This is a genomic window from Paenibacillus paludis (genome assembly GCF_042610515.1).
GTDB lineage: Bacteria > Bacillota > Bacilli > Paenibacillales > Paenibacillaceae > Paenibacillus_AQ.
The window spans coordinates 57,672-114,168 of record NZ_JBGJZP010000020.1 but is presented as its reverse complement, the minus strand read 5'-3'; the positions used below and the strand labels follow the sequence as shown (position 1 = coordinate 114,168).

General features: G+C 49.5%; 59 protein-coding genes, 5 tRNA genes, 1 pseudogene and 1 CRISPR repeat array (1 of these 66 running past the window's edge). Of the genes and pseudogenes, 15 read left to right on the top strand and 50 right to left on the bottom strand.

All coding sequences use genetic code 11. The annotated features are described in order from the left end of the window. Positions 1-736: 736 nt before the first annotated feature. From ACAN56_RS28345 to ACAN56_RS28285, 13 genes are all read right to left on the bottom strand, one after another. A complete protein-coding gene (locus ACAN56_RS28345) occupies positions 737-3,028 on the bottom strand; it encodes a hypothetical protein (protein ID WP_379147039.1) in 2,292 nt (763 codons plus the stop codon). Continuing rightward, positions 3,025-3,651: a hypothetical protein gene (locus ACAN56_RS28340; RefSeq protein WP_379147037.1), complete on the bottom strand. Its 627-nt coding sequence runs from the start codon at positions 3,649-3,651 to the stop codon at positions 3,025-3,027. Before ACAN56_RS28340 ends, ACAN56_RS28345 begins: the two co-directional genes overlap by 4 nt. Before the next feature lie 530 nt (positions 3,652-4,181). Next, positions 4,182-4,679 (bottom strand): hypothetical protein, encoded by a 498-nt coding sequence (locus ACAN56_RS28335; RefSeq protein WP_340894335.1) that lies wholly within the window; start codon positions 4,677-4,679, stop codon positions 4,182-4,184. Positions 4,680-4,699: 20 nt separating this feature from the next. Next, complete coding sequence (locus ACAN56_RS28330; protein WP_038587089.1) at positions 4,700-5,080, bottom strand: hypothetical protein; 381 nt, start codon at positions 5,078-5,080, stop codon at positions 4,700-4,702. A gap of 15 nt (positions 5,081-5,095) precedes the next feature. Further along, positions 5,096-5,239 carry a hypothetical protein gene (locus tag ACAN56_RS28325; RefSeq protein WP_156130821.1) on the bottom strand — a complete coding sequence of 48 codons (144 nt, stop codon included), beginning with the start codon at positions 5,237-5,239 and terminating at the stop codon, positions 5,096-5,098. Between the two features lie 6 nt (positions 5,240-5,245). Then, positions 5,246-5,455 (bottom strand): hypothetical protein, encoded by a 210-nt coding sequence (locus ACAN56_RS28320; RefSeq protein WP_038587086.1) that lies wholly within the window; start codon positions 5,453-5,455, stop codon positions 5,246-5,248. A gap of 59 nt (positions 5,456-5,514) precedes the next feature. Then, entirely contained in the window at positions 5,515-6,384 is an 870-nt protein-coding gene (locus ACAN56_RS28315; protein WP_379147034.1) for a hypothetical protein, read from the bottom strand. A gap of 11 nt (positions 6,385-6,395) precedes the next feature. Then, complete coding sequence (locus tag ACAN56_RS28310; RefSeq protein WP_379147032.1) at positions 6,396-7,445, bottom strand: hypothetical protein; 1,050 nt, start codon at positions 7,443-7,445, stop codon at positions 6,396-6,398. Positions 7,446-7,458: 13 nt separating this feature from the next. Continuing rightward, positions 7,459-9,042: an ATPase, T2SS/T4P/T4SS family gene (locus ACAN56_RS28305; protein WP_379147030.1), complete on the bottom strand. Its 1,584-nt coding sequence runs from the start codon at positions 9,040-9,042 to the stop codon at positions 7,459-7,461. After that, on the bottom strand, positions 9,039-10,103 hold the full coding sequence (locus ACAN56_RS28300) for a CpaE/TadZ family protein (protein WP_379147028.1): 1,065 nt from the start codon (positions 10,101-10,103) through the stop codon (positions 9,039-9,041). Before ACAN56_RS28300 ends, ACAN56_RS28305 begins: the two co-directional genes overlap by 4 nt. Before the next feature lie 17 nt (positions 10,104-10,120). Next, positions 10,121-10,912 (bottom strand): hypothetical protein, encoded by a 792-nt coding sequence (locus tag ACAN56_RS28295; RefSeq protein WP_379147026.1) that lies wholly within the window; start codon positions 10,910-10,912, stop codon positions 10,121-10,123. Between the two features lie 299 nt (positions 10,913-11,211). Continuing rightward, positions 11,212-12,108, bottom strand: coding sequence for a formyltetrahydrofolate deformylase (gene purU / locus ACAN56_RS28290; RefSeq protein WP_038587070.1), 897 nt, complete (start codon positions 12,106-12,108; stop codon positions 11,212-11,214). Between the two features lie 47 nt (positions 12,109-12,155). Next, complete coding sequence (locus tag ACAN56_RS28285) at positions 12,156-13,283, bottom strand: deoxyribonuclease IV (RefSeq protein WP_038587067.1); 1,128 nt, start codon at positions 13,281-13,283, stop codon at positions 12,156-12,158. 170 nt (positions 13,284-13,453) lie between these two features. Here ACAN56_RS28285 and ACAN56_RS28280 point away from each other — a divergent pair, with 170 nt between their 5' ends. Beyond that, positions 13,454-13,918, top strand: a complete 465-nt coding sequence (locus ACAN56_RS28280; RefSeq protein ID WP_379147023.1) for a DUF2621 domain-containing protein — start codon at positions 13,454-13,456, stop codon at positions 13,916-13,918. 72 nt (positions 13,919-13,990) lie between these two features. Further along, positions 13,991-14,893 carry a TIGR01777 family oxidoreductase gene (locus tag ACAN56_RS28275; RefSeq protein WP_379147021.1) on the top strand — a complete coding sequence of 301 codons (903 nt, stop codon included), beginning with the start codon at positions 13,991-13,993 and terminating at the stop codon, positions 14,891-14,893. Positions 14,894-14,927: 34 nt separating this feature from the next. Here the strand turns inward: ACAN56_RS28275 and ACAN56_RS28270 are convergent, their stop codons facing one another. The 10 genes from ACAN56_RS28270 to ACAN56_RS28225 all read right to left on the bottom strand — a co-directional run bounded on the left by ACAN56_RS28270 (position 14,928) and on the right by ACAN56_RS28225 (position 25,542). Further along, positions 14,928-16,583, bottom strand: a complete 1,656-nt coding sequence (locus ACAN56_RS28270) for a DUF6382 and FHA domain-containing protein (RefSeq protein WP_379147019.1) — start codon at positions 16,581-16,583, stop codon at positions 14,928-14,930. A gap of 17 nt (positions 16,584-16,600) precedes the next feature. Continuing rightward, positions 16,601-17,113: an A24 family peptidase gene (locus ACAN56_RS28265; RefSeq protein WP_379147017.1), complete on the bottom strand. Its 513-nt coding sequence runs from the start codon at positions 17,111-17,113 to the stop codon at positions 16,601-16,603. A gap of 25 nt (positions 17,114-17,138) precedes the next feature. Continuing rightward, positions 17,139-18,197: a TadE/TadG family type IV pilus assembly protein gene (locus ACAN56_RS28260; RefSeq protein WP_379147015.1), complete on the bottom strand. Its 1,059-nt coding sequence runs from the start codon at positions 18,195-18,197 to the stop codon at positions 17,139-17,141. Between the two features lie 14 nt (positions 18,198-18,211). Further along, positions 18,212-20,467 (bottom strand): hypothetical protein, encoded by a 2,256-nt coding sequence (locus ACAN56_RS28255; protein WP_379147014.1) that lies wholly within the window; start codon positions 20,465-20,467, stop codon positions 18,212-18,214. A gap of 49 nt (positions 20,468-20,516) precedes the next feature. Beyond that, positions 20,517-21,179: a TadE/TadG family type IV pilus assembly protein gene (locus ACAN56_RS28250; RefSeq protein ID WP_379147013.1), complete on the bottom strand. Its 663-nt coding sequence runs from the start codon at positions 21,177-21,179 to the stop codon at positions 20,517-20,519. Further along, entirely contained in the window at positions 21,176-21,367 is a 192-nt protein-coding gene (locus tag ACAN56_RS28245; RefSeq protein WP_038587051.1) for a Flp1 family type IVb pilin, read from the bottom strand. Before ACAN56_RS28245 ends, ACAN56_RS28250 begins: the two co-directional genes overlap by 4 nt. Positions 21,368-21,380: 13 nt before the next feature. Continuing rightward, a complete protein-coding gene (locus tag ACAN56_RS28240) occupies positions 21,381-22,253 on the bottom strand; it encodes a type II secretion system F family protein (protein WP_340894351.1) in 873 nt (290 codons plus the stop codon). Positions 22,254-22,266: 13 nt separating this feature from the next. Further along, entirely contained in the window at positions 22,267-23,007 is a 741-nt protein-coding gene (locus ACAN56_RS28235; protein WP_340899594.1) for a type II secretion system F family protein, read from the bottom strand. Between the two features lie 104 nt (positions 23,008-23,111). Next, entirely contained in the window at positions 23,112-24,377 is a 1,266-nt protein-coding gene (locus tag ACAN56_RS28230; protein ID WP_379147010.1) for a TadA family conjugal transfer-associated ATPase, read from the bottom strand. Then, entirely contained in the window at positions 24,370-25,542 is a 1,173-nt protein-coding gene (locus tag ACAN56_RS28225) for a P-loop NTPase family protein (protein WP_379147008.1), read from the bottom strand. The genes ACAN56_RS28230 and ACAN56_RS28225 overlap by 8 nt, the downstream gene beginning before the upstream one ends. Positions 25,543-25,854: 312 nt before the next feature. Here ACAN56_RS28225 and ACAN56_RS28220 point away from each other — a divergent pair, with 312 nt between their 5' ends. Continuing rightward, on the top strand, positions 25,855-27,042 hold the full coding sequence (locus ACAN56_RS28220) for a stalk domain-containing protein (RefSeq protein ID WP_379147006.1): 1,188 nt from the start codon (positions 25,855-25,857) through the stop codon (positions 27,040-27,042). Between the two features lie 105 nt (positions 27,043-27,147). Here the strand turns inward: ACAN56_RS28220 and ACAN56_RS28215 are convergent, their stop codons facing one another. The 3 genes from ACAN56_RS28215 to ACAN56_RS28205 all read right to left on the bottom strand — a co-directional run bounded on the left by ACAN56_RS28215 (position 27,148) and on the right by ACAN56_RS28205 (position 28,545). Further along, positions 27,148-27,567, bottom strand: a complete 420-nt coding sequence (locus ACAN56_RS28215) for a thiol-disulfide oxidoreductase DCC family protein (protein WP_340894356.1) — start codon at positions 27,565-27,567, stop codon at positions 27,148-27,150. Between the two features lie 87 nt (positions 27,568-27,654). Further along, the gene (locus ACAN56_RS28210) at positions 27,655-27,933 is read right to left on the bottom strand and encodes a hypothetical protein (protein WP_038587032.1); all 279 of its coding nucleotides are present in this window, start codon (positions 27,931-27,933) and stop codon (positions 27,655-27,657) included. 192 nt (positions 27,934-28,125) lie between these two features. After that, positions 28,126-28,545, bottom strand: a complete 420-nt coding sequence (locus ACAN56_RS28205; RefSeq protein ID WP_038587029.1) for an organic hydroperoxide resistance protein — start codon at positions 28,543-28,545, stop codon at positions 28,126-28,128. A 172-nt stretch (positions 28,546-28,717) separates the two neighbouring features. On the opposite strand from ACAN56_RS28205, the gene ACAN56_RS28200 reads away from it, so the two are divergent. The 3 genes from ACAN56_RS28200 to ACAN56_RS28190 all read left to right on the top strand — a co-directional run bounded on the left by ACAN56_RS28200 (position 28,718) and on the right by ACAN56_RS28190 (position 31,384). After that, on the top strand, positions 28,718-29,197 hold the full coding sequence (locus tag ACAN56_RS28200) for a glutathione peroxidase (protein ID WP_038587026.1): 480 nt from the start codon (positions 28,718-28,720) through the stop codon (positions 29,195-29,197). 189 nt (positions 29,198-29,386) lie between these two features. Next, the gene (locus ACAN56_RS28195) at positions 29,387-30,724 is read left to right on the top strand and encodes a helix-turn-helix domain-containing protein (RefSeq protein WP_379147002.1); all 1,338 of its coding nucleotides are present in this window, start codon (positions 29,387-29,389) and stop codon (positions 30,722-30,724) included. Between the two features lie 12 nt (positions 30,725-30,736). After that, positions 30,737-31,384: a GyrI-like domain-containing protein gene (locus ACAN56_RS28190; RefSeq protein WP_379147000.1), complete on the top strand. Its 648-nt coding sequence runs from the start codon at positions 30,737-30,739 to the stop codon at positions 31,382-31,384. A 21-nt stretch (positions 31,385-31,405) separates the two neighbouring features. Here the strand turns inward: ACAN56_RS28190 and ACAN56_RS28185 are convergent, their stop codons facing one another. The 3 genes from ACAN56_RS28185 to ACAN56_RS28175 all read right to left on the bottom strand — a co-directional run bounded on the left by ACAN56_RS28185 (position 31,406) and on the right by ACAN56_RS28175 (position 32,969). Further along, positions 31,406-32,347 carry a polysaccharide deacetylase family protein gene (locus ACAN56_RS28185; protein ID WP_379146998.1) on the bottom strand — a complete coding sequence of 314 codons (942 nt, stop codon included), beginning with the start codon at positions 32,345-32,347 and terminating at the stop codon, positions 31,406-31,408. 90 nt (positions 32,348-32,437) lie between these two features. Beyond that, positions 32,438-32,520 (bottom strand) — tRNA-Leu (locus ACAN56_RS28180). An 83-nt stretch (positions 32,521-32,603) separates the two neighbouring features. Continuing rightward, on the bottom strand, positions 32,604-32,969 hold the full coding sequence (locus ACAN56_RS28175; RefSeq protein ID WP_038587018.1) for a helix-turn-helix domain-containing protein: 366 nt from the start codon (positions 32,967-32,969) through the stop codon (positions 32,604-32,606). Positions 32,970-33,112: 143 nt separating this feature from the next. Here ACAN56_RS28175 and ACAN56_RS28170 point away from each other — a divergent pair, with 143 nt between their 5' ends. Together ACAN56_RS28170 and ACAN56_RS28165 are read left to right on the top strand one after the other, a co-directional pair. Then, positions 33,113-33,310, top strand: coding sequence for a transcriptional regulator (locus ACAN56_RS28170; protein WP_038587016.1), 198 nt, complete (start codon positions 33,113-33,115; stop codon positions 33,308-33,310). Between the two features lie 36 nt (positions 33,311-33,346). Continuing rightward, a complete protein-coding gene (locus tag ACAN56_RS28165) occupies positions 33,347-33,982 on the top strand; it encodes a nitrogen regulation protein NR(II) (protein ID WP_379146996.1) in 636 nt (211 codons plus the stop codon). A 91-nt stretch (positions 33,983-34,073) separates the two neighbouring features. On the opposite strand, the gene ACAN56_RS28160 is transcribed toward ACAN56_RS28165, so the two are convergent. The 11 genes from ACAN56_RS28160 to ACAN56_RS28110 all read right to left on the bottom strand — a co-directional run bounded on the left by ACAN56_RS28160 (position 34,074) and on the right by ACAN56_RS28110 (position 41,831). Further along, positions 34,074-34,156, bottom strand: a tRNA-Leu gene (locus tag ACAN56_RS28160). A 5-nt stretch (positions 34,157-34,161) separates the two neighbouring features. After that, positions 34,162-34,233 (bottom strand) — tRNA-Glu (locus ACAN56_RS28155). A 171-nt stretch (positions 34,234-34,404) separates the two neighbouring features. Beyond that, positions 34,405-35,535 (bottom strand): alanine dehydrogenase, encoded by a 1,131-nt coding sequence (gene ald, locus ACAN56_RS28150; RefSeq protein WP_379146994.1) that lies wholly within the window; start codon positions 35,533-35,535, stop codon positions 34,405-34,407. A 159-nt stretch (positions 35,536-35,694) separates the two neighbouring features. Beyond that, a complete protein-coding gene (locus ACAN56_RS28145) occupies positions 35,695-36,894 on the bottom strand; it encodes an ABC transporter substrate-binding protein (RefSeq protein ID WP_379146992.1) in 1,200 nt (399 codons plus the stop codon). 74 nt (positions 36,895-36,968) lie between these two features. Beyond that, positions 36,969-37,670, bottom strand: coding sequence for an ABC transporter ATP-binding protein (locus tag ACAN56_RS28140; protein ID WP_038598786.1), 702 nt, complete (start codon positions 37,668-37,670; stop codon positions 36,969-36,971). A 5-nt stretch (positions 37,671-37,675) separates the two neighbouring features. Next, positions 37,676-38,458: an ABC transporter ATP-binding protein gene (locus tag ACAN56_RS28135; protein ID WP_379146990.1), complete on the bottom strand. Its 783-nt coding sequence runs from the start codon at positions 38,456-38,458 to the stop codon at positions 37,676-37,678. Next, positions 38,427-39,389 (bottom strand): branched-chain amino acid ABC transporter permease, encoded by a 963-nt coding sequence (locus ACAN56_RS28130; protein WP_379147061.1) that lies wholly within the window; start codon positions 39,387-39,389, stop codon positions 38,427-38,429. The genes ACAN56_RS28135 and ACAN56_RS28130 overlap by 32 nt, the downstream gene beginning before the upstream one ends. Before the next feature lie 18 nt (positions 39,390-39,407). Then, positions 39,408-40,313, bottom strand: coding sequence for a branched-chain amino acid ABC transporter permease (locus tag ACAN56_RS28125; RefSeq protein ID WP_379147059.1), 906 nt, complete (start codon positions 40,311-40,313; stop codon positions 39,408-39,410). Between the two features lie 453 nt (positions 40,314-40,766). Further along, positions 40,767-40,855: transfer RNA gene (locus ACAN56_RS28120), tRNA-Ser, on the bottom strand. A 7-nt stretch (positions 40,856-40,862) separates the two neighbouring features. Continuing rightward, positions 40,863-40,938: transfer RNA gene (locus tag ACAN56_RS28115), tRNA-Asn, on the bottom strand. Positions 40,939-41,066: 128 nt separating this feature from the next. Beyond that, positions 41,067-41,831: an MBL fold metallo-hydrolase gene (locus ACAN56_RS28110; protein ID WP_379146988.1), complete on the bottom strand. Its 765-nt coding sequence runs from the start codon at positions 41,829-41,831 to the stop codon at positions 41,067-41,069. A gap of 126 nt (positions 41,832-41,957) precedes the next feature. Between ACAN56_RS28110 and ACAN56_RS28105 the strand changes: the two are divergent. After that, positions 41,958-42,386, top strand: a pseudogene (locus tag ACAN56_RS28105) (Lrp/AsnC family transcriptional regulator). A 10-nt stretch (positions 42,387-42,396) separates the two neighbouring features. On the opposite strand, the gene ACAN56_RS28100 reads toward ACAN56_RS28105, so the two are convergent. Next, the gene (locus ACAN56_RS28100) at positions 42,397-42,756 is read right to left on the bottom strand and encodes a hypothetical protein (protein ID WP_379146986.1); all 360 of its coding nucleotides are present in this window, start codon (positions 42,754-42,756) and stop codon (positions 42,397-42,399) included. A 166-nt stretch (positions 42,757-42,922) separates the two neighbouring features. Here ACAN56_RS28100 and ACAN56_RS28095 point away from each other — a divergent pair, with 166 nt between their 5' ends. Beyond that, the gene (locus ACAN56_RS28095) at positions 42,923-43,561 is read left to right on the top strand and encodes a pentapeptide repeat-containing protein (RefSeq protein WP_379146984.1); all 639 of its coding nucleotides are present in this window, start codon (positions 42,923-42,925) and stop codon (positions 43,559-43,561) included. On the opposite strand, the gene ACAN56_RS28090 is transcribed toward ACAN56_RS28095, so the two are convergent. After that, positions 43,554-44,039 (bottom strand): SprT family protein, encoded by a 486-nt coding sequence (locus tag ACAN56_RS28090; protein ID WP_197073705.1) that lies wholly within the window; start codon positions 44,037-44,039, stop codon positions 43,554-43,556. The two genes, ACAN56_RS28095 and ACAN56_RS28090, sit on opposite strands and share 8 nt — an antisense overlap. Before the next feature lie 119 nt (positions 44,040-44,158). Between ACAN56_RS28090 and ACAN56_RS28085 the strand changes: the two genes are divergently transcribed. Together ACAN56_RS28085 and cmpA are read left to right on the top strand one after the other, a co-directional pair. Beyond that, a complete protein-coding gene (locus ACAN56_RS28085; RefSeq protein WP_038586996.1) occupies positions 44,159-44,518 on the top strand; it encodes a hypothetical protein in 360 nt (119 codons plus the stop codon). Positions 44,519-44,595: 77 nt separating this feature from the next. Continuing rightward, positions 44,596-44,733, top strand: coding sequence for a cortex morphogenetic protein CmpA (gene cmpA, locus ACAN56_RS28080; protein WP_144024341.1), 138 nt, complete (start codon positions 44,596-44,598; stop codon positions 44,731-44,733). Positions 44,734-44,866: 133 nt separating this feature from the next. Here the strand turns inward: cmpA and ACAN56_RS28075 are convergent, their stop codons facing one another. Continuing rightward, positions 44,867-45,037, bottom strand: a complete 171-nt coding sequence (locus ACAN56_RS28075; RefSeq protein ID WP_342438723.1) for a hypothetical protein — start codon at positions 45,035-45,037, stop codon at positions 44,867-44,869. 141 nt (positions 45,038-45,178) lie between these two features. Beyond that, positions 45,179-45,670 carry a DinB family protein gene (locus tag ACAN56_RS28070; protein WP_038586993.1) on the bottom strand — a complete coding sequence of 164 codons (492 nt, stop codon included), beginning with the start codon at positions 45,668-45,670 and terminating at the stop codon, positions 45,179-45,181. Positions 45,671-45,836: 166 nt separating this feature from the next. Between ACAN56_RS28070 and ACAN56_RS28065 the strand changes: the two genes are divergently transcribed. After that, a complete protein-coding gene (locus ACAN56_RS28065; RefSeq protein ID WP_379146981.1) occupies positions 45,837-46,418 on the top strand; it encodes a CGNR zinc finger domain-containing protein in 582 nt (193 codons plus the stop codon). A 585-nt stretch (positions 46,419-47,003) separates the two neighbouring features. On the opposite strand, the gene ACAN56_RS28060 is transcribed toward ACAN56_RS28065, so the two are convergent. Continuing rightward, positions 47,004-47,558 carry a histidine phosphatase family protein gene (locus ACAN56_RS28060; protein ID WP_379147056.1) on the bottom strand — a complete coding sequence of 185 codons (555 nt, stop codon included), beginning with the start codon at positions 47,556-47,558 and terminating at the stop codon, positions 47,004-47,006. A gap of 232 nt (positions 47,559-47,790) precedes the next feature. After that, positions 47,791-48,496: direct repeats of the CRISPR family, unit length 33 nt; unit sequence ATTTCAATCCACGCACTCCATACGAAGTGCGAC. 735 nt (positions 48,497-49,231) lie between these two features. Further along, positions 49,232-49,885, bottom strand: coding sequence for a hypothetical protein (locus ACAN56_RS28055; RefSeq protein ID WP_379146979.1), 654 nt, complete (start codon positions 49,883-49,885; stop codon positions 49,232-49,234). Between the two features lie 153 nt (positions 49,886-50,038). Between ACAN56_RS28055 and ACAN56_RS28050 the strand changes: the two genes are divergently transcribed. Then, a complete protein-coding gene (locus ACAN56_RS28050; RefSeq protein ID WP_379146977.1) occupies positions 50,039-50,272 on the top strand; it encodes a helix-turn-helix domain-containing protein in 234 nt (77 codons plus the stop codon). A gap of 191 nt (positions 50,273-50,463) precedes the next feature. On the opposite strand, the gene ACAN56_RS28045 is transcribed toward ACAN56_RS28050, so the two are convergent. The 4 genes from ACAN56_RS28045 to ACAN56_RS28030 form a co-directional block, all read right to left on the bottom strand. Further along, positions 50,464-51,036, bottom strand: coding sequence for a histidine phosphatase family protein (locus ACAN56_RS28045; protein WP_379146975.1), 573 nt, complete (start codon positions 51,034-51,036; stop codon positions 50,464-50,466). 104 nt (positions 51,037-51,140) lie between these two features. Continuing rightward, positions 51,141-51,401: a hypothetical protein gene (locus tag ACAN56_RS28040; protein ID WP_379146973.1), complete on the bottom strand. Its 261-nt coding sequence runs from the start codon at positions 51,399-51,401 to the stop codon at positions 51,141-51,143. A gap of 223 nt (positions 51,402-51,624) precedes the next feature. After that, positions 51,625-53,730, bottom strand: coding sequence for a molybdopterin-containing oxidoreductase family protein (locus ACAN56_RS28035; RefSeq protein ID WP_379146971.1), 2,106 nt, complete (start codon positions 53,728-53,730; stop codon positions 51,625-51,627). Positions 53,731-53,850: 120 nt separating this feature from the next. Next, positions 53,851-55,749 carry a serine hydrolase gene (locus ACAN56_RS28030; RefSeq protein ID WP_379146969.1) on the bottom strand — a complete coding sequence of 633 codons (1,899 nt, stop codon included), beginning with the start codon at positions 55,747-55,749 and terminating at the stop codon, positions 53,851-53,853. Positions 55,750-55,914: 165 nt separating this feature from the next. Between ACAN56_RS28030 and ACAN56_RS28025 the strand changes: the two genes are divergently transcribed. After that, positions 55,915-56,497, top strand: the 5' portion of a protein-coding gene (locus ACAN56_RS28025) for a response regulator transcription factor (protein ID WP_038586984.1). It continues 146 nt past the right edge of the window; only the first 583 of its 729 coding nucleotides appear in the window; it begins with the start codon at positions 55,915-55,917; its stop codon lies off the right edge, out of view.

Here is a 56,497-nt window from a genome sequence, read left to right as displayed (position 1 = left end):
GTGATGATTTTGAGTACTTGAAGAGTTTTGCCACTGATCACTTGTCCAATATAGATCAGAAAAAGATTGAAAAAATTGAATACGTGCTGGGATCTTATTATTATTTACCTCTCTGAGAAAAACCGAAAAAGATGTACTGACTTCTTTTGACATTTCTGAGTATTCATCGTCATACGGAGGCGGATATGGAATCCTGGCCCGATAATAAGGTAGCGCAGCGTATGGAGTAGAATCAAAATTCGTCTCATATTGCCCATTACTACCAGATCCGCCCCCAATATCCGCCACAGTTTCAGTAGTTCCATCCTTATAGGTAACTAAAATTGTCCCTCGATAGGCTGTACTATAACCGTGTGACCATCTAGTCTGTTCTGGTAAGTTTGGATAACCCCCTAATGGCTGACGTGTTACCCTCCACGAAGTAGGAGTATATAAGTTACTTAGATTTAAATGCAGCTCTCCGGTAACTCGGTTGTACGTCAAACCTGATAAATTCACTTCTGGCAAATCGATCTGCATTTTACTTGAGTACCAGTCAGGGTCCCCTACGTAGGAAGGGGATCGGGTTGCGTTTAGCTGAGTCGCAGGAATATGAATATCGTTGTACTCTAGTACTTCCCCGGCAGCTGAAACTTTATTGTCCTCTGGTAAAACTAACGATGAGAAAAGTATTGTGACGATTAACATCAACTTAAATATCCACTTCATTTTTTTTCGCAACCCGACTTCTCTCCTTTTAATAAGACCAATCCACTTCAGGAGCACGGTTGGCGACTTCAATCGTTCGCTCGATCAGCGGCTGCTTTAAAACATCCGTATACGAATCCGCAGATCTCCGGTCTGCTTCGGTCACAAATTCATCAATCGTGGGTTGGTCAAATTTCTCTATCACTGTAAGCTTCACTTCATATTTTCCGACCTGACTTAGCTGCAGGTTCAATTCGCTTTTGTTCTCGTTGCTGAAAATGACCCAGGCTTCATCTGCAAAATTACCATTATTGTTGGAATCATAGCGATACTCCCAGATTCGGCGGTCCAGAAAATCATAGTCCGGTGAAATGGACATGTCCCTTAAGCTCGCACTCGCCTTGTTACCCGCATCAGGGTCACGGTAAATTTTGCCCGGCACCGAAAGATAAACGGCTGGCGCCTCATCTGGAACAATCTCAAAGGTGATGCTGGTAGAATCCGAAAATCCCGCAGTATTGGTTACGGTTATCGTAGCTTTGTATTGCCCCGACTTTTTAAACAAAACATTTTTTTGCTTAAAGCCAGCTAATGTTCCGCTGTATTTGATCGCTTCATTCGTCCCTCCGGAAACCACGGAAAGTGTCAGTTGGGTCTTGGTCACATCAATCGGATAGTGCTCCGGGCTGGTGCTGGTGTCCGTGATGATCACCTTCCGGTTTTCCTTTCGTGTTCCTCCGATACGAAGAGAAGCCGTGGGTTTGGGCTGAACAACCTCAATTATGCCGGAAGTGGAGTTGAACAGGTCATCGTTATCCATGACTTGTAAAACGATTCTATGCTCCCCTAGCTCACTGATTGGATACCAGGTCTCCCCCTTGGAGCCAGTTATCACATCCTCTGCGCCTGCTAGATCCCAAAAGTAATCGACAACCCTTCCATCCGGATCATACGAACGTTCGCCCGAGGCTGTAAACTCAGATCCAGCCATAACTTTATCCGGAATACTCAGTATCGCTACAGGGGGCTTCAGGGCCGGCTTGACGGGTGGTGGAGGTGTAACGATAGGGCCGTCCTTTTTATAGACTTCCACGGTCGGTGTGAAGGTTTCCTGTAAGGAATTCACTGTTCCATTCTTCGTCACCACCGGCTTGGTGAATCGGACAACTACGGTCAAAGTGTACTTCTGTTCAACATTATCTTTGTTGATTCTGCTTTTAGGAATAATAAAATCGAACGGCCGTGAGCTCTTAAGTGTTTTGGAATATTCTTTTTTGGTCTGTAATGTACTATCGTTATCTTTTTCCTTGGCATAAAATACCCATTCGCTAATATTGGAAGTGTCCGTGTAAACAAGAAGCTCGCCACTCAGCAAAAGTTGCACCGCAACATCCTTGTTCTCAAATTTAGTTGGATTGGGATTCGGCTTTTGGATAATGGCTTCACCGACTAAGGTCGGTTCAGTCGGCTGAGCGTAGTCAAAGGTCACTTTGCCGTTGTAGCTGTAGGTTGTGAGTTTGGCGGTGGCGGTGTAGTAGTAATCGGCATATGCAAAATATTCTCGGCCCTGCACATGTCCAGTTACCGGAATTGTAGCTGTTCTAGTTATGTCTTCGAATTCGGAGTTCATACTTGGATCTGTGATTCTAGGATTTGGTGGTCGCGGTCCAATCAAGTAATTGGTTATAATTTTTTTATTTTTAAACTTAGCGTTACCACCCACAAGATAGGAGGGACCACCTGCCGGGTTAATGGATATGGAAGAGTTAATAACAAATTGGCCCTCTATTTCTTGTTTAGTTGAATCATACCATTTCATCCCTTCTACACTTTGATCGGATGCAGCGGAAATCATTAATTTGGGTGGATCTTGAGATGGTACAAATGAATCAGTAGCATTTTTATCATTATGTTCTAGAGCATCCTTGGCCTCGTTGTAATCACTAATCTGCCAACGTCGGCCATCCGAATAACGCCAAACAGCGTTCTTGACATTTGTTTTAAAATTATTTCCTATTCGATCTTGATAACCAGTAACTTCCATTGTTTTTGAATTAGCAACCCCTCTCATGGTTATCTTTATTTTTCCATTTTCAATGGCCGTCCCTATTACTTCATTCCCTCCACTATACTTTAGGCTGCTTGTTGAGATAGCAGATGCATTTACACCACTGGGCAAATCCAGCAAAAAGCTTTTTGCACTATTATTGTTCCCGACAAGTCCATTTAATTCCGGAATAGCAATATTACCTGATATCTTATCATTGTTTTGAGCAGCATTAACAATGTTTGGTATTACTAGAATAACTACAAGTACTATTAAGATTAATTTCTGCTTCATTGAGATACCAGCTCATTAACTACATATTTATCAACATACTGATTGTTATATCGAAGTCCAATTCTTAAAAAGTCGAACTTGCCTTTGTAATACAAAGCTTGGTAGGTAGTTAGAGATTCTCCAGGTTTGAGTGTGAAATTTCTAAGGGCCTCCTTACTGTTTGGAGTTGTTCTCATTACAGCAGACATCGCAGGATAGGCTTCTCCACCACTTTCGAAGAACAACCGCCATTTATAGAACATATCTTTAACACTGCGTTCGACCGTCTTTTTAGAATTATTGGCAATTGTGATTTTAGTCCATACAAAATATTCGGGATCACTAAGCACTTCAGCATGTGGAGCATACTGATACTTGTCACGTAGCGCGATCGCTGCCGTAGACTCATAGTCAAAAATCATCACCTTATGCAGCGTATAGCTAAGTCCCCCAGCCGTCACCGTTACTGGCAGCTCTAAATCTTTTTTCAGTCCATACTGGGACAGATTATCCATAACAGGTTTTGTTGTAGCCGTACTCGCTTCTGCATTAGCTACCCCCGTTCCCATAACCACAACCTGCCCCAACACCAAACTAAACAACATCGATCCTGCTAAAGCTGCTTTAATCATTGTCTTTTTCATTTTGAATTTCCCCTTATATTCATATTTAGTAATGCATCCATTAACAGGATCGATAATCATACCTGTGAGAGACCTGGATAAGACATCAATAGTCTTATTCAGGTTAAGCTGTAAAATGGCCTTCCCTATCCAACGAATCTATCATCTCAAAATGCATAGCAGCGGGTATTGTGGATCTGTTATCATACGCATCATTAATAACGTCACGAACGACGGGAAGAAGGATGGCGATTACGATCCTACACAGAGAAAACCGATCGCGATAACCAGTCCTGTTGAGATAACATCTTTTTCAAGGTTAACGTCTCCTCTAATGAACTTGGTTAGTTTCTCCTCAGCCTGTTCGTTAATCTTGTACTTACCGATTACGCTGTTGTCTCCGGATTTCTTGATTTATACCGCTTTTTGCGGTTGAAATCCGGAGACAAAGGCGGTCGCTATCGCTCTTACAGTTCCACCCTCCCACTGCTTTAGTCTCTAGCCAGTCCTTTAGTTCAACTGATATAGCAGATATCTTGTATCTGACAAAATCACTCATTCAGCTTATACTCCTGCACCGCCGGTACAATAATGGCCTCCTGAACTTTAGCTCTGGTGACCAGCACCGGATGTTTGGTCTCGATAACAGCGATGACCGAGGGGCCTTGTATGTATTTGGCGATGCCATGAGCGCTGTCTTCGTAAAGGAACGGAAAATTCACTCCGATCGATTCATCCACAATGTCGAACTTTACAATCTTCACCTGCGTCTGGAGCCTGCTGCCTGCCAGGGGGGAGAGGCCGCCATCCAGGCCCAGATTAATCTGAAGCGACTGCCGGAAGGTGGCGTATGCTTCAGCCGGGTCGATGATCAGACGGCCTTGTGCCCGTGCGGCTTCATTCAGTTGCTGTGATGCATCGTGGACCGCCATATTGTTGGCATCCTTCAGCATACTGCGCAGCATGTCCCACTCCTGATTCTGGATCTGAAAAAACCAGGAATAAATAAAAATCAGCAGAACAAAGGCCAGTTTAATAATATAATCCATAAATTAGATTCATCCCTTAATCAGTCAAGATACTCACTCATGATCGATCCATGGCCATAATAACGTGTCGGTTGAGACATGCCTGAGAAATTATAGGGAAACAGATTCATCCGCGGTGCGGTAACATACACATCAAGCCGCTGTTTGCGCTCCTGCACACTCGTCGTGCTGCTTGTGATTGCAATTGAAGCTTCAGGAAATCCAACTGCCTTCAGATTCGCAATGACCTCACTTCGCAACGAAGCCGTAACCATGCCTTCTGTTGCCGCTTTTTGCGTAATATAGGAGGTGTTGGCTTTGACCTGCAAATCCAGCAAATAATCGATGTACGTAAAGATCGGCTGCAGGATGATGAATAAGACAAGCCACATAAACAAAGCGCGGAGGACGGTTGCCTTCAAACTTTACGCCCCCTTTTAATACTGCTCCACTTGCTTGGTATGTGTAATGATATCGTCCTGGCTTCCGCCAATGATGTCTGTTGCTGCCGCAATAAAGATCCCCGCAATCACAAAACCGATAGCCAGAAACATAGCGACTGAAATGGAGTCTTTTTTCATATCCTCTTAACCCACTTGATGGAGTGAAATATCACCCAGAGCCATTTGCCCCGGCTGGGCAGGTTGAAGCATAGTTACACCGGGGATATCGGGTCTGTTATCATCCGCCTTAGAGACCACATCACGTACCAAAGGAACCAAAATGGCAATTACAATGGCAACACAGAGAAATCCGATAGCGATGAACAGTCCAGTAGAAATAGCGTCTTTTTTCATTGTTAATATCTCCCTTTTAATTGTATATTTTATAGTGATGCTTGAATATAACAAAAACCTCACTGAAACATCCCCACACCGTTAAAATTGCCCTTAATCAGCATGATGTACTGCATGGCCAGCGAGACGATCATCAGGAAAGTGGCAAGCGACGGGATCACGTTGATAATGGTGGAAACGTCGCCGATAAACGACCATTTTTTGAGATATTGATCGCTGGAGATTTTGGTGATGATCTTGCCTTGTTCCCGCAAATAGTTCGCCGCTTCCGTGTCATCATCCATCCCCTCCGTGGCCAGCAGGATTGAGCGGATATCGTTGATAAAAGCATGACCGTCTGGGAATTTACCGCAGAACCATTCGATTGCCCGCTCGTTCCCCTCATCGACTGCCCGTTCGGACAGCTCATATAAGTCCTGGCGGATGTATTGGAAATGGCTGGCCGTTCCTGCACAGAAGGCACCAAACTGCATGTACCCCCGCTTGCGCAGCCGGTTGTTCTCGTAGAGGCGGATGAAGGAGATCAGTTCACCGTCTTTTTGAATCAGTGCTTTCTGATGCAGCCAAGCGAGCAGCCAGCCGAAAGGCAGATAACGCAGCGGACTGGTGATGAGCAGAATCAGTAAAGCAATCAGCAAATCATAGATGGAAAAGGGAACTGCGCGGATGAAATCACCCGTCACCTGAACCGCTAAATAAATCAATGCCGCCGAATAACGAAACAGTGTGATTTTGCTTGCAGATATCGAGAGGCCGCTGCCATACAGTAATTGCTGCAGCCGCTCATTTTGCACACGTTCCCCCAGCGCCTTCCACTTCACACCTAACCGGTGAACATATCGTTCCTGCCTGCTGCTGCTGCTCACAAAGACCAACAGCGAGAGATATACAACACCAAATATTGAGATTAATAGCAATAATCTATCCATAGTTCATCACCTTAGTGGTAGTCCAGTTTGGGTCTGGCGAGAATGGTACTAATGATGAAAGAAATAAAAAGTCCAGAGATAATGATTGTCAGAAAAATAATGCCGACTGAAGTTTCAAACTGCAGCTTAAAATAAACATCAGGCTTCAGCATGTAAATAAAAGTTCCGACAGAGGATACGAGCACTATCAGGTTGCCGTACAGCCCCAGGCTGATTGCATCCCTGCTCCCGGCTTTTACCGTCAGAATCGTCTCCCGCTGCTGCTCCATGGACCGATTCAGCATCATGAGCGAGCTTTTTAAATAACGGGTGCCTTCCTTCTCGCAATACAGCAGGTCCGACACGAATTCTACAGCGAAGGTTGTCCCGATCGCCCCGGAGAATCTGGCCGCTTCCTCATTCAGCTCACTTTCATTACTGTAATTAGCGAACGCCGCGCCCAGTAACCGTAGGGGGGTCTTCAGCACATTATCTTCAGTCAGGAAATCAGATGTTCTGGACAAAATAGCATCTACCGATAAATGCGTGAATTTGGTAGCAATTTTGATAACATCGAGCAAATCGTAGCTTCCGCGCACTTTTCTCTGGGCATAGGTGTATCTCATCCGCAAATAGGGAACGCTCGCTGAGATTGCTGCCACAAATAACGGAAGGCGCCAAGCACCTTTAACCGGCAGCCGTTCATTGAAGCTGATCCCCTCCAAAAAAGGATTGCTGAAGCTCATCTGTCCCGGCAGCTCTTTTAACGTCAACAAACCGGACAAGAAAACCGCTGTGAACAGAAAGAACGTCCGCATGGAGAAACGCAAGACACTGAGGCCAGGCTCATATTTCCGGTGTGAGAAATACAGCAGATCATCCAGATGCCGGTACAGCCACATTCTTTTTTTGATCCCGCTGACCTTTTTGCCGAAAAGACTGACCCTAAGGTTCATCCGATAGTCTATTTTTTGTCCGAACTCCCGCAAATGCCGATCCACAAGCGGCTTCAGCAATAGCCAGATGCCCCAGACAACCAGCACATGAAGAGCAAAGCGGATTATATAAAAGATTAGTTCCACACTCTCCGCCCCCTCATTCGTTTAACACAATCCTCGATTTCAGGCTTTCCTTCAGCGGTCCTTCCATCGGTTTCATAGCGGCCAGATGCCCCAGCTCATGGAGAAGCAGACGTGTTGCCTGCGGATTTTTCTTTTTCATCTTGGTCATCAGGGCTGTTGTCAGCTTGTCATTATAGCTCCAGGCGGATTTCTCATCCTCCCAGCGCATCAGATCATTGGCAAACACCGAATTGCTGCCTTCTTCATAAAAAACCTCGGAAATCCGCGCCAGCCGCTTTTTCCCGTCCGGAACGCTTTCCAGAATGAACACCAGCTCACAGGACTTCAGCGCGGAGATCAGATGTCCCTTCAGACTGCCTCCGATCCGTGTGGACACGGCAAAAGCGCCCTGATAAGGAATATCCTCCGAATCCACCGTATGAAAGGTTCCCGTGATGCCGTCATAGCCCTTTTCCCCGCTCCACAGGTAAAACTCCCATTCGTTATAGCGCATCTCCGTCATATAGAGGATATTGGGATCATGCCGCAGCGACTCTACCCCGACTTCCATCAGCTCTTCGTTGGCAGCCTGGATCGGAATGATCCGGTGACCTTTAATCTGATACGGCAAAATCGACTCCGGATGTTTCTCGATCATCACCACTCCCATGCAGGAGGTGGAACCGAGCAGCTGCTCCCCGACAATCGTGTTGGCAAAAGTGGTTTTGCCCGAACCCACTGCCCCGGCAATAATCGTGTTGCGGAACGTGCCCGCTAACGCCCGGATCAGTTCAATTGCTTCGGCAGGAATACATTCCGTACCGGCCTGATCCTCCAGATCCAGAAACTCCACAACCTGGCGGCGCAGCGAGATGGTCGTAAAACCGTCCCACACCCTTGGCGACACCCAGATCGCGAGCCGGATGAACCGTCCGGGCCAGAGCGGATCATCCATTTTGAACTCTACCGAAGGATTGTCCTTGTTCAGCTTTTTGTTGGGATCACTTTTCAGCAGGGAGCGCTTCAGCTGCTCGACCCGGTCAAGCGAAGGCATTTCATACGGATAAGGCACAAATTTCCCACGATGGTTATAAAAAATTTGCTTCCCGATCATCTGCAGCCCGGTAGATTCGCTGTAAGCCCGGTCCGTGAACCAGCGGTAGGCTGGCCCAAAGCCCTTCCATTCGTGAAAAAGCGCCTCTGCCGCGGTCCGGTATGCCTCCGGCAGCTTGCCGGTGAACGGTGTTTTGCGCAAGTATTTCTCGATCTCGTTCATAAAAAAGCTAACCGCCTGCGGATCACCGATCAGCGCCTTTCCATTCAGTTCAAAATAGCTGTCATCCTCCCGCTCCAGTCCGGCGTTCATATCGTTTTTCATCTTTTGCAGAAAAGCGTAAAAGTCCTCCTTGCCCGGCTTGCTGGTGCGAAGCAGACTCTGCTTCAGCGAGAAGGGCCGATGGGAGTCCAGATAACTGTGCCGGTTATTCGGTTCAAGACCGGACGGACTATTGTCCCCCGCATACGGACGAGGGTACAGGTTACCTTGCAGCTTCCTGTGATCTTGCTTCTGGCCCGGCTTCTGTTCTGCTTGCCACATCTCTTCCCGGTATTCGATCATTGAAAAATCCCTCTCTTTCGGGCTTCCTGCGCCAGTCCAAGACTAACCAACAGGGAGTGGACCTTGTCGTCTACCTGCTGAAGCTCCTTTTTGCCAAGCGGCAGTGATTCCAGAAAAGGCTGATAATACGGCAGCTCAAGCAAAATCTCACTGCCGAACCGCAACGCCAGATTCTTAGGCGAGGTCAGCTCTTCGACATTGCTGCGGTTTATAATCCACTGGAAGTCCTGCGGATAGAGGTCCATGTGTCCGGCCAGTTCCATCAGGGGCTGAAGACGATATTCGTGTTTGGGATGGGTTACGATCATCCGGAGCACTGATTTCTGCATTCCTATGTACCACGCGGCACTTTCAGGAATGGAGCCAAAATCGGCAACGACCAGGTCAGCGTTCGCCTTAGCTTCCGCGAGCAAATATTCGATCTCCTCCTCCTGATAATCCTGTGCGCTTAAGTAATCGAAGTTGCCCGGTAAATAGCTATATCCATCCTGCTTAACCAACCCTGCGAAATCCTCGGGGTGGAGCATCTTGCCGGTAATACGCGGCCGCAGCCTGTCCAGACTTACGGCCGTTTTGGGATCATAGCCTGGATCATACAAATCCAAACCGAGCAAAATCACACGCAGTCCTGCTGCCGCAATCCTTCTGGCGAATAGCTTGGCCACACTTGTACAGCCAATGCCCGGACCGGATCCGAAAAAGCCGACCAGATTTCCGCGCTCCTCGTGTTCCTCCTCCAGAATGTAGCGCAGCTTCTCCACCACCGCCGATGATGTTGAGCGGGGCGGAATGAAGAATATGCCAAGGCTCTCACACAGCATATGTATAGACTGATAGCCGCGGACTCCCTTTTGCAGATACATATATAAAATAGTTGAACCCGGGTATCCTTGGCGAAGTCCGCTTAAGGCTGTAACAGGTACCTGCTCGCTTGTTACCATCAGCATGTGTCCTTCGGCATGTTGGACTTCGGGCAATACACTTTGTGTGATGACGGTGAACCCGGCAAGCTTGATTTCGTTAATGGTTAGCTGATCCATACCGAGACTGAAAATTTTCAAGACTGCCTTCCTCCTTTCTACTCAACTCGTACAATCCATAGCTTCTTGCCTTGCTCCAAATATTGTCCCAGCAGCTCACCGTCGCTTTTCTTCAGCTTCAGTTCCGGCGCTGCAACCTTGCCCGTGGAAGTAAAGCGGTTGTTAATGTTGCCGTTCTCTGTATCCAGCACATCATTGTTATCCTCTGTACGGACATAGTTTACAGTGACACCGCTGAGGAAAACCTGACGGGCAGGCTCAGCCGGCTGGGTGGCCTCATTTGCTGAGTTGCTTGCCGATGAATCAGGCATGATTCCTGTAGAGTACGCCGGACCTCCGGATACATTGGCAGCAGTAGGAGGGGCTGCTTCGGATTTATCCGGCGGATCCCCTTCCACCAGATAGATATCCACCTTGTCTCTGCTGCGGAGCGATCCGTTGATTGCAAAGATGGCTTCCTTCGGAATAGGGAAAATCCCCTCATCCTGCTGCGGCTCCAAATCACTGACATCGACCAGCGATTCCGTCAGGATACTGCCGTTCATCAAATTCACATTAGTTATCTTGTGTTCCACCTGGCTGACTTCCGTAATGACCCCTGAGGGAATATCCTTGGTCTGGACAGAATCCAGGTAGAGATCTCCCACTTTCAGCTCATAATTTTTAGGTAAAAAACCGCCCTCAGCCACCTTCACCTTAACTACTGTCTGCGACAGCACATACGGCTTGAAATAGAGATCATAGCCAAGCAGACCGCCGAAACCAATGATCAGTATAAGAAAGGCGAAGAAATAATTTCGTTTTAACAGATGTCCCCGCTGTGATCCCAAGCGATTTACCTCCTTTGAAATACGGTCATTTGCGCATGACAAAATGCACTTTGGCATACGTAGCCAAAATGCTGGTAAAATGCTTTTTTACCTGATTGAGAATAAGAAGATTATTAGATTAAACATATGAGGTAGCAAATCTAGAGGCAACTGCGGGATAAAGTATCCCGGCTGGAGAAAGGATTCCGGTAAAAGCCAGGCCAATACTGCCGTCAATGACACTAGCAATACAGTTGGTATTCCCATTGGGACAGGCTTGGCAGCGATATTACACTCTGGCTTTCACCGGATGAATTCAATTAGTTAAATACTACTGTCTTATTGTGATGAACAAGGATTCTATCCTCAATATGCCATTTGACCGCACGGGCCAGAACAACCCGCTCAATGGTGCGTCCAATACGTTTCAGTTCATTCACATCATCGCTATGGCTGACCCGCTGCACATCCTGCTCGATAATCGGACCTCCGTCAAGCTCTTCGGTCACATAGTGGGCAGTAGCGCCGATGATCTTCACCCCACGCTGATAGGCCTGGGCATAGGGTTTGCCACCCACAAATGCCGGCAGGAAGGAATGGTGGATATTGATGATCCGGTGCCGGTAATGCTCAATAAATGAAGGAGAGATAATCTGCATGTAGCGGGCCAGAATGATGACGTCAATATCATCACCGATGACTTCCAGCTGGCGTTTCTCTGCTTGCATCTTGGTATCCGCCGTAACCGGAATATGATGGAACGGAATACCGAAAGATTCAACGTACGACTGCATATCGGTATGGTTGCTGACAACAAGCGCAATATCGGCATCCAGATCGCCTGCCTGCCACTGCCAGAGCAGTTCTACCAGACAATGATCTTCTTTGGAGACGAAAATCGCCAGTTTCTTCTTATGGCTTACATTGAAAATTTGCCAGTCCATCTTGAACCGCTCGGCGACCCCTCCGAAGATGGACCGTACCTCTTCCAGACGTTCTTCCAGCTTTGGCAAGTCAAACTCCACTCTCATAAAGAACATTCCGCCATCAGGGTCCATTGTATATTGATCGGATTGCACGATATTAGCTCCGTGCTGGTATAGAAAATGCGATACAGCCGCAACAATCCCAGGTCCGTCGGGACAAGAAATGAGCATGCGCGCCCGGTTCGGGTATTGTCCGCCTGATGAATGATCTCTTTTCACATGTAATTCCATAATCCCCTGTCCATCCTCTCATCTACTTGCGCAATCTGTAGTTTAGCTTAAGCGTTCACGAGAACTTGTCTGCCGGCCAGCCAGGCGATCAAACGCTGATTGATGGCTTCCTCGCTAAGCTGCGGGAACAATCCGGCAGAAGCGATATTATCATATAAACGTTCCAGCGGTTCACGCGGATCAGCCTTTTTGGCTTTGGCATCATTCTTCAGCAGCTCCCACACATCAAGCACATACTTGCGGGAATCCAGCTCCTGCTTGGCAAAGAAAGCATGCAGCTCTTCTACCTCCTGCAGGAATTCTGCTCCGAACCGTTCAGCCACATTGCCGCGCAGCAGAGCAATCTCCACCTCGTACATCGGGCGAAGTGTCTTGGCGTCCTTCCCGATCCAAGGGGTCTCCAGAATGAACGGCAAACCTGCCAGAGCTTCATGGTGAACCACATTGTTGATCGTTTCGAAGCCAATCCAGCCAGACCCAATCGGGGTATGGCGGTCTTTTCCCGCTCCGCGCGGATTTTTGCTGTCGTTAATGTGGACTACGCCAAGCCGTTTCAGGCCAATCACCTCATCGAACTTCCGCAGTACACCATCAAGATCGCCAACGATATCGTATCCGGCATCATGAATGTGACAGGTATCCAGACAAATGGACAGCCGCTCATTATGTACGACCTTGTCAATGATCGAGGCAATCTCCTCGAAGCTGCGGCCGATCTCTGTTCCTTTGCCGGCCATCGTCTCAAGAGCAATGTGTACTTCTGTCTCGTTCGTACCGCCAAGCACCTCGTTCAGGCCATCGGCAATACGCTGAATTCCGTACTCGGCATCCTTGTCGGTATACGCTCCGGGATGTAATACAATGTGCTTGACCTCAAGTGCATGGGTACGGCGGATTTCTTCCTGCAGGAAATCAACCGCCAATTGATAGGTGTTTTCCTTGTAGGAGCCCAAATTAATAATATATGGAGCGTGAACGACGATTTCCTCGACTCCGTTAGTCTGCATAGCGAGCTTCCCTTCAGCAGGGTACATCGCTTCGATCGGCTTACGGCGTGTATTCTGCGGAGCTCCCGTATATATCATAAACGAGCTTGAACCGTACTCATTTGCTTCATTGGCCGCGCTCAGGAGACCCTTGTCCGCGCAGGACACATGTGAACCTATTTTCAGCATGCCATTTCCCTCTTTCCTTCACGAATTAACCCTTATTCTACCGTGATCGGGAAAATAAATCTAGGCAAGCTCCCGCGGACGTCTTTCGCTTCGCAAAACTGTGGAAATACGCTATACTTTAGAAGAGATTAAGGATTGTGACAATCATCATTGTCAAAGGCGGTGTATACATGTCTTTTAAATCAGACTTGAGCTTATTATCCGCAATACCAAGCAATTGGTTTATGAACTCTATCGCATTCTGGACTTTTCTGCTGCTGGGCTGCATGTGCATCGGCGGCTATTTCATGTTCCGCAAGTTTTTGAAGGTGCTGCCCAAAGCCGACGGCAAGTCCAAGCTGGACTGGCAGAATTACTGGGTGGAGCGCAGCCGTCCGCTATGGAGCAACGAGACGAAGGCTTTCCTGGATCAGCTTGTGCAGCCGGTGCCCGGACCTTTCCGCGATATTGCCAAACATTCCATAGCTGCAGAGATCGGTAAAATCGCGGTAGAGAGCAATGCTCCGGCAGTCACCCGCGAGCACTGCATCAAAGGCTACATTGTCGCCACCCCGCGGCGTGATAACCGGTTTCTTATCACCTTCCTTGAAAAGAACGGCATCGACTACTCACCTTACCGGCATTTAATCAAGTAACAATCCGCTTATCTCCTGCTGTAGATATACCACTAACGTCTCTTCAGGACGTCCTGAAACGGAGATTGCCATATGAAATACGTAATTTGCGGCGGCAGCGGCTTTATCGGAAGAGAGCTTACAGAATACTGGCTGCAGGCCGGACATCAAATCATCATCGTCGGACGCAAGCTGCCCAAAACCCAAATGATACATCCGGGACTCAGTTACCTTACCTGGGACAGCCTTTCAGAGAATCCGGGTTCTGCTGAAGGTGCAGATGCACTGGTCAATCTGGCCGGAGCTTCGCTCAGCCAGCGCTGGAGTCCAGGCGGAAAGAAAGTTATTATGGAGTCCCGCCTTGAAACCGTTGCCGCAGCCGCCAAGCTGCTGAATATGCTGCAGCATAAGCCCCCGGTAGTGATCCAGTCCTCCGCTGTTGCCATTTACGGAACATCGCTGGCCGATACTTTTAACGAAGCCTCACCGGCCCATGTAATGGACTTTCCGTCTGAGGTTGTCAAGACCTGGGAAGCAGCTGCAGATGAAGCTTATACAGGGGTTAGGCTGGTGAAACTGCGGACCGGGGTTGTGCTCGGCAACGAGAGCGGAGCATTTCCCAAAATGAAGCTGCCCTATGCTCTGGGCTTCGGCGGCAGAATGGGCAGCGGCAAGCAGTGGCTGTCCTGGATTCACCTTGCCGATATGTCCCGGCTGATCGATTTCTGCATCCAGACTCCCGGAATAGAAGGCCCTGTCAACGCGACTGCCCCGAATCCCGTTACAAATGAGGCTTTCGGCAAAATGATCGGCAAAGTATATCATCGTCCGCATTGGTTCCCGCTTCCCGCGTTTCTATTAAAAGCAGCAGTAGGTGAACTGTCGGAAATTTTGCTGGAAGGCCAGCGCGTACTCCCTGCCAAAGCCATTCAGCATGGTTTCACGTTTACTTATCCGACCTTGCAGCCGGCTCTGGAACAGCTGAAATCAGAATAGTGTATAGATCTGCTATCAGCCCGCTTCTCCAAGGTTAGAGCGAATGAAACGTATAAGACCCTTTTATAATGGTAAAAACAGATCCTTCGTTCAGCGGGTACTCCTTATAAGGAATCATGGCTTCTCCCTGATAAAGGGTTCCGTTCCTGGAGTCCAGATCCTTCAGGATGTACCCCTCAGCACTCTTGGAGATTTCAGCATGCACTCTCGATGCGCCTTCTGATTTCTCTACATACTGGGCTACCTCCGGCGAGCGGCCGATAATGAAGCTGGCGCGGTTCAGTTCAATGATTTCTGCGGGTCCGCTTTCATCCTCACCGCATCTTTCCAGATAAGGAGAGGCAGATAGCGGCTTTACCTCCGGCCTCATCTCTGAAAGATTCTCCCGGGAGAGCAGCGCCGTCGCGGCTACAGCCACCGGCGGCTTAATCATGCTGCGCCCCTCCATCTCCACTTCAGTTCTTTGTATGCCCGCAGGAACACGAGCATTTGCAGCTGCAGACGGCTGCGGATTAGCTCTGACAGGAGCTTCAGTACGGACTGGAGTTACCGGATTTCTGCCAAAATCCCATTCCAGTTCCCGCTTGGACCTCCAGCTTTTGTCCGCAGCATCTACTTCGCCCTCTTTCTCCTCCTCTGGTTTGCTCCCTCCGAGCACAAGCCTTTCACTCCAGACCATCCAGCAGAATCCACCCAATACTAACGTTGCTACTGCGCAAACTGCCAGCCACAACGGCTTGGGACTATTTAAATAGAGGAACTTCCATAACAACGCGCCGGCCAAAACACCGCCGAGTACAACATAGGTTCTGTTAGCAGAGGACTGGGAAGAAAGACGATGCTCACTGCCCGCTTTATCCGGCTTTGTCTCCTCCTCCTCGTCCTTCCGCTTAAGTTTTGGCAAGTCATTGTTCCATGGAGGCTCATACTGCTGGGTATTGTCTGCAGGTTGTGCATTCTCGGTTACCCCATATACCGAACGCCTTGGCAGAGCGGACAGTTTACCTGCTTCACGTGCACTTGCCTTCTCCTGAATATGTCTCTCTGCACCCGGCGGCACTGCTGCCTGAGATATTTGGATTTCTGGCGGCAGCTCTGTATTATTCACAGGTCTAATCACCGTCAGCAGCTCCGAGAGCAAATCCCTTAAGCCTGCAGGAGTAAAATCCTCTCCTCCACAATATTGCAGCAGTCTCTGCACACCGCTTCCGGCAAGCTCTGTTACCGAAGCCATCATCACCATAATCAAAGACCTCAGACATTCTCCCGGCTTCGTGGTTACTGCAGGCTGCTGCAAAGGAATGCAGGTCAAGTAGACTCTTCCTCCGTTCAGCGGACCTTCTACAAAAATGTAATCCTCATGCAGCGCATATTGCTCCGCCCGCAGCATGTACAGCCGGCCTTCCTCCATTCCCTGGGCAATTTGCAGCAGCAGCCCGAAAAAATCGTTCATGCTGAGCCTGTCGCTTTTCAGCAAATGGCTGAGCATTTTGCGGCGGGACAGGGAATATTCCAAGGTCACCTGCAAATCAATTTCTCTGAGCAGCAGCCGCAGGTGATACGGAATGCCGCTGTTCATCAGCATCCGGGCCTGAACCATATTAAGCTCGCCCGCAGACAATCCATCCGGCTTGCCGAGCAGCATAGAGATACCGTCCTGCTGCACAAAATCGCGGCTCAATCCGAACATCAAGCTTCACCTCCAATCTATAAGTAGAGATATGTACAAATGAACCCTGGAACTACAGCCAGCATAAAGGGAAACCTGAGCATTTCCTTGCCGTTCCCAGCCCTTAATATTTTTGGATTACGCAGCAGCAGAAATCCGGCAGTCCTGCTGACAATACTACGAATCCTCCTTCCTGCCTCCCGTCTGCACAAGACAATCATCCAGCCGATTACAGCACCGAATAAGATAGAATACATCATGACCTGCAGCGTGAACAGCACGCCCGTCCATGCACCTATTCCTGCAAAAAGCTTAACATCTCCAGCTCCGACAGCGCCCATAACATACAGGATCAGCAGCAATGTAAATCCAACCCCCGCACCGCAGGCAGCAAACAGCAATCTGTGCCAGCCGTTCATTATGCCTTGCACAAGGAGGCCTGTCGTCAATGCAGAGACTGAAATCCAGTTCGGTATTCTCATCCACCGGATATCGGTTATTAACGCCGCCGTTAGAAACGGCAGACAACCCCAAAATGCCCATTCCGTCATACATAACATCCTTCTTCCGCCATGTTCATTTCACAACCGTAAATGCCGCCTCTAGGAATGTACCATCATCCAGACGGACTACAAAAGGCCAGGAACCCGGTGTTGTATTCACACCGATTTTCCATTCCCATTCGATATAACCGCCTTCATCAGCTTGCTTCCAGCCCAGATATTTGGCCGTGCTCTGGCCGCTTTTATAAAATATCGACAAGTTTGCCGAAGCATTTGGCGGAACTTTAACCCGGATCTTGCCCTGGTGATTTGCCACCCCCGGATTCGGCTTCGCCAGGACTACAATGGAATGCTGCTCTTCTCCGGCACCGCCGTCTCCATCTGCCCCTGTTTCTCCGGTATCGCCAATCCACAGCCGCTCCACCGCACTTGCCTCCAGTACGATGCTCCGGTTCAGAAAGGGGACCTTCATCGGCAGCTCGTAGCTGACAACGAGACCAAAATAAGGTCGTGTGCCTTTCTTCAGCTCCGGAATAATGGCATTGGAGACATGAATCCGTTCATAATCCAGCCAGTCAGATGAGAGATAAGGCTTCATTATTGGCTTCAGCGCAAGATCCAGCACCGACTGCGACGCCTCCGCCTGAAGCTCCTGAAGCGGGCCTTCACCCCGCTGTATCGCAGCGTTGACCCACTCGTTCAAGGGCTCAGGAAGGTCTGCGGCGAAGCTTTCACCCCATTGCTCAAGCGACAGGCGCGGGATACTCCAAGTCCCGGATGATAACGGGGACGTGCCTCCTGCTGCGCCAGCATTGATTTGCGCAGCGGCATCAGCTTCCCTTCCTATGCTTCCACCAGTGCTTCCTGCTGCAGCCGGCTGACCTGCCGTTCCGCTATCTGCTCCTTGTTCTTCCCCCCACTTCTGCGCAGCCAGTGCCGCCGGATACATGTGGGCCGATATCACCTTGACCGTATCAGAAGCTGTGCTCTGCAAGGCTGTAGAGTACAAGGTCATCTGCACGATAAAAATCAGGAACAGGACAAACAGCAAAAACATGGGGAGAACCATAGCCGCCTCAACAACCATACTGCCTTCATCCCGCTGTCTGGTTAGGCTCTGCCATTGCTTCATTCTGCAACCTCCCGCTAATATGAAAAATCAGCCTTTACCCCTCTGTAATACAATCTGCCCTTAACATCCCCGGGAAGACCGGCGCTGTAGTCCACCAGCTTGACTACGCCCGGCAAAAACCAAAGCGGCATCGCCATTTTAATCTCCGCCGAGGCATAGGTGAATTTCTCGGCCGGATTTATTCCGGTGTTCAGCCGGATCAAAGCGAGCATGCGGGAGAGCTGCACATCGCCCCCTCCATGCAGAAGCATGAACAACCGCAAATAATCACGGTAGGACAGCTTTGCAGGCATGTATTTGGACAGCGGGATTTCCCCTGTCCTGCATAGCAGCAGCATATCCTGAACAGCCTGCTCGATTCCGTACAGCAGCGCTGCAGCTAGAATCGCCAGCGGATTGCCGAGACGCGAACTTTCAATAAAGCCCTCCATAGTACGGATGGCTAGCCGCAGCGCAAAGATTTCACCGTACGCTGCCGCTACATTACCCGCAGGGTTATGGAAGCCGTAGAGAATATATTCAAGCTCCTGGGCATGGGGATCAAGCTGGTCCGCAAGCGGCAGTGCGGCGTCACCTGCGGAGCCGGAAACTACCGGAGTCAACTTTGAAAGATCGAAATGCGGAAAATACATTGCAGAATATTCTGTTCGGAACAGCCGGTCTCTGGCACCCTCCATAATGCTGCCCATTGCGGCATAAATATCGTCTGTCTTTGCCATTGAAGAACTTCCGGCTGCATAAGGATCCGATGTGTTCTGCGAATTCGAGGCTTCCTGGTCCGATCCACTGTTCAGCTGAATGTTGTCCTGATAATATTGGCTCAGCGTCTGATAACGTTCCCTCGCTGCTCCGGCGCTGTCGCCAAGCTGACGAATCTGATCCAACAGCTTCATCGCATCGTTCAGCTTGGCTTTTGCCTGCCGTTCGATTTGCTTGCGCTCTCTGTCCGAAGTTCGGTGGGCTTCAATCTTCCCGGCTTCAGCAGCAATGATATCTCCATGTTCACCATAGTGCTGGAGGTAACTGGTGACGGCCTGTAAAGCGTTCAAAACTGCCATATTCATGCTGCCAAAATCCGCATCCAGCCCCGTGGCTCCATTCAATGCGCCCGGCAATCCGGAAGCTGCCTGCTCCGCTGTCTGAGAGGCAGTTTCCTGAACATTTAAGTCATACTCCATGGCGCTGATCTCTGCCGGTGCGAGAATAAGCGAATCCTCCTGCTCCCGCATTTTTTTTAGCGGCTCTGCACTCAGTTCACCGGCACTTCCCGGTATGTCCCAATTCCGCGCACTATCTTCGGCACTCCCCGCCCCGTTAGTTCTGGACTGTTCAAGTATGTACCTCATCTCTTCATTCAGCTCCCTGACTCTTTGCAGCGCATTCCCGGCATCAGCGATAAGACGGGTATGCTCCGTACGAAAAAGAGTCAGTGCTGACGGAATCCTCGGAAGAAACTCCGTAGTTTGTCTTAAATACTCGCTGATCTGACTGCTGTATCTGGAATATTCATCCTCTTCACGGTAAAAATCCGCATAGTATTTACCGACATAATCGTCATACATCGCTGCAATGTCAACCGCAGAAGTGATCTCCCCCAGAAAACGGTACTCAATATGGTCTCCCGGCGGATTCATAATCAGTTCTTGAAGGGATCTTACGCTTTCCGCAGCCTGCTTTCGCCGCTCCATCATAAGATCCAGTGCAGCCTCGCGTTCATCATACAAGGGCTGCAGCTTGCCGAATAATTTGGTTGAGCGTGAAGCCTCACCCATAGCCGCCGAGAGCGGCTTAAACTTTCCGGCCAGCTCCAGGGCAAAATCGATCGGTGCTTTATACTTCATCTCCTCAGCAATCTGCCTTTGAAAAACATCGTAGCTTCCAAGAGGGCGACTCCAATTCAAGACCGAAGAATCCAGGCCTAAGGGCAATAAATTAAAAGCATCCACCCGCCCGCTCTCGTATAGATTGTCGTTCAGCACCCCGGACAGCAGCTGATTGCCGTCACTGCCGCCAAAGGCGAACAGGCCATAGCTCTCGCGCAGCTGAATATCATAAGAAGACATTACCGAACGGACTGCGGCTCTCGCCAAACGTTCCTGCTGCACATTAACGGCGGCAATCCGTGCATAATCTATCAGCACAGCGGTGAACAGGAACACGAAGGCCAGTATCATAATCAGGAAAATAGAAACCGATCCCTCTGTTCCTTTCTTTCGCCACGAATTGAACGCTTTTCTTGGACTGCAGGCCGTACCCTTTCTACTCCTCATCCGCGCCCCTCCCTTGGCCTCTTTTGGGTTCCGAACTCCACAAACCGGATCAGCGCAGCTTCTTCAGCATCTGGGACGCGTCTTTCTTTTCCATGCTTGTTCCGGTATTGCCACTCTCCGTGCCTCCCTTGAACTTCGCACCATAATAACGCATCAGATCTACTGTTCGGATAAACTCAACAGGCTCAGAAACAACGGACTGGGCTTTCACTTGAGGGTTGGCCTCGTCCGCCAGCATCTCATCCAGCACGGGCAGATTCAGCATTTGCTTCAATTCCGCACTGATCTTCCGGCCGGTTAAACTGTAGGTATAATTCATCTGGCCACTTAAATTTGCCGGAACTATGCCGGAAGATTGCTGAAGCTTAATTACAGGCAAGGTACCAGTACCCTCGGCAGCATTCGGCAGTGTAACAGAAGCCCCGCCGTTCCCGGCGCTAAGCCCGAATAAAGAAGCTAGCATTCCATCCTCGCCGATCCGCCAATACAGCGAGTCATACTCGCCAATAACAAATGATCCTTCCGTCTCTTTATGGCTGTTGTCCCAATTGTAGGCCGCACGTTCAGTCGCAGCGGAAGCGACCTGCAGCAGCATCGACTTCTGGTAACTGTACAGGCAGAAGAATAGCAGCAGCATCGTAATACACATGATGATAGGCAGCAAAAGTGAAGCTTCGATAGTAAAGCTGCCTTCGTCATCCTCCAGTTTCATGATTCGAATACTTCCTGGCTCTTGCTTCCTGCAGTGCTGATCAAGTCTTCTACCACTTTGACAATCTCCTTGCGGAACACCAAAACTACAGCGATCAGTACAGCGATAATCAGGATCATCTCCAGCGTGCCCAGCCCTTCCTCGTCCTTCCACAAGTTCTTAGCGCCTTCTGTTATGAATGTCATCATTCGTCTCATCCTCCTACATTTTCATCATCATAAATGCCGGTGTACCCACCAGAATGATTACAATTAAAAAGATAACCACCATCGGGAACACCAGCTTCGAAGAAGCCTGCTCCCCCCGCGTCCGGCTGATCGCCTTCCGCTTCTCCCAGAGCATCCGCGAAAGATCGCGCAGCGACAAGACAAAGTCGGCTCCGCCTCTGCGGTAATTCAGCAGCACCGTGGTTGTAAATAGCGATACCTCCTGTACGGCGCAGCGTTTGCTGAAATTCTCAAACGCCTGCTGAAAGGAGTAGCCGCTCTCCCACTCCCCAGTCATAATCGACAGCTCTTTATAGAGCGGATGGCTGTAATCTCCCTTCCGGCTCTCCACGCAGCGGATAATCGCCCGCTGCACATTCTCCCCTGCGCCGACCAGCAGGACAATGCTGTTCAGCAGCTCGGGCAGCTCCAGCATAATATTCTGCTCCCGCAGCCTTACCTTCTTGTGCAGATCACTGACCAGTGCAACGGGTAGAATAACTGCCAGACCAGTCCCCAGGAGAATTCCCGCCTTCTCGCCGCTGAACAGGGTCAGCGCGCTTCCACCGATAAGCAGCAGCCAGCTGTAGCTGAACATTTCACCCATAAAGAGCAGCGTCCGTTCTGCGCTGTAGCGCATGCCGTAACTGCGCTGCAAGGATCGCTGAATTCGGAACATCACCGAAGGAATATGACTGCCTATTCCCCACCGCTCAATCAGCAGCAGGAAGGGCTCGCCCAATCCGCGCAGCCGCAGTCCATCCATAGGCAAACTGCGAAGCCCGGAATAATGGCTGCCGCATTTCAGGCGCAGGAATATCCATCCCAGCCCTAACATCAGAACGGCCGAACCGCACAGCCAAATCATTCTTTCACCTCCTTCACAGCGGGATATCCATAATCTTGGAGGTCCAGAGATAACACAGAAACAGCCCGCCCAGCGCCAGTGTGGAAATTGCAATTCCGGCACCTGTATACATTGGCTGCATATAATCTCCGGCGGTCAGGCTCATGAACAGCACCATGGCAAGCGGGGAAGCCAGCAGCGCCTTCGCCTCGAATTTCTTCTGGGCGATGCTGACGGCAATGTCCTGCTGGATATCCAGCTTCTCCCCGATGATTGTGGAGGTGCGGCGCACAATCTCCACAAGGTCGCCCCCTGTCCGCTTGCAGACAGAGAATACATCAGCGAACCGTTCCACATCCTCCATGCCTGCCCGTCTGCTGAAATCCTGCAGCGCTTCTTCCACAGGCTGTCCATACTCCATCCGGGCACATATAATATTCAGCTCAAAGATCATATCGCTGCCCCCTTCCGGGTCAAGCATCCGCAGATCCTGCACGGCCTCGCGAAATGCATTCTCTACGGAACGTCCGGCGGACAGCGAAGAAGAGAGCGAAAATAAGGTTTGCTTGAATTGCAGGTTAAGCGCAGACCGGCGGCGCTGCCGCAGGTAATCACGCAACAGCCGCGGTGCATAAGCTCCCCCTGGCACAAGCAGCAAAGACAGCAACAGGTTATGGTAGAACAGGTACCCGATGCCGAACAGCAGGAGCCCGCCTGCCAGCATAGCCAGCATTCTAGACAAAGGCGTCAATACATAGACGGTATAATCTGGCAGCTGCGGACTGCCCCCGGTTTCAGCCTCCGCAGATGTCCCTCCCTTCTCTGCGGAGGACCCCCTCCGCTTGCCCGGCGAAGAGACCGGCTTCTTCCCCAAATGAATCAGAAGACCACCTCCTTCTCAGTTCCCCTACTGTATTGCGATAATGGATAACGCTGTACCCCGGCCATCTTCAGCTTGCTGGAATGCAGCAGAGGATTCCCGCAAGGAACCAGGCCCCCCTCCACTCTGCCCTCACGTTCCCCCGTTTCTTGAAACGCATATAACGGATTCAGCGCCACCTCCCCATCCCGCAGTCCGATGACCTCAGAGATTTCCATCACCCTCCGCGAGCGGTCCCGCAGCCTGGAGAGATGGACAAAGATATCAATCGCAGAGCCGATTTGCTGGCGGACCACTGATACCGGCAAATCAGCTGCACTGAGCACCATCGTCTCCAGACGGCTGACCATATCCTGTGCGCTGTTGGAATGTCCAGTTGAGAGCGAACCAGAGTGGCCCGTGTTCATAGCCTGCAGCATATCCAGACACTCGGCCCCCCGCACCTCGCCGACCACGATACGGTTCGGGCGCATCCGTAGGGAGGAGCGGATCAGGTCGCGGATCGTGATTTCCCCGCGGCCTTCTGTATTGGCGTTGCGGGTCTCCAGCGAGACCAGATTCGGCACGGTGACAATCTGCAGCTCAGCGGAGTCCTCAATCGTGATCACCCGCTCCTGCGGCGGAATAAATTGAGACAAAGCATTCAGAAAGGTGGTCTTGCCGGAGCCTGTGCCGCCGCTTATAAAGATGTTGTATCCGGCAGCTACCAGAATCTGCAGCAACTCCGCCGATTCTCCGCTCAGCGCCCCACGATACACCAGCTCGCTCATCGACATCGGCGTTTCCGGAAATTTGCGGATCGTCATCGCCGGACCCTTCAAGGCCACTGGCGGCAGTACGATATTGACGCGGGAACCATCCTTCAGCCGCGCATCCACAATCGGGGTGGAATCGTTAACCACCCGGTTCACACCGGAAACTACGGTCTGGATAATATCCTCCAGTCTGCTCCTGGATTCGAAAGCCAGCGGCAGGCGGCGGATCTGCCCTTCCTCTTCAATAAATATCTCCTCATGACTGTTGATCATAATCTCGGTGATATTCGGGTTATCCACCAGCGGCTGCAGCACATCCAGCCCCCGGAAGGAATCGAACAGCTTTTTGACCAGTTCATGCTTTTCCTGGGCAGTTAAATAACGCAGACTGTCCATCTCCAGAATGGTTCGTTCAATATAGCTGTTAAGCTCACGGTTTCCGACAGCCGAAGTGACATCAAGCCCTGCGCGTATGTCGCTGCGCAGCTTCCTGAACATGGCTTCATTCATGTAAACCCCCGGTGAATACCCGCGGCAGCGCCGGCTCAATGATACCGGTGCAGAGCTGCTGCACCCCAGCCGTAAACTGCGGAGAATTCAAGCAGAGCTCCACATGATGCTGAAGTGCCCAGGAAGGGATAAAAGGAAGCGCACCATCTATTCTGATTTCTTCCCGGCCTGGCCGGCCCGCGGCTGAATCCCCGGCAAAATTCATCACAAACCTGCTCTTGCCCGGCACCTCCGGCGGCAGACCGGAATGCGGATCTCCGCAATGCTCCAGCCACCTGAGCGTCTTATACATACTTGCCTCGTCACTCTTCAGCGCCCATAGCAGAATGCCGCACCGTTGCAGTACTGCCTGGGCCCGCTCTTCCTCAATGCTGCCTGTATCTACAATCACAACATCATAGCCAGCATCGCCGGCCAGCAGCTCCAATAAATCCAGCGTATCCTGCCGGGTCATCTGCAGCATTTCCTTGAAATTACCGATCGGTCTGAAGGCGTCACAGCGGAGGCTGTCATGTCTTACGGCGTATCTCCCGAGTTCAGGCTTGCCTGCATTCCCCTTGCTTCCTTCGCTGCCGCTTGCCTTGAGCTCATACAACAGAAGTTCCAGGCCGGAAGCATTACCCGGAGGCATCCGCAGGAACAACCCGCTGCTGTCCACACTTTCCAGGTTCAGATAAAATACAGACAGCCCGATCCCGCCAAGCTGCTTGGCCAAATTGAGCGCAATCGTTGTTTTGCCGCTGCTGCCACTGGCTGAAACTATCCCGAGCAGCAGCGTCTCCTCCTTGGCAGCCGAAGCTGTCCTCATGCGTTTCACATTGCCTATCCGGAGGATGGACTCCAGAAGCGAGGGCAGCGACTGATATTTCTCAATCACCATACCCCCGGCCAGACTCCCCGCATTGCTGCCGGAATACTTCCCGGCCTCGCTTAGAACACCCCAAGGAACTGTATTTCTGCCTTCCACCAGCCAGGCCTCAACGAAAATAGGATCGCCTACAACGGCGTCCGGCAGCTCTTCTCCCTTCATGAATTCCATAAAAGTATCCAGCCGGCTGAAAGCTGTGATCCGCAGCATCTCCCCATACTCACTACGATGCAGGTAATGCAGCAACGGCTCAATGTATTGACTCTCACGAACTGCCAGTACGATCCTCGCCGCCATGAAATCACTCTCCTTCCTGTAATACGTACCTTTAAAAAAGACAACAAAAAAGACAGCAAAAAAAGCACCGCCAATAACCGTGGTATACGGTCATTGAACGGTGCTTCCGTTACTATCCTTTAATTTACAGCTATAGTAGCATATATGCAGTAGAGCGGCAATATCTTTTTTACGAATACCTCTTCTGTACTCCAAATCCTGAGCCCGCACCATATCCTGAGTTGGATATTTACCTCATTATTCCACTGCCCTATACTGTTAGTCAGTCAGCTTTCAGCACGGCCAGATTACAACTAAAGGAGATCATTCAACATGAAATTAGTGCCCAGTTTACTCGCAGCCCTCGTCTTATCCGGATCCATCAGCTTGTCAGCAGCCGCAGCAACCAAACCTATCACTGTACTCGTTGACCAGCAGAAGCTTAATTTGACCACCACCGCCCCGATTCAGGAGGGCAATTCCGTGCTCATCCCTATGCGGCCCATTTTTGAAAAGCTCGGCATGAAGCTGGTCTGGGATGCCAAGAGTAACACGATCACAGCCACCAAGGAAGGTCTCAGCATCAAGCTGCAGACCGGAAGCAAAAAAGCAACTATAAACGGAACCGTTAAACAGCTGGCCTCCGCACCCAAAATAATTGACAAAGTCACTTATGTTCCCCTGCGCTTTGTAAGCGAAGCCACCGGAAACAGTGTGGAGTGGAAAGCAGCTTCCAGAACTGTTGCAATTACAAGCAAGGAGAATACCGCTGATGTCAAGGGAATCTCCGCATTATTTGATAAATATGTGACGTATTCCAATACAGAGAACTATGACGGGTTCATGAACCTTATTGATCCGGAATCCCCACTGGCAGGGATCGGCCCAGGAATCAAAGAGCAGTACGAAATCTTTGATGCCAAAACTACCGTCCTCCAGATGGAAATTATTGATTCCAAAGGGAATGAAGCAACCGTACACACGATTGAAACCTCCGAGAAAGTAAACGGTCCCTTCATGCTGGATAGCCAAGCAGAGTATGTATACTCCCTCACCAGAAAAGCCGGCGGTTCTGCTTGGCAAATCAGCGGTATCCAAATCGCTGCGCTACAGTACATTCTTCCGGCAGATGTGCTGGAGGCTAAGGTCAATGTACCCAAAACGGATGAAGATCAAATTAAAGCTGTGGTTCAGGCCAATGTGGATTACTCCAACAAAGAGGATCTGGATGGGGCATTATCCACCATTGACGAAACTTCCCCTGCATACGAGCAAAGCAAAGAACTTTATATGCAAATGTTTAAAGCCTATGATTTAGCCATTACGCTTGACTCTTCTAAAATTATTGATTATACCGGGGATACTGCTGCGGTATACACAGTGCAGACGTCCAAGAAAGTAAAAGGTCCGGAGTTTCAGGACAGCCGGGCCGTATCGGTCAATATACTGAAAAAATCGGCAGACGGCAAATGGAAGCTTACGCAAACCTATATCCTCACGACGACAGCTCTTAATCAATAAATCCTCTTTTCCCAAACCGAATAGGGGTTTAAGCCAGCCCAAAAAGCAGCAAGGTGACATAGCCACCTGCTGCTTTTTTGGGGTTGTGCACATCGGCTGTGCACCTTACAGAAATCTCTTGCGGATTTCCGGTGTGGGAAGCAGACATTGCTCGTCACGCCCAAACCAGCGGTACCGGTTCCTTGCCACAAGCCTGTACAGGGCATCTCTCAGAGGCCGCGGCACAAGTATGAAGATATATGCGGCAGGCCACGGAAAACGCAAGCCACGGGCGATCCGCAGCACTGCAGCCGACTCTGTATAGCAGGTCCCGTTCTCCACCAGCACGACCGTATTCAGCTGGTCTGATCCAAGCCCGCCTGCACTCAGCATTCCGCCCGCTGTCTCACTCTGCAAGGGGGCGAACAGAAATCTGGCCTTGGGATCGCGCGGAATAATAAACCGCACCAGCCCCTGACAAAGATGGCATACGCCGTCGATCAGCACAATAGACTTACCGCCCGTCTTGTTTTGCTCTTCCTCCATCTTGCCACACCCCCTCTTCATAGTATCTCCCCCGGAAATAAACAAAAACGCGGGATAGCTCCCGCGCCTCATCATCCGTCCATTTAATTATTCAGCAATAGCCTTGTCGATCCACTCGTCGCCGAGCATTTGCCCTTCGAAATCAGCAGTGAAGGATTCCATACATTTGCAGATGAAATCTTTGCGGCAAACCGGACATGGTGTCTTAAGCAGGCGGCTGATGTTCGTCATTTTCCATTCCGGAAACCGATGATAGAACGCGCGGCACTCCGTTCCGTCAGCAAGCTTGATAATGAACTCGTACAATCCTTCCTTATCATTGCTGCTGGCTTTGGTCACATTCGTAATATGCGGTCTGTAAGACATCTTCATCACCCATTATTTATATTTTTGGTACTTAGTAGCACACGTGCATAACAGATACTTAGACATATTAAAGAATTTTAGGGGTGATGTCAACCAAAGCCGCCCTTTAGACCGCTATTCCCGGCTGTTTCCTGCCTCACCGTCTCTATTTAGCCATTATTTCCAGAAATCCTTCTAAATACCGGCTGCTCGTTACAACACATTCAGTTCAACTTCGATGTTGCCCCGCGTTGCCTTGGAATACGGACAGAACGCATGAGCCTTCTCTGCCAAATCCTCCGCCTGCGCACGGTCAATGCCGGGCAGCTTCACATCCATTCTTACAGCCAGTCTGAAGCCGCCGTCGCTGTCATCCTTGCCGATGGATACGTTGGCGGTGACCTCCACATCCTGCAGCTTAACGCCCTCTTTACGGGCGATATTGGCCAAGGCGCTTTCATAGCAGGCACCGTAGCCTGCCGCGAACAGCTGCTCAGGATTCGTGCCGGAACCTCCGGGGCCGCCAAGCTCCTTTGGCATTTTCAAATCATGTTCAAGTACACCATCCGAGGACTTCACAGAACCTTCCCGTCCACCGTGAACCGTTGCTGTAGCCGTATATAATGCTTTCATCTGTATCTGCTCCTTTATCAAAATGTATTTGTACCGCCGCATACCCTACATTTAAACAACAGAGATATTTTGAAACGAATATACAATGTTGTCACAATTCTGACGGGTTGCTTCTTACGATAAATAGTGTAAAATTAAATTGTGATAAATCAAAGTTCGGGAGGCGTTATTCATGAGTATTTATGATTTCGAAGCTAACACGCTGCGCGGGGAAGAAGAATCCCTGTCCAAGTACAAAGGTAAGGTACTGCTTGTCGTGAACACAGCCAGCAAATGCGGATTCACCCCGCAATATAAGGGTCTCCAGGAAGTGTACGATAAATTCAAGGACCGTGGTTTTGAGGTGCTTGGTTTTCCGAGCAACCAGTTTGCCGGACAGGAACCGGGTGAAAGCGAAGACATCGCCGAATTCTGCGAAATCAATTACGGAGTAACCTTCCCGATGTACGAGAAGGTTGACGTGAAGGGCGACGAAGCGCATCCGTTATTCAAATACCTGTCCAAGGAAGCGCCGGGCGTCCTGGGCTCAAAGAGCGTCAAGTGGAATTTCACCAAGTTCCTGGTCGATCAGGAAGGCCGTGTCCTGAAGCGGTTCGCACCACAAACTACTCCGGACCAGATCGAAGCCGATATTGCCAAACTGCTGGACTAATCCTCCCCTATAATATGAAAAGATACTCTTCACAAAAGCCCGCGGCTCCTGTGAAGAGTATCTTTGTGTTCGCTATACCACAATCATTATGCTAATTGTCATTTCCATCCTCCCTAATTATGGTATACAGAGAATATAGCACTCGATGCTTGAAACGTACCGTTTAATTCCCCGGAAAGCAGGTTGGCTATGAAGCAGGATGTTTTGAAGCGGGTTTTCGATTATATCGAAGATCATCTGAATGAGGAGATCAGCCTCGACAACGTCGCCCGGACGGGATATGTTTCTTTGATGCAGCTGTACCGGGAATTCTACTGCGTATCCGGCCATTCCATTAAAGACTATATCCGCAAAAGAAGAATCAGCAACGCATGCGCCCAGATCAAGAACTCCGGGTTATCCATTACCGGAATTGCGCTGGGCAACGGCTTTGACTCCCTGCCTTCCTTCTCCAAGGTCTTTAAAAAAATCGTCGGGCTTACGCCAATGGAATACAAACGGAGCAGCGTGTTCTATACCTTCCTCCCCGGGCAGTTCCCCCTCCACTTGGCGGAGACAGCCATTAAGATCCAGTCCGGGCAACCGCTGCATGGCCTGACCGCCGTTTACCTCGCCTCAGGAGACACAGACATCGAACAGCAAGCCATCAACGCACTGAAACAAGCGGTCTTCACAGCCAAGCGTACGGACATGAGTTTTAGACTCTTCGGATTAACCCCCGTGCAGGTTGGACGGTCCAGACAATCGTACAACCTATTCATAGATACCCGGAATCATGAGTACTGGATTTCCGCCCTGGGGGAGGCCGGTTATCACTCCATAGAGCCAGCTACGTTATGCGGCGGTGAGTTTGCCGTCTTATCCGTACCTTTTACCGGAAGCATCAACCCGGCCTGGGACTACCTTTACAGTCATTGGCTGGCCAAAAGCGTGTTCACCCTGGCAGGTGATCATTGCCGTGAGGAATTCATCATTCAAAAGACAGGGACCATCAAAGAGCTTCGTCTATCCCTGCCCATTATCCGCAAGCAGAGCAGCTACATCATTGAAGTAACCCCATTTGCGCAGCAGCACTATATCGTCGCCCATGCCGAAGGCAGTCATGCGGAAGAAGAAGCTTCGGCCAAGCTTTTATCGCAGATCAATCAACGCGGATTCCTTCCATCGTCGTTTTATGTGGAGATTACCAGCAATGGATACTTGTGCGGTGTCGAGCAAACAGAAACGGGCGAATTATCAGCCGAAGACGGTCTGAGTGTTGTTAACTTAGAAGCAGGGCTTTATGCGGTATTAACCGCAGATAGTTTCGGGGATTTCACAGGACTTGCGGATATTATGACCGGCTGGCTGGAGGAAAACTGCTGCTATAGGCGGGCCGGCAGCCCTTTTGCCCTCTATACCGTAAATGAAACCTATGAAGAGGTCTCCATGAAGGTGTGTATTGCTATTGGCGAACATTCTGTTATAAACGGACAATCCATCCCTTCAAATCCCATTTATAATGAAGACGAAGAACAAATGAACTAGGAGGAATCATGCATGACAGAGCCGTTACGCCAGAGCAGCTATGAAGGAACTACCGAGGGATACGCCCCTAAATTCAAACCGCGGGTAATCGAACTGATCCGCCAGCAGCTGGAAAAAGAAGCCCCTCAGCGCACCGACTCTATTGGCGGAGAAAAGCCTTATGTACTAGATTTACCGGAGCTTCAAGTCATCGGCTGGCAGAACCTCAATCAAGCAGGCGAGCCTTATGCCGATATCTGGGGACATGTCTTCGGGGAAATCGATATCGACAGTAAATTTGATTCCATTCCGTCAAAAGTCCAGAGCAGCGGCTGTTACCTGGGCATCTTCGAAGGCCGCGATTCGGTTCCCAAGCTGTGGGAGCAATCCGCCTGGGATACCGGCTATTTTTTAGGCGTTGAGGTAGGAGATCCCGGTACAGTTCCCGAAGGTCTTGTGCATAAGGATTACCCCGCATCCAAATATGCCATTTTTATCGCCAAGGGTGTGCCGGCAGCTGCGTTTCAGAGCACATGGGATTATATCCATCAGGAATGGCTGCCATCAGGTGAATTCAAGTTCAACGAAGCCGGGGTTTTCTTCATCAACTATACAGAGAAGTCAGGACCTGATGACGAAAGATTCGAGGCCCATCTGTGTGTACCTGTGGTGGAAAAATAGCGGCGATCCGCCGTTTGCATCCTACGAACGGCAACCTTTGTAATCCGGGTTTCCCGTCGTGTCACCGCCACTGGCCTGACGTTGTCTATCGCGTATGTCTTTCCATGAAGTGAGCTGAATCTTTTCGGTTTGCAGTAATCTGTGAATATCCTCATCCATAAATAACAGGTACTCGATCTCCCTTTTCTTCCAGTGTGGAGTAATTGCCCGCATTTCATAAGTATTCAGCGCAGGATGGATGACAACTTCTGTTATCCCTCCTCCCACACCTTTTATAGCTTCCATCATTTTAACCTTAGCAATGTCATAGTCCTCCCCCTGCTCCAAGTGATAGGGAAGATTAATCAAGTCATCAATTAACAAGATCCCTCTTTTCCGCGCCGATTCAATCCTCTCCGTCATTAATTCCCTCGTCTCTAAATCCAGAAATGATTGATTTACTATATTAACAGGCAGCTTAAAAGGCAGCCGGTACTCCTGGCACAGATCAAATACGATCTCCAGAAAATCCCGGCCTCTCGACAATCCCAATAAACTGCCCTCATGACTGTCCAAGTGTGTCGGTTCAATCCCCAGTGTTAGAGCCATCTCGATCTGACTTCGGATTTCAGTTCGGATGGCTTCAGCAGTAGCGTGCTCTTCCACATGAGCTGCATGTTCCCAAAAATATCCTTCTGCAGTAATTAACGACTGTATCCTGGAACTCCTGGTAACCGGGCCCCACCTATAGGCCGGGAGACTCGAAGTAAGCGTAAGATGAATTCCCACATTAACATTGTGATGATTTTTGGCATACTCAGCAGCCTCTTTCGCCCAGGGCCCCGGCATCATAATCATGCTGGAATTGATTGCATCTGCTTGGTACAGGTTCATAACAGCCTCATTCATGGAATGGCACATTCCGAAATCGTCGGCGGTAACGATCAGGAACCGCTCATTAGAGTTGTGAATTTTATTCGGCACTCTTTTTCCCTCCATTGGATCAGTCTATAAAACAAAACAAAAAAACCTGAAATCCCTTGAGCAACAAGGTATTTCAGGTTTCTTCTTGTATGCGGTAGAGAGGACTCGAACCTCCACGGGTATACACCCACTACCCCCTCAAGATAGCGTGTCTGCCATTCCACCACTACCGCGCGGTGAGTAAAACGTTAAAGCATTGTTTGAGGCCAACATTCAATATTATAAATCCATTTCAGCAAAATGTAAAGACACCACTTTAAGAATTTTCGTCATTTTCTTTAAGCCTGCGGTATCGGGCAAACTCGATATATTCCTTAATAAATTCTTGCTCCTTCTGCAGCAATTCCTCACTTTGGCAATTCAGTTGCCGTATTTGGCCAGAAAAATAATCCTCCCCGCCTTCGCGAAGAATCTCCGTTGTAGTCTTGCCCAGAATCAGCCAATCCAGACTCACATGAAAAAAAGCACCGATCTCGATCAGCTTATGTGTTCCGGGCGTCGACTTGCCCCGCTTCCAATCCCCCATGTTGCCGGTACTGATATTCAGCTGTTCGCAGAAGGACTTTTTTGTCAGTCCTTTTTGTTTGATCAAATATTCTATCCGCTCGTATATCGACGCCATCAGCAATCCGCCTTCCGCACTATTTAAATATACTTATTTACGTAATTTTTATTGTAAAATGACGTAAAAAAGTATATAATTAACTATTATTATTCCCATTCATTATATCACACGACTGGATAGTCGATAAGAGGTGAAGTGTTTTGAACAGCAAACGTCCTGTTACTCCTTTTGGCTGGGCAATCAAACAGCGGCTGACGGAAATGCACATGGATCAGAAGAAATTCTGTGAGCTGTACGGAATTCCGCCTTATCGCCTATCCAATCTGATTCACGGCACCCGCAGGGCCGAGCGCTACAGGCGCCAAGTCGCAGAGCTGCTTAACCTGCCTCCATCCTAGCTTTCCATCCTGTAAACTATCAAGGAGAGATAACCTTTGCCATTCAGCATATCCATTTCCCTCATCCGTTCCCTTAATGCTCTGCCGCATAATGCACTGGTTATCGACAGCCAGGGGATCATCCTGTTCACCAACGACTCCTGGAAGGAATACAACAACCATTATGGACTCTCCCCGCATGCCGATTGGACTGGCGCTGATGCTCTGGAGTTATTCGAACAATCGATGTCCACCCCTTCCCAGATCACTGCACTTAAGGAGGCGCTGCATCACATCCTTCGCGGCGAGTCTTTAATATCCAGTTCCGAGTTTATTCTACAGACTGCGGCCAAAGGCAGCAGAAGATTCCGTGTAGACGCCTTTCCGCTTATCCATGAGAATCCGGCTGCAAACCAGGCTATCATTCTCTCTCTGCAGGATGTTGGCCCTGTTGTCACAAGTCAGCCTGTTCAGCCTGTCCGAACGATCCAGCCGTTGCGTTTGCACCAGAAGAACCCTCAACCTCTTGTTCCTATCTGCGCCTCCTGCAAATCTATCCGCAACAACAGCGAGGAGTGGGTGACCATTGAACGTTTCCTGCTGCAGCAGCTGTCTTTGCAATTCACCCATGATATCTGCCCGGATTGCATCCGTGAGCTGTACCCGAAATACGCCGGAGCCTTGAAATGGTGATTTCTCCTGTCCAAGTACCAGAAATCCGCAACCTGTGAATGCAAAGAAAAAAGCCCTTGAATATCAAGGACTTTCTCTTCTAAACATCGTATGCGGTAGAGAGGACTCGAACCTCCACGGGTATACACCCACTACCCCCTCAAGATAGCGTGTCTGCCATTCCACCACTACCGCATATATGACCCGTATGGGATTCGAACCCATGTTACCTCCGTGAAAGGGAGGTGTCTTAACCCCTTGACCAACGGGCCATGCTTGATAAGTTGTCTTTGTCACAACAAAAATGAGTATATCAAACCCAGGCTGATTTGACAAGAACTTTTCTCAAAAAAATAACGGACATTCACAGCTGCAGCAATCAGCCGTTCATCCCCGCTAAATCTCCGCCTTCCCGCAGAGACCCTCCAACTTTTGTATGTCCGTCACACCCCTTGAGCAGCCAGTACCTCCAGCCCATCCGCCGCCTCATATCCCAGACTTTGTGCAACAGCCAAATTGGTTACCTGTCCGGCCACGACATTAAGTCCGCGGGCAAGCGCCGCGTTCTTCACCCCTGCTCCATGAATACCCAAATTGGCAATTTGCAGGGCATAAGGAATGGTTACATTGGTCAGCGCTAGCGTTGAAGTCCGGGCTACTGCACCCGGCATGTTGGCCACAGCATAGTGCACAACACCAAACTTTACATAGGTTGGGCTCTCATGAGTAGTCATTCGGTCGATTGTCTCAATCGAACCCCCTTGGTCAATCGCCACATCTACAATTACAGAACCTTCTGCCATTTGCCGCACCATGTACTCTTTTACCAGCTTCGGTGCACGGGCACCCGGTATAAGCACTGCACCGATCAACAGGTCGGCTTTGCGTACAGCTTGTTCAATGTGATAAGAATCAGACATAAGGGTAGCCACTCGCCCGTCAAAAATATCATCCAGCTCACGAAGCCGGCTGGCATTTAAATCAAGCACCGTCACGCGTGCCCCCATTCCCAGCGAAATCCTCGCCGCATTTGTGCCGACGATCCCTCCGCCAATGATGACCACTTCACCGGCCTGCACGCCCGGAACTCCGCTAAGCAAGATACCTTTGCCGCCATGCGGCTTCTCCAGCAGCCGAGCGCCAATCTGTACAGCCATCCGTCCGGCTACCTCGCTCATCGGGATAAGCAGCGGCAACGAACCGTCTTCAAGCTGTATCGTCTCATAGCCGACCGCAGTTACTCCGCTCTCCACAAGCGCCTGGGTAAGGCCGGCCTCAGGAGCAAGGTGCAGATACGTGAACAGGATTAGCCCCTTGCGAAAGTAGCCATACTCTTCCTGCAGCGGTTCCTTCACTTTAATGATCATCGCTGCTTTGCTCCAGACTCCGGCCGCAGCGTCAAGCACCTCTGCACCCTTCTCCAGATATTCACTGTCGGTGAATCCGCTGCCCGCGCCTGCCGATTGCTCGACCAGCACCTCATGACCTGCTTTGCGGAGCGCCTCCACTCCGGCTGGAGTAATCGCTACACGATTCTCATTATTTTTGATCTCTTTGGGTACTCCGACAATCATTTATTCTCCTCCTTAATGTTATGCGAAAAGAAAGGCCCAATGTTGAGCCCTTCTCTTCACAGCTAAGGTGATTCGGGGCGTACTGGACACCCCGATGATAAACAAATTTGATTGCGGTTCTTAATCGTTCCTACCCGTTATTATATGCATTTGAACCTCTTACGGATTTACCTTTGTTTCGAAAGTTTGTGTGCCGTCAACGAATTTCAGAACAACAGCTGCTTTAACAGGGTCATGTGTTTCGTTGAGCGTGATTTTACCGGTAGCCAGCTGCAGATCTTTGGTCGCTGCCAAAGCATCTTTAATCTTGGCAGGATCAGCCTCACCTGCACGGGTAATGGCGTCAGCAACCAGCTTCAGGGAATCATAACCAAGAGCGGCCATCCCATCCGGTACTGCGCCCCCATTGGCAGCTTTGTAGGCATCAACGAAGGATGTAACTTCAGTAGCGGTATCTTCCGGTGAGTAATGGTTGGACATATAAGTATTGTCCAGAGCCTCTTTGCCGGCGATTTCAGCGAGTTGCGGAGAATCCCAGCCGTCGCCGCCGAGGAAGGGAACTGTAATGCCCATCTCGCGGGCTTGCTTTACGATTTTGCCGACTTCTTCATAGTAGCCCGGCAGATAGATTACATCCGGGTTTTGCTCTTTGATCCGTGTCAGCACGGCTTTGAAGTCGGAGTCTTTTTGCTGATAGGATTCCTGGCTCAGCACCTCTCCGCCTTTTTCCTTAAAGGTTTCTTCAAAGAACTTTTGCAGACCTTTGGAATAGTCACTCGACGTGTCTGTGTAAATTACAGCTGTTTTGGCTTTCAGCGAATCTACAGCAAAGTTAGCCATAACTTCTCCTTGGAAAGGATCGATAAAGGCAGTGCGGAACACCCATTCGTTCACTTTGCCACTGCGCTCATCCACCGTCACTTTAGGGTTGGTGGCACCAACAGATACCAGCGGTATTTTCTTCTCCGTAGCCACCGGGACGATCCCCAGCGTGTTGGTCGAGGTCGAAGCACCGATGATGGTAACAACCTTATCATTGGTAATCAGTTTTTGCGCGGCTTGTGTGGCTTCCTCGGATTTCGAGGCGTTATCGGCTACGATTAATTCCAGTTTCTTGCCGAGTATGCCGCCTGCGTCATTGATCTGCTGTACCGCCAGCTTCGCGCCTTTGGACACGGAATCGCCGAAAGAGGCCTGGCCGCCCGTGAGCTCAAGGTTCGCGCCGATTTTGATAGTGTCCCCGCCAGAATTACCACCGCTTGCAGAGTTTCCGCTGTTCTCTGTGTTGTCGTTGCCGCAGCCCGATGCCAATACTGCAGTCAGTACTGTTGACAAAATAATGGCCCCAATTTTCTTCATAGTTTCTCCCAGCCTCCCGGATAATAGAATTGTATATATGTTGTTTCTATGATGCCCTTAGTGAGGCTAACCTCTTAGTGCCCGAGATAGGCCATTTTGATTTCTTCGGAATCCGCCAACTCCTTGGCATCCCCCTCAAGAACAACTCTGCCCGTTTCCAGCACGTAGGCGCGGTGGGCGATTTTGAGCGCCTGATGCGCATTTTGCTCCACCAGCAGCACAGTAGTTCCGGCTTCGTTCACATCTTTAATAATCTTGAAAATATCCTGTACCAGCAGCGGTGCAAGTCCCATCGACGGCTCATCCAGCAGCAGCAGCTGGGGATGCCCCATAATAGCCCTCCCCATGGCAAGCATCTGCTGTTCGCCACCAGACAAAGTACCTGCCTGCTGCTTCTTGCGTTCCCGAAGCCTCGGAAAGATGTCGTACACCTTCTCGAAATCAGCCGCCAGACTTCCGGATTCCTGCAGGTAAGCGCCAAGCTCAAGGTTCTCTTCAACAGACATATTGGCGAACACGCGGCGTCCTTCAGGACAATGGATCAGGCCCTGTTTGACGATCGCCTGAACACTCTGGCTGGTAATCGATTTATCCAGAAATTCAATGCTGCCTGTTTTGGGTTTAAGCAGACCTGACAGAGTCTTCAGGAGCGTCGACTTGCCTGCACCATTGGCTCCGATCAGTGTTACAATTTCCCCTTGCTCGACATGGATGCTAAGGTCCTTCAGAGCGTGAATGGCTCCATAATAAACATTGATCCCCTGTACTTTAAGCATTGCCCTTACGCCTCCTGTCCCAAATACGCTTCGATAACCTTGGGATTATTCCGAATCTCCGCCGGAGTTCCATCAGCAATCAGTATCCCGCGATCCAAGACATAAATCCGGTTGCAGACGCCCATAACAAGCGACATATCATGCTCGATCAACAGAATGGTGAGGTCAAATTCCTCACGGATCCAGGCGATCAGATTCATTAAGTCCCGCGTCTCGTTCGGGTTCATGCCCGCCGCCGGTTCATCCAGCAGCAGCAGCTTCGGCCCGGCCGCCAGCGCCCGTGCAATTTCCAGACGCCGCTGGTTACCATAGCTGAGATTGCTGGCAACCTCTTCACTCTGGTCCGCGAGATTGAATATTTTGAGAATATCCATCGCCTTCCGTGTAATTTCGTCCTCTCCCTTGAAATGCTTCGGCAGCCGCAGCATGGAGGTAAACAAGGAATGTCTGGCATGCTGGTGAAAGGCGATTTTGACATTCTCCAATACTGTCATGGCCGTAAACAGCCGGATATTCTGGAAGGTGCGCGCAGCGCCCTTATGGTTGATCTTGTAGGGCTTCATCCCGCCAATGGACTCATTGTTAAGAAGAATGCTGCCTGTAGAGGGCGGGTATACGCCGGTTAACAGGTTGAAAAGCGTCGTTTTGCCGGCACCATTCGGCCCAATCAGACCGATCAGTTCACCTTTGTTAATGTGAAGAGAAACTTCGCTGAGCGCCTTAAGCCCTCCAAAGGAACGGCTGGCCTCTTTAACATCAAGAAGCACTGCTGCCTGTGATGTTGTCATCTGCCTTCACCTCCTTTTTGCCAAGCTTGCCGAATGAAAATTTCGTTGTACCCAGCAGCCCGCTTGGACGGAATATCATCATCAGGAGCAGAACGATCGAATAAATAATCATCCGCCATTCCGGGAATTCACGCAGATAGGTGTAGAGCAAGGTAACGAAGACAGCACCCACAATGGAGCCGGCTGTACTGCCGAGTCCCCCGAGAACAACCATAACGATAATCTCGAACGATTTCAGAAAGTTAAAGCTGCCCGGAGTAATCACGTAGAACGTATGCGCAGACAATCCACCCGCTATACCGGCGAACAATGCACCGATTGTAAAAGCAATAATCTTATAACGCGTCGTGTTAATCCCCATCGCCTCTGCGGCGATTTCATTCTCGCGGATGGCAAGGCAGGCCCGGCCATGTGTGGATCTTATAAAGTTATTGATCACAACCACTGTAATTAAGGTAAAGAGAAATAGCAGGGTCCAGGTCGTTTTGGCAGGGATGCCGCTGAGCCCGGAGGCGCCGCCGACGAATTCCGTGTTCAGCATGATGATCCGGATAATCTCGCCGAACCCCAGTGTGGCGATGGCCAGATAGTCACCATTCAGCCGGAGTGTAGGCATTCCGATCAGGACCCCAAACACAGCAGCGAGCAAACCGCCGGCAATAATCGCCGGAACGAATGGAACGTTATAATCCAGTGTCAGAATCGCCGAAGTGTACGCACCTACAGACATAAAGCCTGCATGACCGATGGAGAATTGTCCGGTAATCCCGGTAATGAGGTTAAGCGATACCGCCAGCATGATGTTGACACCGATCAAGAGAAGCGTCGACCTTGTAACGTCACTGAATATTCCCGTTGTTAGAAGAACTTGAACGACTCCATAAAACGCCAGGGCAACAATAATGCCCATCCAGAACTTTTTTCTTGTCATCTTCACGCCGGTTCCCTCCTACACTTTCTCCCGGATATTCTTGCCGAACAGCCCGGATGGTTTAAAGATAAGGATCAGGATCAATACTGCAAAAGCTACTCCATCACGCCAGGAGGAAAATCCGAGCGAAGAAATCTCCGTCTCTACCGTTCCCAGCAGCAATCCGCCAACAAGCGCCCCGGGAATACTTCCAATGCCTCCAAGAACTGCGGCTACAAAAGCTTTAAGCCCCGGCATAACGCCCATCAGCGGATCGACGGAGTTGTAGGTCATGCCGAAAATCACTCCCCCAGCAGCGGCCAGCGCAGAACCGATAGCAAAAGTTGCCGAGATGGTGCGGTCTACGTTGATCCCCATCAAACGGGCCGCCTCCACATCGAACGATACCGCCCGCATCGCTTTACCGGTTTTGGTGTAACGTACGATATATTGCAAGAGAATCATAAGAATTATGGTTGTTAGAAGAATCATGATTTGATTGGATTCCACTTGAATGGATGTGCCGAACAACTGGTACTGTTTCTTGTCCATTATGTCCGGGAAGCCTTTCGCCTGAGGCCCGAGAATAAGCACTCCGGTGTATTCCAGCAGGAACGATACGCCAATGGCCGTAATAAGTGCGGCAATCCGGGTCGATTTGCGCAGCGGCTTGTAGGCGAAGCGTTCAATCGTGATGCCCAGCAGTGCGCTGATGGTCATCGAAATTATAAGCGACAAGATCAACACAAGCACAGGAGGGAGCCCTGCGTTCGCCAAATATTTTGCGCTGTACAGTCCGATAAACGAACCGACCATAAACACATCCCCATGCGCAAAGTTGATCAGCTTAATAATTCCGTACACCATGGTGTAACCAAGGGCGATTAGAGCGTAAATACTGCCTACGGAAATACCGTTAATTAACTGCTGAATGAAGTACTCCATCGCCATCCCCTTCTCTCCATAATAATCAAAATTCCCCTTTCTACGCCTTACATTCTGTTCAATCCCTCAAGATGTCATTTATATTAACATACAGTTATTTCTTCGTCACTAATATATGAGTGGTTTTAATATAAAATTCGGAATTATACGTTAGGTTTATTGACATTATGAGTGAATTGAATGGAGTGTTTTGTGTATTATTCGCAAAAATCGATGAAAACCGGAGTAAAGCAGAGGATTTTAAAGGTCGATTGTTTTTGTATTTATTCCCTTTTCTGTTACAATGCTTTGTTTTTCTGTAAATAATATAACATTTGTCTCTTTACAGCTTCAATCCTTCAATTTATTAAAGAGGTAACGGGTTGCACTGGTAGTCCGGCTGGAAAAGCATGAGTATACAGCACAAAAAAAAGAGCCCCGCTCGGGAGCTCTTACTGTCTGAAAGTATCGATACGGAGAGAGAGGGATTCGAACCCTCGCACCGCTTACGCAGTCTAACCCCTTAGCAGAGGGTCCCCTTATAGCCACTTGGGTATCTCTCCAAGTAAATGGCTCCCCGAACAGGACTCGAACCTGTGACAACTCGATTAACAGTCGAGTGCTCTACCAACTGAGCTATCAGGGAACATTACATGAACAAGGAATAATTTATCATGATTTCGTGATCTAGTCAAGCGGACAAAAGCCACTCTGAGATCGTTTACAATCAGCTCATGAATTTGACGGGCACAACACTATACATGAAGCTTAGATTTAGGCATCGATCTGAATCCATTCTCCATCCAGCGGAAGGGCAACACGGTCCAGCAGCCCCTCCTGCTGCAAGCGTGCTTTAAGCAAGTCACGTGTAACCAGGCAATGATTAATGGCATCCATATGGACGGCGATGACGGATGTTTCAGGGGCATATTGGCATAAGTCAACGACATCCTGATCATTCATTGTAATATGGCCTCCCGTTATGAACTGCGCGCCTCCGGCATTGACAATGACCGCTTCCGGACTATACTCGTCCAAGGCTTGTTTGACCTCCGCACACCAGATGGTGTCTCCGGCCAGATACAGCACAGGCTCACCTTCAGCCTGAAAGACAAAACCGGATACCTTGCCCATCCGCTCTCCGATCTCTCCTGTTCCATGCCGGCCTGCGGTTCGTGTCAGGGTCACCCCACGGAACGTTAATGCAGCATTGTCTTGTACCACGGTGATATTGCCGAACCCTTGGGCAGCGATTGTATCCTGATCCCCATCCTGGCATAACAGCGGGATCTCATGCGGCAAAAGTGACACCGCCGCCGCATCCCAGTGATCCTGATGCAGATGTGTAACCAGCACAGCATCCGGTGAAAGCCACTGCTGAACCGGCCCCGGCAAAGGAACGAGCGGATTTCTACGGTCATTCTCCGTATTCACAATCGGCGAATTGGTACCCTGTTCGCTGAGCATCGGGTCGATCAGGAAGGTAACACCGCCGTATTCCAGCCATAAGGCCGCATTGCGGATCAATTGAATTTTCATTCTAAACACCTCTTCTTTCCAGCTGTCTTCTGCTACAATCAATTATAAATGGACCTGCGTGCGGAATACATTGTGCCGTGAAAGAGATTGGCCTGTTCTATTTTCATCTGGAAAGGAATTTAACTTATGACCCCCTACCTCATCGACGATACAGATTACCGCATCCTTCAATATCTTATAGAAGACTCCACGCTCAGCCACAAGGACATCGGAGAATATGTTCATATGACGGGGCAGGCGGTAGGCGCACGAATCCGCAGAATGCGGGAATTAGAGATTATTTAAGGTTATACCGTCCGCTGGAATCCGCTCAAAATCGGACAGAGCATCCACGCCTTTATCACCGTGTTCTTAAGCTCCAACGCCGCCCATCCTCCCTTTCAAAAGTTTGCCCTAAACCACAGCAGCGTAGTGGAACTGCACCGGGTCAGCGGGGAAGGCTGCTACTGGATGCGCGTGCGTACCGGGGATCAGGCGGAGCTGAATGGTTTTCTCGACGAACTGCTGGAGTATGGCAATTATCGGATTAATCTGGGCATGAAACAGCTCAAATAAACCGCAGTCATCACCAGACGGACAGCAGAATAGGTGAATAGCAGAATAGGTGAGCAGCAGAATAGGTGAGTAGCAGAATAGGTGAATAGCAGAATAGGTGAATAGCAGAATAGGTGAATAGCAGAATAGGTGAATAGCAGAATAGGTGAATAGCAGAATAGGTGAATAGCAAAAACAGCTGATTGGCAATAACGCCAAACAGCTGTTTTTGCTGCATATTTTTCACGAATACCAGCCGCCCTCCGCTGAACATCAATAGAGTGACTCTGTGAAAGGTCTCTACCTCTACCCCTACCTCAATCTGCTGCACGAAATACAATAGATTGCTATTTGCAGGCCAAAAGTAAGAAATCTGCTGTATCTTTTGCAATAGAAAGCCTTTGGGTTCCCGTTATAACTAGGCTGTTATCCCTGTTCTGAGCTAGCCTCCAGCAGACTACCGGAACATTGACAAAACACCTGCCGCGCAGGATAGTTAACTCATTCACCCGCCGCTTCGGCGACGGAACCACTCATTATCATTATTGGAGGCCAGCATGAACTATAAAATTGATCCGCCCAAAATCGCCGACCCGCTCTCTCTGCCAGTGCAGCAAGTGTTCTCCCTGGAGTCCAAAGAGGAGTTCAGCCTCTGCGCCATCAGCGATACCTTCATTGAATACCAGGAAGCGTCCAAGGTATCCTTCGATAAAGTACTGTTCAAAAATGTCACGATTACCGAGTCCTCACTCCGTGCTGTCGAGCTGACGGATGTGATCTTTGAAAACTGCGATCTGTCCAACGTGGATTTCAGCGAAGCCTTCATTCACCGGACTGAGTTCAAGCTGTGCAAAATGATCGGAACCGACTTTACCAGAGCAAGATTCCAGAATGTCCGTGTGACGGACTGCATAGGGGACTTCGCCAGCTTCCGGTTCGGAAACTTCAAACAAACGGCCTTCGAGAACAGTTCACTCAACAGCGCCGACTTCTATCAATCGACTTTCAATAAAATGTCGTTCTCAGTCTGCAAAATCGATCAGGCGGTAATGGCAGGCTCCAAATTAAGAGATATCGACTTAAGCGACTGCGAATTCAGCGGCCTGAATGTGGATATTGAAGATCTGCCGGGCTGTATTATTTCCGCAGATCAGGCGGCTTCTTTTGCCGGGCTGCTGGGCCTCGTCATTAAGTAGACTGGCCATTCCCTAGTTCAAGTGCTACCAGCTTCAGCTTGCCGGCACATTTGCCGCAGCGGTAGCGCTTCGGGTCAGCCTTGCGCTTGCGCGGATATTCCATGGCACAATCGGTGCACACGAGCTTATACCGGTAAGGCTGCGGCTTGCGGGCCTTGGCCCCCGGCAGCGCTCCGCAGTAACGGCTTCCGCCGACCTGGGCCAGCAGGCTTTTGAAATCGGCATCCCGGTGCATATATCCCCGCTTCGCCAGATGCAGATGGTAGTGGCAGAGCTCGTGCTTGATGATCTTCTCCGTCTCTTCACGCCCATACATCGCCAGCTGCTGCGGGTTAATCTCTATATTATGGCTTTTGGTAAAATATCGTCCGCCTGTTGTCGTAAGTCTGTTGTTAAAGCTTGCTTTGTGCCGGAATGGCACGCCAAAGCTGCCCAGCGACACCTGCTCGATCCACAGCTGCAGCTCTTCGTTACTCATAGTCGTCATAGCGTTTCTCACAGGTCCTCTCCACAGGAAATAAGATCTCTACTTGAATTGTAACTTGCCCATAGGCTAAACTGTCAAGAAGGAAGACAAGTCCGGAGGGAGAATGACGTATGCCGAAAATGCGGTATGTAATTTTGCAGCAGAAACAGGAATTGCAGTTTGTGGAAATGCCGGAGGAATATGCGTACCAGCTGAGTGCGCTTAATCTCCGCCTCAATAAAGAGATCGACAAGCTGACGGCGGACAATGTGCCGAACCTGCCGCTGGCCATCGCGGAATGTGATTCGCTGGATCTTCTGCGCGAGGGGTATACGCTGGAGTCGGGGCTTGCGTACATCAACCGGCTGGAGAGCGCTTTTTCCTCTATTCAGGAGAATAATTATCCGCTGATCTCGCTGCTGACGGAAATCCGTGCGCTGCAGGCACAGCTGGAACAGTGGTACGAAGAGGAAGAAGAAGGTATTCATTAAATTGTAGCCTTCGCCGCACCTTTGGGCACTCCTTCCCATATGCTGTACATAGGAAGCATGCCAGAGGAGGGGTACACTTGCCACAGTGGCTCTGCCATCAGCTCATGAAGGCTTATTTCAAAAAGGACCGCCGTCAGATCAAGCTGCTGAACGAATGCTGGTTTTTTTACCGCAATTCCGCCGAATCCCGTGATTCTGTACCTAGAGAAGTATAGAGTTATATTGCAATTCAGGTGTGTGTGAAGATCAAAAGCCACGATTACCGTCAGGGTAGCCGTGGCTTTTGGTTTGTGAAGATCCTCAGGCGCTTACATTTGCCGCAAGCTCGCTGCCTCGTCGTCTATGATTTTAGAACATCGGGAAAACGTATCTCACCAGGAAGAACAGGATTCCGAAAATGATAATAATATACGCCGCGTATTTAATAAAGGTGGATGCGACAACGCTGGAATCCGATTTCTTGTGTACCTCCGTGCGTTCTACTTCAACACTTCTGTCCTTATAGTTCGGTTCCATCATCAATCTCTCCTTTCGATTCTTGAGCTTGTATAGCCTCCATTAACCCCGGCTTTTCCTGCTTGAAACAAATAGCCGCATCCCCACAAAGCCAGGATATACCCGGTCAGCGGAGATGCGGCTTCATTTTTAGACATTAATTAATCAGTTAAAACTGCGGTGGGAAGGCCAGGAGCCTTGCAGCTTGCGGACCAGCACAATCTGTCCAGTGTGGTAGGAATCATGCAGAATCAGGCTCATCACTTCTTCACCCGGAGCATGGCCCGAGCCGCCCCAGTCGTAGATGCCTTCCTCCAGCGCCTCAATCACTTCCCGCAGTGAAGCATGGATGGTCTTCAGCTTGGCAACCGCCTGTTCCCACGCTTCTTCCCCACTTGCTGTTACGGCAAAAGTGGCGTCGTTGCTCTCTGCATCCGGCAGCTGCGGCAGACCTTTGAGCTTATTCAGCAAACGTTCCTTGTAATAGGTCAGATGGTTGACCGTCTCCCAGATGGAGTTGCCCGCTTCCCCCGGCTTCCAGCTGGCCTGAATGCTATCCACACCCTGCAGCGCATCACTAAGCGGCGGCGCCCAATCCTCGACATCCATGGCATAATCCCAGTTTTGCAGCAAAACATCGCTAATCTTATTCTGCATGTTTTACCTCCTCAAAGTATTGTGAGCAATGTAACCACTCAAAGCTCCGATAACCGTTACACAAGAAATGTAGCATATTCAAGCGGAGGATTCAAGTAACTAGCAAACATGATTTTTAACTGTTACAATCAAGAGAAAGAGAAGGCTGCGGAAGGATGGATGAACCGTGCTGTGGGAGGATTTCATTAACAGCTATTGGCGGGATTGGCGGACAGGCGACCGCAGCAAGGACCGGGACAGGCTGGAGGATCAGGAATGGCTGGAGAAGTGGCTGGAGCAGCAATCGTTGCAGGTAACATCGCCGCCGGAGCCTGATGAACTGGAGCAATTGAAGCAGCTGCGCGGCCTGTTGTGGGGCGAAGTGCAGAAGCTGGTGCAAGGCAATAGCGCAGATCCTAAGCTGCTGGAGCAACTGAATATGTATATGGGCAAAGGGCCAGCGATTAGACAAGTAGTCTGGAAGCCGGACGGCCGGGTGGAGCTCTCTCTTCTGCCGCAACGCAACGACTGGGAACAGGTTATGGCCGAGATTGCCGCTTCTTTTGCTGCTGCCCTGCTGGAGAAGGAAACCTCTCGTTTCCGCATCTGCGACAATCCTGACTGCCTCTGGGTCTACTACGACGATACCCGCAACCGCTCCAAGCGCTACTGCGACGACAAGCTCTGCGGCAATCTGATGAAGGTGCGCCGCTTCCGGGCACGAAAAAAAGCAGAAGACGCCGGGGATGCCGGGGACCATGTTAAATGATAGGAGGATGGTCACCAGATCGAATCCGCTCCAATCATACTTAAGCCAATAATCCCATGATAGAGAATAAAGAAAGTAGCCGCCTGAAAAGGCACACATAAACAAGGTTAAATCTAACCTAAAAAGTTTGCTGAAGTGACCATGCGTATAGGGGGCTACGCGCTATTTGGGCAAACCGTGTTGGAGGATTTCGATTTACGCTTCCCGTAGGGAGCGACGCGGTCCATTGCTATGCAGATAGAGTATCTTATAATTTCAATCCACGCTCCCGCGTAGGGAGCGACAGCGGTTTCTAACGAAAAAGTGGTTAAAAATACTTTTTTTCGCTTCACAAACTGCAAATTTCCACTTCTTTCAGGAAAAAAAATACATTAACAAACCTACAATATACTAATAAATGTAAAAAATAAGGTGCGAATGTCCCGGATAATCCATGTGAGCTATACATTCGCACTACAAAAACTTGCTAACTTTTATTTGCCATAAGTTATTTCCGACTTTGAGAACATTAAATTAAAACAATAAATCTATTATTTCATACAGAAAGATTCACGACAATCCAATATTTAACAATATAATTAATCTTTACATTCTACTCATTCCCTCAACCCGATCCCTCGCCACATAACTCAACTTCCCATCCTCAAACTCCAACCGATAGATGTTGGGCATGGACGTCGATTGCCAGAACTCGTAACCATACTTCGGATCATAATGATTTATGACGAGCGTCACGATGTCACCGTGGGTACCGATGGCGATGGTTTGATCTTTATATTTCTCCAGTAAAAGCTCCATCTCTTGGATGCCTCTTGCCTGTGCACCGGAACTAGATTCTCCACCCACAAAAGCAACCTGAAAATCCTCGTACACTCTCTTTTTGGCCTCGTGGAAACTCAAATTCCCAATATCCCCGATGGTTCTTTCTCGAAGCTCTTCAATAATAATAATTTCCTTGTGCAGCTCATCCGCCAACGGCTTGACCGTGAGGATCGCCCGCTCATAAGGACTGGAAACAAAGCTGTCTATGACTGTATACTGCAAAATGGATTTGACTCTTAGTGCATCCTTATGACCTTGTTCGGACACCCCTCTCGTTCTATCCATCCCTTCCACGTATATAGATTCCGCATGGCGGATAAGATATAAATTCTGGAGGTCGTTCTATTCTTATAAGATATTATTTTGTGTCCTACCTAAATATTCGTCTGCTTACTATTATTCAGACAGATGAACTGCGACATCTCCGTTTTAACAGAATAGAGGTATTGATGGGATGGATTTTTATCTATTCCTCCTTTACGCAGTGCGACGCCATTGACAAATCAATGGTGATCATCATAACACCAATTTTTGGATAGATTGGACTTCGATTTCAATCTACGCACTCCATACGAAGTGCGACGTTAGCTGCCTGCAGGATAACATTATCACCATCAAAATTTCAATCCACGCACTCCATACGAAGTGCGACACAATGCCTAAAATTTATAACGCAGCTATCGTAGGATTTCAATCCACGCACTCCATACGAAGTGCGACAATCTTCTTGGCGGATAGCACCTGCCACAACATTAATTTCAATCCACGCACTCCATACGAAGTGCGACGGGAGCTGAAGACCCCACAGGATCAACTGGATTGATTTCAATCCACGCACTCCATACGAAGTGCGACGGGCCGTAGCCCCTAACGGTATTCATTAACATTCGATTTCAATCCACGCACTCCATACGAAGTGCGACGGTAATCGTCTGTGCTCATATTTGACATATCTGTATTTCAATCCACGCACTCCATACGAAGTGCGACACGCCGGTTCCATAGATATATAGTCCGTGTCTGTATTTCAATCCACGCACTCCATACGAAGTGCGACATCTGTACCAGGATTATAACCAGCAAGATTTCCAATTTCAATCCACGCACTCCATACGAAGTGCGACTAACATAAGTAGATTCTGTTGGTGTGGATTCAGGTTTCAATCCACGCACTCCATACGAAGTGCGACAGTTCTATGCGATAATTTTCCATAGTTATAAAAGTTTCAATCCACGCACTCCATACGAAGTGCGACTGCGAAAATAAACAAAAATAATATAATATCCGTATCAATTTAGCGCGTTCCAACCGAAAAGATAACAAAAAAGCATAGATTAGGTATTTACTTTTAGAGGAAGTAATCGATATTTAATCTTTTCGACAAAATTCGAGGTGCGAAGGACTCGGGGAAATCATGTAAGCTTCCCATTCGCACTTGAATTACCGACCTTGGATATTTAGAATTTGTTTGATAATCTAAATAGATACTTTCTCTCCATGATAGCAGAATATTATCCACCTCCCAGTATTTTTAATAATTCATGTTTCAATCCATGATCCCGTACAGGAGCAGTACTTCACCAATACATTCTTCAATAGCGCTAAAATCCTTGCAACAACAAAAGTACAAACCTCCCCGCAATTCCATATAAGCTTCAACTTCACATTTTCCCACGCTGGCTAACCTTTCCATCCTCTCCAACCGGTAATTATCTGGCATCATAGTGGATTTCCAGAGTCCATATCCATATTGCCAATCAAAATAATTCAGCACTAGAGTCACAAATATCACCGTACGTGCCGATGATAAGGGTCTTGCCTTCATATTTCCCAATAAAAGCAATTCTCTCTTACGGCTCTGTAAAGTCGCCACTTTGGCTAAAGTTATGGTTTTCGCTGCAATCAATAGTTTGGATTTATATTAGGGCTAAGAACCGTTTTGCTATGAGGTTCTTTTTATAGTGAAAGATGTGCTTGTATGATAGGTGCCTCATTCAAGCACCTTTGTTATTCCTTGCACTCTCTCTGCTTTTTCTAAAACTTCAATTAAAGTTAGATTTGGATTCATATTTCTAAAATTAATAGCCAGTTCAGCCGAACCACCAGCTTGCAACCACTCCCAATAATCCAACGTATCTACATTTTCCAAGTACAATCGAGAAAGGGCTTCGATTGGATTAATACTGTACATATGTTCAAATGCTGAGATTGGTATTGGATCATTCAGTAGATAATCATTTTTGAGGTCATACAACACCTGAAAGATACTATAATAGTTCACGTTAACAATTTTATTTATAAACTGGTTACACCGGATAGATGTATTTAATATAATTTGCATGTCGTTTATTAATGCTTTATCTTTACAATTTAACATTGGCACCAGTTCTCGAATAGTGATATTTGGATTATAGGGCGCAGTTTGGATTATTGACGTCCATGGAGGATACTCCCCCATATTAAAAACTTTAATCGCATCCGTAACATGACAACCAATGGTTTGCCATTTACGTCCGAGCGCATCAGTGAGATGATAGTAATGTATTGCATCCTGTTGATCCTCTAACTCCGGCCAGACCAAATTTTTTTTAGTGATATCAAGAATAGCTTGGGTATTAAGTTTGCGAGGTCGGCGTTTCGGCATATGGCTTCCTCCGTCTGTTTGCTCTAAGGATATTTGTAAGAGCGTACCAACAAAATACTCATATTGAGTTGCACGTTTAAAGTTCACCATCTACTTCAACAATATACTACATGCACTTTCAAAGTGCAACTATTTCTATATCTGGAGGAGACCATGGAATTTATCGAATACACACTTTACTGCAAGTTAGACACCATATTAAAAGAGCGCGGTATATCTGTATTAAAATTGTCTAAGGAAATTGGACATCGAAGAACAACGATTACGGAATTAATGCATAACAATAATATGGATAAGAAGAAAATTTCAGCAGAACTGATAATGAAGTTATGTCTCTACTTTGATGTCAGTCCTAACGATTTGTTCGAAGTACGACGTAAAGGATAATCAGAAGTGAAAAAAAGCACTGAATTCCTGCTGTATAAGCGGAATTTTTGTGCTTTTTGTTTTTTTGGTTTTTTCGCTAAACTACTACATATCATTGCATGTAAATTACTCTAATTACGTAAGAATTCAGGAGATAAAAGTGAAAACCACTCAAAACATAGAAGGCTCACCACAAGTATAATTTGCAAAATTCACGAATTACCTTCTAACACCCACTCCCTCGCCACATAACTCAACTTCCCATCCTCAAACTCCAACCGGTAGATGTCGGGCATGGACGTCGATTGCCAGAACTCGTAACCATACTTCGGATCATAATGATTTATGATGAGCGTCATGATGTCGCCATGGGTACCGATGGCGATGGTTTGGTCTTTATATTTCTCCAGTAAAAGCTCCATCTCTTGGATGCCTCTTGCCTGCGCCTCAGAACTAGATTCTCCACCCGCAAAAGCCACCTCGAAATCCTCGTACACCCTCTTTTTGGCCTCGTGGAAACTCGAATTTCCAATATCGCCGATGGTTCTTTCTCGAAGCTCTTCAATAATAATAATTTCCTTGTGCAGCTCATCCGCCAACGGCTTGACCGTGAGGATCGCCCGCTCATAAGGACTCGAAACAAAGCTGTCTATGATGGCATCCTGCAAAATGGATTTGACTCTTAGCGCATCCTTATGACCTTGTTCGGACAAACCTCTCGTTCTATCCTTCCCTTCCACATATATAGATTCCGCATGGCGGATAAGATATACAATCGTTTCCAAATCTATTACCTCCATATAAAAGCACTCAGTTTTTATCAGTTTTTTGTCTAACCCTTATCTTTGTCCTAACCTTATCCTTACCTTATCCTTACCATTTCCTCGTCCTAATGCTCTTCCTTCACTCTGTCCTGCTCCAGCTCCAGCTCCGCCTCAATCTCCTGATCGCTGACATAATCATCGCCGGCTGTAAGCCCAAGCTTCTCCTTGATTTTCTGCATGTCGTTATGAATTTCTTTCGTTCTGACGTGTATGCTGAGCAATAATCCAAACCCTACTGCAAACAATACCAGTATCCCGTATGGGCCCAAAAAAATGGTTAATACCACAGCAGCCAAAATCGCGAGTATCGTTCCAACTATCATCATGTTCAGCTATCCCCTTCAGGTTCATTTCGGCTCTGCCTGTTTTCCGCTTCAACCTCCCGTTCAATCATATTTATTCACCCTGGACTTTATTTATGGGAATTTCAACATTGATTTCTCAACCTCAGCAACGCAGATTTTCCTATACTCAAAAAACATCAGCTATTGCGTCAATAATCAAAACAGCCGCCCTTCACTTGCAAGGGCGGCTCATTTATTTGCAATATTACGACTCTTGAGCTATCGTCTCCGGTTGCTCCTCTAGCTTCAGCTTCTCCACCTGAATGGTGGTCGAGAAAAAGGTGGCGCCGCGGCCCATGTCGCTGAGCCGGTCCGGTGTCAGAACATTGACCCGCTGCGGGCCGTCTTCCCCTTCCCACCAGAGGCCTTGGCTGATCGCGGTGCCGGGCAGCATTTTGTCGGTCACAACGGCTTTCAGCACGATTTCGCCCCGGCCGTTATAAACCTTCACTCTGTCGCCGTCACGGATGGAGCGGGCTTCGGCATCCAGCGGGTGGATCTGCAGCATCGGCCCCTTCTCCATCCGCTGATGTTTCTCCACATTGGCAAAGGTGCCGTTCAGGAAATTGTGGTTCGGCGGCGAGATGAAGTTCAGCGGATACGGATCATCTGCACGAGGACGGCGTACACCGTCATATCCTTCCTTCAGCGGTTCGTAAACAGGCAGGGGCGAGAGGCCCTCCGCCTTAAGTGTGGAAGAATACAGCTCGATTTTGCCTGATGGCGTAGGCAGCTTATCCAGGAAGTTCTCCCGCGCCGTCAGATCCAGCTTCACATGGCGCTCGGCCTGCAGCCGCTCCAGCGTGACACCGTTCAGGTACGGGTTGACCGGATTGTCCAGCGCTTCGCGGATCATTTCGTCCTCGCTCTGACTAAAGGCCTCCTCGTCAAACCCCATCGCACGGCCCAGCAGCGAAAACAGCTCAAAGTTGCTTTTGCACTCTCCCGGTGCCTCAAGAACTGGCTCCTGGAGCTGCATATAGTGATGCCAGTAGGAGGCATACAGATCGGTATTTTCGAACGAAGCTGTTGACGGCAGCACGATATCGGCATACTTCGCGGTGTCGGTCATGAACAGCTCATGCACCACGGTGAACAGATCCTCCCGCTGCAGGCCGGCGCGCACCCGGTCCGCTTCCGGCGCCACAACCACAGGGTTGCTGCAGAACACAAACAACGCCTTCACCGGCTGCTCGGTCATCTCCAGCGCCTGGGCCAGCCGGTTCATGTTGATGCTCCGCGCCCGCGGATTAGGGCGCAGCTTCGGCCGTTCCAGCGCCCGGGCATTAAGTGCGTTATAGGCGCCGTTGTACTTCAGCGCACCGCCGCCTTTCTTCAGCCATTGGCCGGTCAGGGCGGGCAGGCAGCTGATGCTGCGCACGTTCATCCCGCCGTTGTCATGATGCTGCAGGCCATTGCCGATCCGGATGTAAGACACATTGGCTTCGCCGTACATCCGTGCAAGCTGCTCCAGGTCGTCTACAGGGACGCCGGTAATATCCGAGACGGTCTGCGGAGGATACAGCTGCGCCTGCCGGCGCAGCTCCTCATGCCCCAACGTATAACGGGCCAGAAAATCCTCATCCACCAGCTTGTCGCGGAACAGGATGTGCATAATCCCCAGCGCCAGCGCACTGTCCGTTCCCGGATGGAGCTGGATAAACCAGTCGCCCCACTGGGCCGTACGGTTGCGGTGAACATCAATAACAATGACCTTCGCCCCGCGCTTGCGCGCTTGTTCTGCCAGCACCACCTGGTGCATATTCGTACTGACGATGTTGGCTCCCCAGATAATAATCAGGTCGGCGTTCACCGTATCCTCCGGATTTAATCCGCCCTTGAAGCCCATCGTATGTTTCCAGCCTTCATTTCCGGCGGATGCACATATGGTCAGCTCCAACCGGCTCGCGCCAAGCGCATTAAAGAAACGGCGGTTCATCCCCTCCACACTGAGGAAGCCCATATTGCCGTAATAGTTATAAGGGAGGATGCTCTCGGAGCCGAACTCTTCACTCACCGAGCGAAGCTTCCGGGCAATTTCGGCAATGGCCTCATCCCAGCTGATCGGCACAAAAGCTCCCTCCCCTTTAGGGCCAACCCGCTTCAGCGGCTGTGTCAGCCGGTCCGGATGCTGCGTCCATTCGCCCGCATGCCGCACCTTGTTGCAAATCGCTCCTTTGGTCACCGGATGCTCCGGGTTGCCCTCTATCTTGACGAGCTTCCCGTCCTTTTTGTGCAGCAGCAGCCCGCAGGTATCCGGACAATCGAGCGGGCATACCGCGGGAAAGACTCCGTCCTGTATGTTCTTCATGTCAGCTCTCTCCCATCGCTTATAGCAAACGTTAAGATCATAGCTTAATCATACACTAGGGCTCCGGACATGAACAGAGTGCCTAAATAAATCCCCATTGGAAAAGTGAGCTTTCCCGGGCTACGAGAAATGGATAGATAACATATTCCAATAGTACATAAATCCTGTATAACCGATGCAGGCAATCGCAACGAAGCAGCGCGTCAGGGCAATGACTTTTCCTTTAACAGCCTGACTGGCATTCCGCCAGAGCAAATGAAGAGCAAACAGGACAGCCACCAAAGGCAGTGAAGAGACACCCCACGCATACCACGCCGGGTAGCCGAAGGTAATGGCCCCATTGCTGTAAGTCAGCTGAAGCAGCAGAAAGACGGACATGAGCAGCGAGATTGCAGTAATATGCAGCGATACAGTTCTGCGCGGCTTACGAAATAACCGCACGACATAACGGATCAGCGTGACTGCCAGCAGCGCAAGGAACAGTAATCCAGGGACAATGTACATGATGAGCAAGGTGGAAGGACGTTTCCAGAAGCCCGGCTCCGGTGAGAAGGTCGTCTCCTGGATGATGGTCATTTTCCAATGATGCTGTTTGTCGATCAACAGCTGCATCCCACCCTCCTGTTCCTGAAACAATCCATCGGCAATCGGCACGAAGCTCTTCTCCGCCGTTTCTCCGCTCCCATCCGGGAATACTCCGCTCACAACCAGTTTTCCTTCGGCTGCTGTAACCTTGTAATTTCTGCCGCCCAGGAAATACAGCCATTTGCCCCAGCCATGCTGCGGAACCTTGGCAAAGGTGTAAGTCCGCTCGTATTGCTGCAAATCCTCCAAGGAATACGGCAATGGCGTCACAGCTTCCGTCTTTTTGGTTAACAGCCCGGCAACCGCATCCGTGACCTTGTTGTAAGTTATCCCACCCTCTTCACCATTGCTGACAATTAGAATGCCAAGCTTCTGCGAAGGGATAAGCTCCATTTTGGCGGCGAATCCTTCGATCTCTCCGGTATGCGTCAGCACAGTGCTACCATCTGCAAGATGTCCCCGATACAGGCCATATCCTACACCGTCAACCTTCGGGTGCTCAGCAAATTGAGACTGCTGCATCATTTCAACGCTGTCAGGCTTCAACAATGCCGTCCCTTGATAAACCCCTTGGTTAAGTAAAGCGATCATAAAATGGGCAAATTCATCGGGAATCACACTCAGGGCCCCGGCCCCAGGGATGTGGGGGTAAGTCGACGACACAGCAGTGTACTTTTTATTGGAATACACATAGGATTTTGCCATATCCGGGCTGCTTTCGGGAACCGTCAGGCTTGCGCTGGGCATCTTCAGGGGAGTAAACACATTCTGGAACATATAGGCCCCTAGATCAGTACCCGCAGTCTGCTCTATCAAGTTGCCAACCAATCCCAGTCCCGCGTTGCTGTATTCGTATTCCTGTCCCGGCTCCCTCACGGGAGGCTGCTGGCGGAAATATTGCCGCAGATATTGCTCTGCCGAAAGAGACTTCTCCCGGGAGTGGGCCTGAATCTTGTAGATGGACTCGTCCAGCCCGGCAGTATGGGTCAGCAGGTGATGCAGCGTAATGGGCTGCTTTCCGAAGGAAGGCAATTGATACGCGTGCAAAAAAGTATTAAGGTCATCATGCAGCGTCAGCTTCCCTTGCTCTACCAATTGCATAGCTGATACGGCTGTTACCGTTTTGGTAATCGAACCTAACCGCATGATTGTTTTTGCAGGGTCTACAGGAATGCTCTGTTCAACATCGGCATAACCATAACCTTTGCTGAAAATAATCCGGTCTCCCTGAGTCACGACTACGGCCGATCCGGGAACATGCCGCTTCTCAAGCTCCTCTTGCATAATAGGGTCTATACTCTGTTCAAGCTGGCTCGCCGATAAAGCGGCAGGCACAGCAGGTGTGGCAGCCGCTTCTGCTTCATGGCCCATGAAGACGTTCATCCCCAAGAAGACAAGCGGCACTGCGAGCAATCGCTGTAATTTGTTTTTCATTCTTGCAACCTCCAGCACTATAATGGTTCGTTCTGCTTTTAGCATACCGTCCGTTTCTGTCCTGAATCTTCCCTCAATCTTAAATTCATCTTAAGATCATAAAATACGCATCAAAAAATGATAGACTGATGAAAATAGAACAACTTGAGAGGAGCGGAGCAGCAGATGAGCAGAACTGTTTTGCTGGCGGATGATGACCCGGATATTCTGGAATTACTGAGGCTGTTTCTGGAGCGGGAGAACCTGAAGGTGCTGGAGGCACTGAATGGCATCGAGGCATGGAGTTTTATACGGGAGCAGCGGGTTGATCTGGCTGTAATTGATATTATGATGCCTGAGCTTGACGGTATACAGCTGCTGAAGCTGCTCCGGACGGATTACAAAATTCCCGTTATTATTATTTCCGCCAAAAATGAGGACAGTGATAAAATTCTGGGACTGCAGCTGGGTGCGGATGATTTCATTGCGAAGCCCTTCAATCCGCTGGAGGTTATGGCCCGCATTCAGGCGATGCTGAGACGGACCTATGAATTTAACGAACCTACCGGCCAGGAGGACCCTGAGCCACCGGCTCCGCAGGAACGCACAGTCATCGGGCAGCTCGAACTGGATCACCTGGATTGTGTCCTGTACAAAGAGGGCCAAGACATACCGCTGACGGCGATCGAATACAAGCTGCTCACCACCTTCATGGACTCTCCGGGCCGGGTATGGACCAAAAAACAGCTATTCGAACAGGCCTGGTCTG

Bases quoted from the DNA above. Each gene is read 5' to 3' on its own strand.
- ACAN56_RS28345 (WP_379147039.1), bottom strand. From the start codon at position 3,028: ATGAAGCAGAAATTAATCTTAATAGTACTTGTAGTTATTCTAGTAATA.
- ACAN56_RS28340 (WP_379147037.1), bottom strand. From the start codon at position 3,651: ATGAAAAAGACAATGATTAAAGCAGCTTTAGCAGGATCGATGTTGTTT.
- ACAN56_RS28335 (WP_340894335.1), bottom strand. From the start codon at position 4,679: ATGGATTATATTATTAAACTGGCCTTTGTTCTGCTGATTTTTATTTAT.
- ACAN56_RS28325 (WP_156130821.1), bottom strand. From the start codon at position 5,239: ATGAAAAAAGACTCCATTTCAGTCGCTATGTTTCTGGCTATCGGTTTT.
- ACAN56_RS28320 (WP_038587086.1), bottom strand. From the start codon at position 5,455: ATGAAAAAAGACGCTATTTCTACTGGACTGTTCATCGCTATCGGATTT.
- ACAN56_RS28315 (WP_379147034.1), bottom strand. From the start codon at position 6,384: ATGGATAGATTATTGCTATTAATCTCAATATTTGGTGTTGTATATCTC.
- ACAN56_RS28305 (WP_379147030.1), bottom strand. From the start codon at position 9,042: ATGATCGAATACCGGGAAGAGATGTGGCAAGCAGAACAGAAGCCGGGC.
- purU (WP_038587070.1), bottom strand. From the start codon at position 12,108: ATGGAATTACATGTGAAAAGAGATCATTCATCAGGCGGACAATACCCG.
- ACAN56_RS28285 (WP_038587067.1), bottom strand. From the start codon at position 13,283: ATGCTGAAAATAGGTTCACATGTGTCCTGCGCGGACAAGGGTCTCCTG.
- ACAN56_RS28280 (WP_379147023.1), top strand. From the start codon at position 13,454: ATGTCTTTTAAATCAGACTTGAGCTTATTATCCGCAATACCAAGCAAT.
- ACAN56_RS28275 (WP_379147021.1), top strand. From the start codon at position 13,991: ATGAAATACGTAATTTGCGGCGGCAGCGGCTTTATCGGAAGAGAGCTT.
- ACAN56_RS28270 (WP_379147019.1), bottom strand. From the start codon at position 16,583: ATGTTCGGATTGAGCCGCGATTTTGTGCAGCAGGACGGTATCTCTATG.
- ACAN56_RS28265 (WP_379147017.1), bottom strand. From the start codon at position 17,113: ATGACGGAATGGGCATTTTGGGGTTGTCTGCCGTTTCTAACGGCGGCG.
- ACAN56_RS28260 (WP_379147015.1), bottom strand. From the start codon at position 18,197: ATGAAGCAATGGCAGAGCCTAACCAGACAGCGGGATGAAGGCAGTATG.
- ACAN56_RS28255 (WP_379147014.1), bottom strand. From the start codon at position 20,467: ATGAGGAGTAGAAAGGGTACGGCCTGCAGTCCAAGAAAAGCGTTCAAT.
- ACAN56_RS28250 (WP_379147013.1), bottom strand. From the start codon at position 21,179: ATGAAACTGGAGGATGACGAAGGCAGCTTTACTATCGAAGCTTCACTT.
- ACAN56_RS28245 (WP_038587051.1), bottom strand. From the start codon at position 21,367: ATGATGACATTCATAACAGAAGGCGCTAAGAACTTGTGGAAGGACGAG.
- ACAN56_RS28240 (WP_340894351.1), bottom strand. From the start codon at position 22,253: ATGATTTGGCTGTGCGGTTCGGCCGTTCTGATGTTAGGGCTGGGATGG.
- ACAN56_RS28230 (WP_379147010.1), bottom strand. From the start codon at position 24,377: ATGAATGAAGCCATGTTCAGGAAGCTGCGCAGCGACATACGCGCAGGG.
- ACAN56_RS28225 (WP_379147008.1), bottom strand. From the start codon at position 25,542: ATGGCGGCGAGGATCGTACTGGCAGTTCGTGAGAGTCAATACATTGAG.
- ACAN56_RS28220 (WP_379147006.1), top strand. From the start codon at position 25,855: ATGAAATTAGTGCCCAGTTTACTCGCAGCCCTCGTCTTATCCGGATCC.
- ACAN56_RS28215 (WP_340894356.1), bottom strand. From the start codon at position 27,567: ATGGAGGAAGAGCAAAACAAGACGGGCGGTAAGTCTATTGTGCTGATC.
- ACAN56_RS28210 (WP_038587032.1), bottom strand. From the start codon at position 27,933: ATGTCTTACAGACCGCATATTACGAATGTGACCAAAGCCAGCAGCAAT.
- ACAN56_RS28205 (WP_038587029.1), bottom strand. From the start codon at position 28,545: ATGAAAGCATTATATACGGCTACAGCAACGGTTCACGGTGGACGGGAA.
- ACAN56_RS28200 (WP_038587026.1), top strand. From the start codon at position 28,718: ATGAGTATTTATGATTTCGAAGCTAACACGCTGCGCGGGGAAGAAGAA.
- ACAN56_RS28195 (WP_379147002.1), top strand. From the start codon at position 29,387: ATGAAGCAGGATGTTTTGAAGCGGGTTTTCGATTATATCGAAGATCAT.
- ACAN56_RS28190 (WP_379147000.1), top strand. From the start codon at position 30,737: ATGACAGAGCCGTTACGCCAGAGCAGCTATGAAGGAACTACCGAGGGA.
- ACAN56_RS28175 (WP_038587018.1), bottom strand. From the start codon at position 32,969: ATGGCGTCGATATACGAGCGGATAGAATATTTGATCAAACAAAAAGGA.
- ald (WP_379146994.1), bottom strand. From the start codon at position 35,535: ATGATTGTCGGAGTACCCAAAGAGATCAAAAATAATGAGAATCGTGTA.
- ACAN56_RS28145 (WP_379146992.1), bottom strand. From the start codon at position 36,894: ATGAAGAAAATTGGGGCCATTATTTTGTCAACAGTACTGACTGCAGTA.
- ACAN56_RS28140 (WP_038598786.1), bottom strand. From the start codon at position 37,670: ATGCTTAAAGTACAGGGGATCAATGTTTATTATGGAGCCATTCACGCT.
- ACAN56_RS28135 (WP_379146990.1), bottom strand. From the start codon at position 38,458: ATGACAACATCACAGGCAGCAGTGCTTCTTGATGTTAAAGAGGCCAGC.
- ACAN56_RS28130 (WP_379147061.1), bottom strand. From the start codon at position 39,389: ATGACAAGAAAAAAGTTCTGGATGGGCATTATTGTTGCCCTGGCGTTT.
- ACAN56_RS28125 (WP_379147059.1), bottom strand. From the start codon at position 40,313: ATGGAGTACTTCATTCAGCAGTTAATTAACGGTATTTCCGTAGGCAGT.
- ACAN56_RS28110 (WP_379146988.1), bottom strand. From the start codon at position 41,831: ATGAAAATTCAATTGATCCGCAATGCGGCCTTATGGCTGGAATACGGC.
- ACAN56_RS28095 (WP_379146984.1), top strand. From the start codon at position 42,923: ATGAACTATAAAATTGATCCGCCCAAAATCGCCGACCCGCTCTCTCTG.
- ACAN56_RS28090 (WP_197073705.1), bottom strand. From the start codon at position 44,039: ATGAGTAACGAAGAGCTGCAGCTGTGGATCGAGCAGGTGTCGCTGGGC.
- ACAN56_RS28085 (WP_038586996.1), top strand. From the start codon at position 44,159: ATGCCGAAAATGCGGTATGTAATTTTGCAGCAGAAACAGGAATTGCAG.
- ACAN56_RS28075 (WP_342438723.1), bottom strand. From the start codon at position 45,037: ATGATGGAACCGAACTATAAGGACAGAAGTGTTGAAGTAGAACGCACG.
- ACAN56_RS28070 (WP_038586993.1), bottom strand. From the start codon at position 45,670: ATGCAGAATAAGATTAGCGATGTTTTGCTGCAAAACTGGGATTATGCC.
- ACAN56_RS28055 (WP_379146979.1), bottom strand. From the start codon at position 49,885: ATGCCGAAACGCCGACCTCGCAAACTTAATACCCAAGCTATTCTTGAT.
- ACAN56_RS28050 (WP_379146977.1), top strand. From the start codon at position 50,039: ATGGAATTTATCGAATACACACTTTACTGCAAGTTAGACACCATATTA.
- ACAN56_RS28040 (WP_379146973.1), bottom strand. From the start codon at position 51,401: ATGATGATAGTTGGAACGATACTCGCGATTTTGGCTGCTGTGGTATTA.
- ACAN56_RS28035 (WP_379146971.1), bottom strand. From the start codon at position 53,730: ATGAAGAACATACAGGACGGAGTCTTTCCCGCGGTATGCCCGCTCGAT.
- ACAN56_RS28030 (WP_379146969.1), bottom strand. From the start codon at position 55,749: ATGAAAAACAAATTACAGCGATTGCTCGCAGTGCCGCTTGTCTTCTTG.